General features: G+C 40.4%; 48 protein-coding genes and 1 pseudogene (1 of these 49 running past the window's edge). 27 read left to right on the forward strand and 22 right to left on the reverse strand.

The features are described from left to right. Positions 1-69 precede the first annotated feature (69 nt). From H6G76_RS17660 to H6G76_RS17680, 5 genes are all read left to right on the forward strand, one after another. Positions 70-600 carry an LLM class flavin-dependent oxidoreductase gene (locus H6G76_RS17660; RefSeq protein ID WP_277883108.1) on the forward strand — a complete coding sequence of 177 codons (531 nt, stop codon included), beginning with the start codon at positions 70-72 and terminating at the stop codon, positions 598-600. Between the two features lie 56 nt (positions 601-656). Beyond that, positions 657-941 carry an acyl-CoA dehydrogenase family protein gene (locus tag H6G76_RS17665; RefSeq protein ID WP_190703178.1) on the forward strand — a complete coding sequence of 95 codons (285 nt, stop codon included), beginning with the start codon at positions 657-659 and terminating at the stop codon, positions 939-941. A 93-nt stretch (positions 942-1,034) separates the two neighbouring features. After that, positions 1,035-1,652: a DUF1326 domain-containing protein gene (locus H6G76_RS17670; RefSeq protein WP_190703181.1), complete on the forward strand. Its 618-nt coding sequence runs from the start codon at positions 1,035-1,037 to the stop codon at positions 1,650-1,652. 3 nt (positions 1,653-1,655) lie between these two features. Then, positions 1,656-2,489, forward strand: a complete 834-nt coding sequence (locus H6G76_RS17675) for a DUF2182 domain-containing protein (RefSeq protein ID WP_199337426.1) — start codon at positions 1,656-1,658, stop codon at positions 2,487-2,489. Positions 2,490-2,508: 19 nt separating this feature from the next. Further along, complete coding sequence (locus tag H6G76_RS17680; RefSeq protein WP_190703183.1) at positions 2,509-3,693, forward strand: acyl-CoA dehydrogenase family protein; 1,185 nt, start codon at positions 2,509-2,511, stop codon at positions 3,691-3,693. 16 nt (positions 3,694-3,709) lie between these two features. Here H6G76_RS17680 and H6G76_RS17685 read toward each other — a convergent pair whose 3' ends face one another. The 3 genes from H6G76_RS17685 to H6G76_RS17695 all read right to left on the reverse strand — a co-directional run bounded on the left by H6G76_RS17685 (position 3,710) and on the right by H6G76_RS17695 (position 8,603). Further along, entirely contained in the window at positions 3,710-5,272 is a 1,563-nt protein-coding gene (locus tag H6G76_RS17685; RefSeq protein ID WP_190703186.1) for a hypothetical protein, read from the reverse strand. Between the two features lie 420 nt (positions 5,273-5,692). Beyond that, positions 5,693-7,825, reverse strand: coding sequence for a bluetail domain-containing putative surface protein (locus H6G76_RS17690; protein ID WP_190703189.1), 2,133 nt, complete (start codon positions 7,823-7,825; stop codon positions 5,693-5,695). Between the two features lie 328 nt (positions 7,826-8,153). Continuing rightward, positions 8,154-8,603 (reverse strand): Fur family transcriptional regulator, encoded by a 450-nt coding sequence (locus H6G76_RS17695; protein WP_190703192.1) that lies wholly within the window; start codon positions 8,601-8,603, stop codon positions 8,154-8,156. Between the two features lie 658 nt (positions 8,604-9,261). Here H6G76_RS17695 and H6G76_RS17700 point away from each other — a divergent pair. Then, positions 9,262-9,627 carry a VOC family protein gene (locus H6G76_RS17700; protein ID WP_190703194.1) on the forward strand — a complete coding sequence of 122 codons (366 nt, stop codon included), beginning with the start codon at positions 9,262-9,264 and terminating at the stop codon, positions 9,625-9,627. Here H6G76_RS17700 and H6G76_RS17705 read toward each other — a convergent pair whose 3' ends face one another. After that, positions 9,628-10,962: a hypothetical protein gene (locus tag H6G76_RS17705; protein WP_190703207.1), complete on the reverse strand. Its 1,335-nt coding sequence runs from the start codon at positions 10,960-10,962 to the stop codon at positions 9,628-9,630. 1,365 nt (positions 10,963-12,327) lie between these two features. Here H6G76_RS17705 and H6G76_RS17710 point away from each other — a divergent pair. Continuing rightward, positions 12,328-16,032, forward strand: a complete 3,705-nt coding sequence (locus tag H6G76_RS17710) for a PAS domain-containing protein (RefSeq protein WP_190703209.1) — start codon at positions 12,328-12,330, stop codon at positions 16,030-16,032. 72 nt (positions 16,033-16,104) lie between these two features. Continuing rightward, positions 16,105-16,494 (forward strand): MAPEG family protein, encoded by a 390-nt coding sequence (locus tag H6G76_RS17715; RefSeq protein ID WP_190703212.1) that lies wholly within the window; start codon positions 16,105-16,107, stop codon positions 16,492-16,494. Positions 16,495-16,501: 7 nt separating this feature from the next. Here H6G76_RS17715 and H6G76_RS17720 read toward each other — a convergent pair whose 3' ends face one another. The 3 genes from H6G76_RS17720 to H6G76_RS17730 form a co-directional block, all read right to left on the reverse strand. Next, positions 16,502-16,867, reverse strand: a complete 366-nt coding sequence (locus H6G76_RS17720; protein ID WP_190703215.1) for a Spx/MgsR family RNA polymerase-binding regulatory protein — start codon at positions 16,865-16,867, stop codon at positions 16,502-16,504. A gap of 264 nt (positions 16,868-17,131) precedes the next feature. Beyond that, positions 17,132-18,112: a magnesium transporter CorA family protein gene (locus H6G76_RS17725; RefSeq protein WP_190703218.1), complete on the reverse strand. Its 981-nt coding sequence runs from the start codon at positions 18,110-18,112 to the stop codon at positions 17,132-17,134. 187 nt (positions 18,113-18,299) lie between these two features. Continuing rightward, a complete protein-coding gene (locus H6G76_RS17730; protein ID WP_190703220.1) occupies positions 18,300-19,103 on the reverse strand; it encodes an SDR family NAD(P)-dependent oxidoreductase in 804 nt (267 codons plus the stop codon). Positions 19,104-19,186: 83 nt separating this feature from the next. Between H6G76_RS17730 and H6G76_RS17735 the strand changes: the two genes are divergently transcribed. After that, positions 19,187-20,053: a GNAT family N-acetyltransferase gene (locus tag H6G76_RS17735; RefSeq protein ID WP_190703223.1), complete on the forward strand. Its 867-nt coding sequence runs from the start codon at positions 19,187-19,189 to the stop codon at positions 20,051-20,053. Positions 20,054-20,077: 24 nt separating this feature from the next. On the opposite strand, the gene H6G76_RS17740 is transcribed toward H6G76_RS17735, so the two are convergent. Both H6G76_RS17740 and H6G76_RS17745 read right to left on the reverse strand, forming a co-directional pair. Then, positions 20,078-24,517 (reverse strand): ATP-binding protein, encoded by a 4,440-nt coding sequence (locus H6G76_RS17740; RefSeq protein WP_190703226.1) that lies wholly within the window; start codon positions 24,515-24,517, stop codon positions 20,078-20,080. Between the two features lie 429 nt (positions 24,518-24,946). After that, complete coding sequence (locus H6G76_RS17745) at positions 24,947-25,147, reverse strand: hypothetical protein (RefSeq protein ID WP_190703229.1); 201 nt, start codon at positions 25,145-25,147, stop codon at positions 24,947-24,949. A gap of 311 nt (positions 25,148-25,458) precedes the next feature. Here H6G76_RS17745 and H6G76_RS17750 point away from each other — a divergent pair, with 311 nt between their 5' ends. After that, positions 25,459-25,656, forward strand: coding sequence for a hypothetical protein (locus tag H6G76_RS17750; protein ID WP_190703232.1), 198 nt, complete (start codon positions 25,459-25,461; stop codon positions 25,654-25,656). Positions 25,657-25,845: 189 nt separating this feature from the next. After that, the gene (locus H6G76_RS17755; protein WP_190703234.1) at positions 25,846-26,370 is read left to right on the forward strand and encodes a pentapeptide repeat-containing protein; all 525 of its coding nucleotides are present in this window, start codon (positions 25,846-25,848) and stop codon (positions 26,368-26,370) included. Positions 26,371-26,617: 247 nt separating this feature from the next. Here the strand turns inward: H6G76_RS17755 and H6G76_RS17760 are convergent. After that, positions 26,618-26,956: pseudogene (locus H6G76_RS17760) on the reverse strand (protein kinase); the annotation flags it as partial. A 286-nt stretch (positions 26,957-27,242) separates the two neighbouring features. On the opposite strand from H6G76_RS17760, the gene H6G76_RS17765 reads away from it, so the two are divergent. Further along, the gene (locus H6G76_RS17765) at positions 27,243-27,863 is read left to right on the forward strand and encodes a glutathione S-transferase family protein (RefSeq protein WP_190703242.1); all 621 of its coding nucleotides are present in this window, start codon (positions 27,243-27,245) and stop codon (positions 27,861-27,863) included. A gap of 180 nt (positions 27,864-28,043) precedes the next feature. Here the strand turns inward: H6G76_RS17765 and H6G76_RS17770 are convergent, their stop codons facing one another. Further along, positions 28,044-28,241 (reverse strand): hypothetical protein, encoded by a 198-nt coding sequence (locus H6G76_RS17770; RefSeq protein ID WP_190703245.1) that lies wholly within the window; start codon positions 28,239-28,241, stop codon positions 28,044-28,046. Positions 28,242-28,525: 284 nt separating this feature from the next. Here H6G76_RS17770 and H6G76_RS17775 point away from each other — a divergent pair, with 284 nt between their 5' ends. Together H6G76_RS17775 and H6G76_RS17780 are read left to right on the forward strand one after the other, a co-directional pair. Next, entirely contained in the window at positions 28,526-29,827 is a 1,302-nt protein-coding gene (locus H6G76_RS17775) for a hypothetical protein (protein ID WP_190703249.1), read from the forward strand. A gap of 143 nt (positions 29,828-29,970) precedes the next feature. Beyond that, positions 29,971-31,176, forward strand: a complete 1,206-nt coding sequence (locus tag H6G76_RS17780; protein WP_190703251.1) for a glutathione S-transferase family protein — start codon at positions 29,971-29,973, stop codon at positions 31,174-31,176. A 340-nt stretch (positions 31,177-31,516) separates the two neighbouring features. Here H6G76_RS17780 and H6G76_RS17785 read toward each other — a convergent pair whose 3' ends face one another. Continuing rightward, positions 31,517-31,861: a hypothetical protein gene (locus H6G76_RS17785; protein WP_190703254.1), complete on the reverse strand. Its 345-nt coding sequence runs from the start codon at positions 31,859-31,861 to the stop codon at positions 31,517-31,519. A gap of 494 nt (positions 31,862-32,355) precedes the next feature. On the opposite strand from H6G76_RS17785, the gene H6G76_RS17790 reads away from it, so the two are divergent. After that, the gene (locus H6G76_RS17790) at positions 32,356-33,009 is read left to right on the forward strand and encodes a DUF938 domain-containing protein (protein ID WP_190703256.1); all 654 of its coding nucleotides are present in this window, start codon (positions 32,356-32,358) and stop codon (positions 33,007-33,009) included. A 116-nt stretch (positions 33,010-33,125) separates the two neighbouring features. Here H6G76_RS17790 and H6G76_RS17795 read toward each other — a convergent pair whose 3' ends face one another. Next, positions 33,126-33,290, reverse strand: coding sequence for a hypothetical protein (locus H6G76_RS17795; RefSeq protein ID WP_190703259.1), 165 nt, complete (start codon positions 33,288-33,290; stop codon positions 33,126-33,128). Positions 33,291-33,377: 87 nt separating this feature from the next. Continuing rightward, positions 33,378-33,815, reverse strand: a complete 438-nt coding sequence (locus tag H6G76_RS17800; protein WP_190703260.1) for a hypothetical protein — start codon at positions 33,813-33,815, stop codon at positions 33,378-33,380. Positions 33,816-34,185: 370 nt separating this feature from the next. On the opposite strand from H6G76_RS17800, the gene H6G76_RS17805 reads away from it, so the two are divergent. The 4 genes from H6G76_RS17805 (at position 34,186) to H6G76_RS17820 (ending at position 38,751) form a co-directional block, all read left to right on the forward strand. Continuing rightward, positions 34,186-34,530: a hypothetical protein gene (locus tag H6G76_RS17805; protein WP_190703262.1), complete on the forward strand. Its 345-nt coding sequence runs from the start codon at positions 34,186-34,188 to the stop codon at positions 34,528-34,530. Positions 34,531-34,590: 60 nt separating this feature from the next. Beyond that, positions 34,591-36,726, forward strand: coding sequence for a pentapeptide repeat-containing protein (locus H6G76_RS17810; protein WP_190703265.1), 2,136 nt, complete (start codon positions 34,591-34,593; stop codon positions 36,724-36,726). Positions 36,727-36,948: 222 nt separating this feature from the next. Continuing rightward, entirely contained in the window at positions 36,949-37,446 is a 498-nt protein-coding gene (locus H6G76_RS17815; protein ID WP_190703268.1) for a hypothetical protein, read from the forward strand. A 495-nt stretch (positions 37,447-37,941) separates the two neighbouring features. Then, positions 37,942-38,751 carry an SDR family oxidoreductase gene (locus H6G76_RS17820; protein ID WP_190703271.1) on the forward strand — a complete coding sequence of 270 codons (810 nt, stop codon included), beginning with the start codon at positions 37,942-37,944 and terminating at the stop codon, positions 38,749-38,751. A 50-nt stretch (positions 38,752-38,801) separates the two neighbouring features. On the opposite strand, the gene H6G76_RS17825 is transcribed toward H6G76_RS17820, so the two are convergent. Next, positions 38,802-39,644: a cyanophycinase gene (locus H6G76_RS17825; protein ID WP_190703274.1), complete on the reverse strand. Its 843-nt coding sequence runs from the start codon at positions 39,642-39,644 to the stop codon at positions 38,802-38,804. A gap of 494 nt (positions 39,645-40,138) precedes the next feature. Beyond that, on the reverse strand, positions 40,139-40,342 hold the full coding sequence (locus H6G76_RS17830; RefSeq protein ID WP_190703277.1) for a hypothetical protein: 204 nt from the start codon (positions 40,340-40,342) through the stop codon (positions 40,139-40,141). A 461-nt stretch (positions 40,343-40,803) separates the two neighbouring features. Between H6G76_RS17830 and H6G76_RS17835 the strand changes: the two genes are divergently transcribed. Then, complete coding sequence (locus tag H6G76_RS17835; RefSeq protein ID WP_190703279.1) at positions 40,804-42,714, forward strand: acetate--CoA ligase family protein; 1,911 nt, start codon at positions 40,804-40,806, stop codon at positions 42,712-42,714. A 127-nt stretch (positions 42,715-42,841) separates the two neighbouring features. On the opposite strand, the gene H6G76_RS17840 is transcribed toward H6G76_RS17835, so the two are convergent. The 3 genes from H6G76_RS17840 to H6G76_RS17850 form a co-directional block, all read right to left on the reverse strand. Continuing rightward, the gene (locus H6G76_RS17840; protein ID WP_190703282.1) at positions 42,842-43,885 is read right to left on the reverse strand and encodes a 3-deoxy-7-phosphoheptulonate synthase; all 1,044 of its coding nucleotides are present in this window, start codon (positions 43,883-43,885) and stop codon (positions 42,842-42,844) included. 197 nt (positions 43,886-44,082) lie between these two features. Further along, positions 44,083-45,741, reverse strand: a complete 1,659-nt coding sequence (locus tag H6G76_RS17845) for an alpha-amylase family glycosyl hydrolase (RefSeq protein WP_190703285.1) — start codon at positions 45,739-45,741, stop codon at positions 44,083-44,085. A 310-nt stretch (positions 45,742-46,051) separates the two neighbouring features. Further along, positions 46,052-46,426, reverse strand: a complete 375-nt coding sequence (locus H6G76_RS17850; protein ID WP_190703288.1) for a DUF1823 family protein — start codon at positions 46,424-46,426, stop codon at positions 46,052-46,054. A gap of 321 nt (positions 46,427-46,747) precedes the next feature. Between H6G76_RS17850 and H6G76_RS17855 the strand changes: the two genes are divergently transcribed. Beyond that, positions 46,748-47,074, forward strand: coding sequence for an acylphosphatase (locus tag H6G76_RS17855; RefSeq protein ID WP_190703291.1), 327 nt, complete (start codon positions 46,748-46,750; stop codon positions 47,072-47,074). Between the two features lie 40 nt (positions 47,075-47,114). Here the strand turns inward: H6G76_RS17855 and H6G76_RS17860 are convergent, their stop codons facing one another. The 3 genes from H6G76_RS17860 to H6G76_RS17870 form a co-directional block, all read right to left on the reverse strand. Then, entirely contained in the window at positions 47,115-47,675 is a 561-nt protein-coding gene (locus tag H6G76_RS17860) for a DUF6745 domain-containing protein (protein ID WP_397333676.1), read from the reverse strand. Positions 47,676-47,732: 57 nt separating this feature from the next. Further along, on the reverse strand, positions 47,733-47,951 hold the full coding sequence (locus tag H6G76_RS17865; protein WP_190703294.1) for a type II toxin-antitoxin system VapB family antitoxin: 219 nt from the start codon (positions 47,949-47,951) through the stop codon (positions 47,733-47,735). Positions 47,952-48,015: 64 nt separating this feature from the next. Further along, a complete protein-coding gene (locus H6G76_RS17870; RefSeq protein ID WP_190703297.1) occupies positions 48,016-49,401 on the reverse strand; it encodes a response regulator in 1,386 nt (461 codons plus the stop codon). Between the two features lie 674 nt (positions 49,402-50,075). On the opposite strand from H6G76_RS17870, the gene H6G76_RS17875 reads away from it, so the two are divergent. From H6G76_RS17875 to H6G76_RS17900, 6 genes are all read left to right on the forward strand, one after another. After that, a complete protein-coding gene (locus H6G76_RS17875) occupies positions 50,076-50,750 on the forward strand; it encodes a VWA domain-containing protein (protein ID WP_190703300.1) in 675 nt (224 codons plus the stop codon). Positions 50,751-50,893: 143 nt separating this feature from the next. After that, on the forward strand, positions 50,894-51,676 hold the full coding sequence (locus H6G76_RS17880) for a PP2C family serine/threonine-protein phosphatase (RefSeq protein ID WP_190703303.1): 783 nt from the start codon (positions 50,894-50,896) through the stop codon (positions 51,674-51,676). A gap of 53 nt (positions 51,677-51,729) precedes the next feature. Further along, complete coding sequence (locus H6G76_RS17885; protein WP_190703306.1) at positions 51,730-53,919, forward strand: tetratricopeptide repeat protein; 2,190 nt, start codon at positions 51,730-51,732, stop codon at positions 53,917-53,919. 515 nt (positions 53,920-54,434) lie between these two features. Beyond that, positions 54,435-55,208: a glucose-1-phosphate cytidylyltransferase gene (rfbF, locus tag H6G76_RS17890; RefSeq protein WP_190703308.1), complete on the forward strand. Its 774-nt coding sequence runs from the start codon at positions 54,435-54,437 to the stop codon at positions 55,206-55,208. Positions 55,209-55,308: 100 nt separating this feature from the next. After that, positions 55,309-56,526 carry an L-2-hydroxyglutarate oxidase gene (gene lhgO / locus H6G76_RS17895; protein ID WP_190703311.1) on the forward strand — a complete coding sequence of 406 codons (1,218 nt, stop codon included), beginning with the start codon at positions 55,309-55,311 and terminating at the stop codon, positions 56,524-56,526. A 163-nt stretch (positions 56,527-56,689) separates the two neighbouring features. Further along, positions 56,690-57,671, forward strand: partial view of an NAD(P)-dependent oxidoreductase gene (locus H6G76_RS17900; RefSeq protein ID WP_190703313.1) — the 5' portion only. The gene runs 47 nt beyond the window's last position; the window shows 982 of its 1,029 coding nt (coding positions 1-982); the start codon lies at positions 56,690-56,692; its stop codon lies off the right edge, out of view.

The following is a 57,671-nucleotide window of genomic DNA, read 5'->3' on the forward strand; positions in this document are numbered from 1 at the left end:
TATTGACATTAAGTCCTAATAAGCGTCCTTTCTACCAACAAGGTCAAAGAGCTATGAGACTTATTCTGTCTGCATTCTAGCCCTTTTTGTAGCCCCTTAAGGTCTGACTGGTATTTCATGAATGGCAATACTATTGAAGGTGTGCGAGAGCAGATTCAGGAAGTATCTGAAGCGGCTCGTCAAGAAGGACGTAAGGTTAAGTTTGGGCTGAATGCGTTTATCTTGGTGCGAGATACTGAAGTCGAAGCCCATGCTGTACTGCGAGAAATTATTGCTCAGGCTGATAAAGAAGCTGTAGAAGGATTTGGCGAGGCTGTGAAACACGCAGGTGCTTCCACCCGTGAGCGTCAGGGAATGTGGGCAAATTCTAATTTTGAAGACTTAGTACAGTACAACGATGGCTTCCGAACTGGTTTGATTGGTACAGCAGAACAAGTTGCCGATCGCATTCGCCAGTATTACGAGGTAGGAGTAGATTTGATTCTGGGCGGATTCTTACACTATAGCGATGACTTAGCCGATTTTGGTCGTACTGTGATTCCTTTAGTGCGGGAAATAGAAGCTCGTCGGCGTACAACTGAAGAGTTAATAAGTGTGTGAGTAGCTAATTACCTTTCTATCAAGAGTTTTTATTCTGAAGCCAAGGAAAGTGAAGCATGACAACTACAATTAGTACCGAGCAGCAAGCCCATGTAATTAGTAGCGATGCTGAAGCAATAGCGATCGCTCATCAATTAGCATCTGAATTTGTTAAAGGAGATTCGGAGCGGGACAAAGAAAGACGTTTACCATACGAAGAGGTGAAAAAGTTTTCTGCCAGTGGATTATGGGAGATCACAGTTCCTCAAGAGTATGGTGGCGCATTTGTATCTCATGCCACCCTTGCAGAAGTAATCAAAATAGTTTGTAAATCAAATAGGATTGCTATAGATTGTGAATAATATTTGCACTCTTAGTTAGACCTATTAACAAATAGTGTAAATTTCCAAATATATTCATAGTTCCGCCACACAAGGTTAGCAGGAGAAATAAAAATGACAACCGCTACCAAAACTTATGAGTTAGAAGGGCAAATTCTAGAAGCTTGTTCTTGCAATACACCTTGTCCTTGTTGGATTGGAGAAGACCCTGATGGCGGAAGTTGCGATAGTTTTGTTGCATATCATATTGAGCGAGGAGAGATTCAGGGTTTAGATGTTTCGGGATTAACTCTTGTCAAAATTGTCTATATTCCTGGAAATGTTTTGGCGGGAAATTGGCGCGCAGTTACTTACGTTGATGCTAAGGGAAGCGTTGAACAACAGCAAGCATTAATTAAAGTTTTTACAGGTGAACTTGGTGGCGCGATCGCTGATTTAGCAAAACTGGTAAGTGATAACCTAGATGTGCGGGTTGCTCCCATTGAGTATCACATCAAAGAAGCCCAAGGAACAATTCGGATTAGTGATGTCTTAAGTGCAGAGATGGCTCCTTATCGTAGTGCCACTGGTAAACCCACTAAGCTAGTTGATAGCATCTTTAGTACCATTCCTGGTTCTCCGGCTTATGTTGGTAAAGCGTCTCACCACAAAGTAAATATCCCAGAGTTCAATCTTTCTTGGGAGTATAACGGACGCAATGCTATTCAGGGTGAGTTTCACTTTGAGGCTTAAAAAGTGATCAACAATTCACACCACCAACCTACATCTGTACATCCGGTTATTAGCAGACTGTATAGCTTTATCAATAATGATTTGATATTGGTGTGGGGGTTGGTATTAGTAGCTTGGATGTTGATGTTATTGATGGTCTTGACTGGTCAAGATCACTGGTTACATCATCATGATTTGATGGGTGAAAAATTGCCACCTCTACTGTTAAAACTGTTGATTTTTCTTCTAGCTTGGCAAGTAATGATCGTGGCAATGATGTTGCCCTCTAGTCTGCCACTAATTCGGCTGTTCTTAAAAGTTAGCCAGCAACAAACTCAGGAGAAAGTCTCTGCGCTTCTATTTGTGTTCATCTGTGCTTATGCTACCCTTTGGACTAGTTTTGCCTTACTCAACTTTCTTGGCGATTGGGGGTTGCATCACTTAATTAATTCCTGTCCTTGGCTTGAGCAAAATACTTGGTTAATTTCTGGTACAACTTTGCTCATGGCTGGCGCGTTCCAATTTAGCGGACTGAAAGAACATTGTTTAAAATCATGCAGACATCCTCTAAGTTTCTTGACTCATCACTACCAAAGAGGATTAAAAGCTGCTTGGAATTTGGGAATTCGTCACGGTTTATACTGCTTAGGCTGTTGCTGGGCGTTGATGCTGGTAATGTTTACTGTAGGAGTTGGACATTTAAGCTTGATGTTAGGACTAACAGGTGTGATGGTAATTGAGAAAACTTCACGCTGGAGCGATTTGCTAGTTAAATTCGTAGGTATTGGCTTGCTGGTTTGGGGAAGCCTGACTTTAGCCCATCCTAATTGGTTAGAGAAACTGTTGGCTGTTTTCTGAGTTGGAGAAGTTGCAAAGAATGCAATTAATAGAGACTAGAGATTCTGAAAATTATATTATTCTAGCTAAGACTTTAGCAGAGGAATTTGCCCAGACAGCAGTCATACGAGATGCAAAAGGGGGAACACCAAAGCAAGAACGCGATCGCTTGCGTGAAAGCAACTTGCTAAAATTGATCGTGCCAACAGAGTACGGTGGTTTAGGGCAAACCTGGAAAACAGCTTTTAAAATTACCCGCGAGTTTGCCAAAGTAGATAGTTCTATTGCTCACATCTTTTCCTACCATCATTTAGGTGTTGTTGTTCCACATATATTTGGTTCAACAGAGCAAAAACAACGCTATTATTCAGATACCATTCGCCATAATTGGTTTTGGTGCAATGCGGTTAATCCCCTAGATAAAAGAACCACCCTAACATCAGAAAATAATTATTTCCGGCTTAATGGGACTAAAAGTTTTTGCTCTGGCTCCCAAGATTCGGATATGATGCCGATAACTGCCATTAATCAAGAAACAGGTGAATTCATGCTCCTGGTAATTCCCAGCCAACGCCAAGGTATTACTATTCATGATGACTGGGATAATATGGGACAACGGCAAACCGATAGTGGTAGTACTACATTTGATAATGTATTGGTTTATCCTCACGAGATTCTTGGTAGTAGAGACAAACCCAGTCAACCCTTTAATACTATCCGCGCCTGTCTGACGCAATTAAATCTGGCTAATATTTATCTAGGAATTGCCCAAGGCGCATTTGCAGCAGCTAAAGAATATACTCGGACTACTACAAGACCCTGGTTGACATCAGGTGTGGAGAGTGCAACACAAGACCCATATATTCTTCAACATTACGGTAATATGTGGATTGATCTCCAAGCCGCCACCTGTTTAACTGACCAAGCCGGAGAATTATTACAAGCAGCTTGGGAGCAGGAATGGTCACTCACGGCACAGCAACGGGGAGAATGTGCGCTTTTAATCGCTACTGCTAAAGCAGCTACTACTAAAGTTGGCTTAGAAATTACCAATCGTATCTTTGAAGTGATGGGCGCACGCGCTACGAATAGTAAATATGGTTTTGACCGTTACTGGCGTAATCTTCGGACTTTTACTTTGCACGATCCTTTAGATTATAAAATTCGTGACATTGGCAACTGGGCATTAAATGAGGAACTGCCAAAACCCAACTTTTATTCATAGTTCTAACAGAGGATGCTTAATTTATCAGCCTTAGGATATATTCTAGTTCCTTTCCTTTATAGTATTGAAGATTGGGAGACTGAGTAACTTTATCTACAATGAAGCCAATTTTCATTCCAGATGTATAGGTTATTCCTCTTCGAGTAGTTTGTTCAATGCGAATATCATACTCCACAGGTTGTCCTGGTTGAAGCCAAGAATCAAAGCGATCGCCTAAATTGAGCTTATAAATATTGTCCGAAACTGATAAACCTAGAGGATATGGTCGATGTGGAATAAGTGGATAAGAAATTTCACGAACTTTGGAGTTGTTCTGGGACAAAATAATTGTCAGTTTAACTGTTTTTAACTCGCCCAGAAGCTGACCTTCATCTAAAAGAGTCAAGTTGCGAGGATCGCGGAAGCGATCAAATCCTTTAAATTTAAAACGCCCTAAGCGTTTGGGGTGAATACCTCCAGTAATCGTAATTTCCGTTTGGTTTTGCGATTCATTGAGTGTATATTCCAATGTGCCTGGAATAGAAAATCCCAATTTCCCCGATTCATTAATTTCAGCTTTGATAGGAGGATCGCCTAAATCTTGTGGGCGTTTAGCAGTTTGCCAAGCCACTTTAAAAGAACCTTGGACGGTTTCTAATAAACGGTAACTATCTGGGACATCCGAACCAACACTAAGTAGACTCCGTAGCCCCTTTTGTTTCGACTGGTTTTTCTTGATTAGTCCAATGCTGCGATCAACTAACAGGCTAACCCGATTGCCATAACTAGTTTGTTCTTGAGGAGTTTCTGTACCCTTGACTAACAAAACTTTACCGTAAATACCGGGTTCTCCATCTGTACCGTTGCGTCCCGGTTGACCAATAGAGCCATTCACACAAGTAAAATTTCTCTGCTGTGATAGACCAATATATTCCCAGCCATAGCGGTAGTTTGGATCTAAATTTGACACCAGGGGTCGATTATATTGTTGGTCATATAACGCATCACCCGAACAGCGAAATAAATCTCTTCTAATTTCTTTCCACTCTGCTTTTTCGACATTTATTTGTTGCGCCATCAATGCCCAAGTACAGTAGTTTACAGTCCAGACCGGTTGAGTACAGTTACATCCACCACCAGCTTGTCCGCCATTTCCTCCAAAACCTGCTCTCCCGCCCCGATTACGTAATACCAAATTCTTGAGTTGAGATAGTGACTCAAAGTAAACAGTAGCATTACCACCATCACCACCATGACCGCCATTACCACCATTACCACCATTACCGCCTCTAGCACCGCATACATTCACTTCCACATCCAGGGGCTGTTGGCATCCAGAAGCTGATTCACCAGAGGTAGCAGATTCTCCCGTTTCACCATCTGAACCAGAGATGTCAATCGTTTGTAGTTGTTCGCTAGCGCGAACTATTTGATCGGATACAGAGTTCCCATTTCGTCCCGACCGACCATCTACCCCATGTCTACCATCTTGTCCAAAAATTTGTAGTTGATCAGCGGCAACATTGGCTGTGAGAGAGTTAACTATTGTTACCAGAAAGCATAGTTTAAGAACGTAATGAAGTGGCTGATTAATATTCATAGAAATAAATAATTTAAATAAAACTATTGATATATGTGAATCTGGTTTGATTACTGAATATACTTGTGTAGGGAGGCAAGGCAATAGGCAACAGCTAAGAAGGCTAGTAAAAGTGTACTGATTTTTTCAAAAATTAAATATGAATCCTATAGCAATCCTAAATAAGTTACGAACTGGAGTTTGAGTTCGATAAAGCAGTATTTTATATAAGTATTTTATTGATGTTTGAGTTTCTAAATAACTCTTAGAGGTGTTTGAAAATGTTAAACAAAAGCTGTATTTAGGTATATAAAATACAGCTTTTTGTTAGCTAATACAATGATAGTTAATAAATTTACATAGTGTTTGTTAACACTTGATTCGTAGTGTTAACAGATTAATGTCTTCCTACCAGAAACTTCTGAAAGGGGCGCAAAAGAGTTAGATAATTGCGAAAAGAGCCAAATTGCCTTTGTAGCCTGTAATTTCAATCACAGCATCCGTAAGTGCGGAAAAACCATTGACACCATCATTCAGTGCTAGAAAAGTTTGCTGATAATTGCCAACACCAAGTGTAAAAGTTGCTGCACCTTTAGCAACAAAAGCACTAGTAGTTAATACTGCTTGTATATCAACGAGATTCAAACTAGCAACAGTACCAAGTTGCACCAAGTTTGCAGCAGAGATTGCATTCACCCTATCAATTTTATCTACACCAATTGTCAGGTCGGTAATGATATCGTGTTTAAACAACAGTGAATCACTCAGGCTGGTAAACACAAATCTATCAGCACCACAACCACCTGTGAGGATATCGCCACCTGCACCACCAATGAGTTTGTCGTTACCTTTACCGCCAATCAGTTTGTCATTTCCGGCTAATCCAAACAAGCAATCATTGCCGTTTTTCCCAATAATTTTATCGTTGCCAGCATCACCAGTGAGTGTATCTTTACCGCAGCTACCAGCTAAAAATTTACCTAGTACAGTTTTATCTTCAGTGATTTGAGTCAGGAGTTGACTTTGGTCATTATACAAATAACTGACAACTGCATCTGTAGTGCCATCTCTGTTTTTGTCAATATCTGCCGAAATCAGTTTACCATTGCGATCGCAATTGTAGCTGGTAACTTGATCAGCCAGTCCATCATAATTTTTGTCTAGTATCTCTGCGCTGAGTCTACCGTTAGCATCATAGGTGTAATTAGTGGATTCATCGATGCTACCATCATTATTCTTGTCAACTAGTTGTATAGTTAATTTCTCATTAGCATCGTATTTGTAAATATTTAATTCATCAGTGATGCCATCTTTGTTCTGGTCAATTTCCACTGATTTCAACTTGCCGCTAAAATCATAGCTGTAAGTGGCAGTTGTATCAATTACACCATCATTGTTAGTATCATAGCTGGCGAATGCGCGTCCATAAGTAAAAGTGTTAATCGAATCAACCTTGCCGTCGCCGTTATTATCAGACCTTTCGGATGTTTGATTGCCGTTGGCATCATATGTAAAGGTGATGATCCATTCAGCTTTGCCGTCGCCGTTGTTGTCATAGCTATAGGATGTTTGATTGCTATTGGCATCATATGTAAAGGTTTCGGTATGATCAACTCTGCCGTCGCCGTTGTTGTCAAAGCTATAGGATGTCTTATTACCCTTGGCATCATATGTATAGGTGTCAATATAATCAGCTGTGCCGTCGCCGTTGTTGTCAATAGTATAGGATATCTGTTTGCCCTGGGCATTATATGTATAGCTTCTGATCTCTTCAGCTTTGCCATCACCGTTATAGTCATAGCTTTCGGATGTCTGTTTGCCATTGGCATCATATGTATAGGTTCTGATCTGCTCAGTTTTGCCGTCGGCGTTTAGATCCCAACTAGAGGATATTAGCCTGCCTTTGTCATCATATGTTGAGTTTCTGATCTCATCAGTTTTGCCATCCGCGTTGTAGTCCTTGCGTAAGGATGTTAAGTTGCCCTGCGCATCGTATATAGATGTATCAACTCTATTAATTTTGCCATCGGCGTTTAGATCCTCTCTATAAAATGTCAGTTTGCCTTGAGCATTATATGTATAGGTTTTGATCTCATCAACTTTGCCGTCGCCGTTTTTGTCCCTGCTTTCGGATGTTTGATTGCCTTGGGCATCATATGTAAAGGTTCTGATAGAATCAGTTTTATTGTCGCCGTTTGAGTCCTCGCTATAGGATGTTGGTTTGCCTTGGGCATTATATGTAGCGGTGAAGATATAATCAGCTTTGCCGTCGCCGTTTGAGTCATTGCTCACGAATATCTGGTTGCCCTTGGCATCATATATCCGGGTTTCGATAGAATCGGCTTTACCGTCGTTGTTTTGGTCATCGCTAATGGATGTCTGATTGCCCTGAATGTCATATGTACGGGTTACGCTCGCATCAGCTTTACCGTCGCCGTTTAAGTCATAGCTAAAGTATGTATTTTTATAGGTGTAGGTAATAACTGCATCTACTTTTCCATCACTGTTGTCATCCCTGTTTTCGGCTATCAGGTTGCCTACAGCATCGTAAGTGTAAGTTATGCTTGATGTCATAAACTTGTATCACTCCATCAATATTGATAGGGCTACACCTGAGTGTTGAAGTGGGTGTAGTTGCAACAATCTTTGAGCAAATTTATTTATGCTGCGCCAGTTTTGCCAAAGATAATATAGTTAATGTTTTTTCCTGGTAAATGTTTTTGATCACAAGTTTGATGTGATATTTTATGTTGCGATCGCCTGCAACTAAACCTACAAAGTTAACTTTTCTATTCGTCAATAGTTTCCGGTTAAGACTAAGAACTGAAATACAATTTCAAATATTCAAATTTTCCCTGATTCATCCGACCTAGTTCTTAACCGAAAAATACTGAACTTCTCTTCATGATTCTTCAGAGGGAGTGCGATAACCGTAGAAATTAATACTGTATTCTGTAATCTGCACGCCTGTTTGCTGTTCAACTTGACGCAGCAATTCCTCTGGCAATTCTATATGCACATCAAGGATTTGATTTGTATCCAGGCAGTTGACATGACTGTGAGCATCACTAATATTGCCATATAAACGACCATCACAGTGTTCGATACACTCAATAATGCCTTGACTGGATAAAGCTTCGAGATTTTGATAAACAGAAGTATGTCCGATGTCTTTGCCTTCTTGGTTTAAGCGATCGTAGATTTCTCTAGCAGATAGATGCTCATTTGCTTGCCACAACAGTTCCAAGATAAAGCGACGCTGGCGGCTAACCCGCATACCCAGTGTTTGGCAACGCTCAAGCGCATCTTCTAAGGAACGAATTGGTTTTTTCGCTATCGTTGGTTTGTCCATAGGATTTTTCGCTAACTATTAAGGTAATTGGTTATTTCCGTATTTATTGGTTCTTTTTGATATAAAAAAATCTTACATACTATTTTTGGCATCTAACTGAGTGGATGAAGCGAGATCGCTGCACTACTCACAGCCTTAAACAACTATATTTAGAGCTTTTTGCGGGTTATTTTTTTATATCCTCAGCTAAAACAAACTCATTACAACTTTAGCTTAAATTTATGGTCAATGTCCACCTTGGGGTAGGTGTAGTTTCTCCAAGGTAGGCAATAGAAAGAAAATATTAAGTTAATTTAGTATTCAGTTTTACTCTTAAAAGTAAATAATTATTGCAATAAATAACTTTCATCTAGTATTTCTAAACCAGTCAGCAAAAACAAGATACCTAATTTCTTTGCAAATTTAGGAATCCCAGCCTTTAAATTCCCTCAAATTCAATAAAATTGCGATAACTCAATCAATCTTGCCTATGTTACCTTTTGTTCACAAAAGCGTAATATTAAAGTGCATTTGCAGAACCAAGCTCATATGGTGTAGGTTAAGTTTTTTTACATTGATAGAATAAAGTTAGACTGACATCGTTCAAAACAATTTTGTCTAAATTGTCCCGATGAACTGTTGATATTTATTAACACCCAAATTACAAAGTGAGGTGTATATGACAATTACCTTAAATCACACTATAGTACCCACACACGATAAAAAAGCAGCAGCAGAATTTTTTGCCAAAATTTTTGGTTTAAAGGTAGAAAAACCAATAAACCATTTTGCTGTAGTTCATGTTAACGATACACTGACGCTAGACTTCGCTGACAGCGAAGACTTTGAATCACATCATTATGCGTTCCATGTTAATGAAGCAGAATTTGAGAATATCTTTGCGCGGATCAAAGAAGCAGGTCTAGAATACAGCAGCGACCCTATGCATCACAATAAAGGTCAACTAAACTACAGAAATGGCGGCCGTGGTTTTTATTTTTATGACCTTGATGGTCACAACTTAGAACTATTGACCCGTCCATAGTTACTTTTTAACTAAAAAATATGCGGTAGCATATTCAGGCAACTTACTGATATGCTGCCCAAACTCTTTTTGACTCTGAAAAATACCTGCTAAAAAATCGAGTTGATAAAGATTAGGTAAAAATGCTCCACCTGTATCAGCAATTACTCCCATTTGCAACTGCTTACGTCCACCTTGAGTGTGTTCCATCACAACTATTCTACCTAAACCAATATTTAGTACATCTCCAGCAAATGTTACCCCTGGCTTGATAGAAATTTTGGCATCTATTTTATAACCATAACCTTTGATGGCATCCACTTGTTTAAAATACCAATAACGCTTTTGTGATGTTGCTTTTAAGCCTCGAATATAAGACATTCCATTATTTCTATCTACATTAAAAAATGCCTTAGTTCCATCGGTAAAATTAATCAGTATAGTTCCCTGCATTAAGGCTTCTTCTAAACCTATACGAGTCAAATAGGCTAGGGGTTTAACTTTGCCATATTCCTTACCACCTGGTTCATAAATTCCAGATAAAACATCTTGTTTGGTATATCGAGTATAAAACTTATCGGTGCTTGATGTTGTGTTTAAACTATAAATAGGTGTGTTAAATTTTGCTGTTTTGGTATGGGAGCCAGGATGAGTAAAAACAGCATATTTAGTCATGCGTAACTGCTGCTGTTTAGGATTTTGCTTGTTATAGGCAGTCCATTTAATAACTCGAAAATTACTATTGATGAAATTAGCATCTTGTAGGCGAGTAGGGCGATTTTGAGCAATATCTTCTTGCAAAGTAGCAATCATGAAATCTAAGGTTTTGAGAACATCTTCTACACTTACGCCTTGAGTTCCCAATAAACCTTTGCGTAAAACATCTGGGTCAGCAGCAGAGTTTTGTTGAAAATAGTTTCTGGTATTGATGAGAGTTGTTAATAAATCTGCTTGGTTAAATTTAACTTTAGTAGTTGGTAGTTTTGAGGGAGATAGAATATTGCTACCTTTTACACTAAATTTATAATTTTTCCACTCATCTATAACTGGATAACTAATGTTTACTGATGTAACATTGGGGCTAGAGGTTGTTTTTTTTTGTTTCTCTAGGAAGTTATCAGATATTGGTTGATATAACCGAAAATTTTGAAAACCTGATGTAGTTATATTACTAGCCTGCATTGAAACCAGTGAAGTTTGCGGTTGAGATAGTGGAGAACTTTCCTGAATATTTGGTTGTTGGGTTAACTGTTCATTTCTTGATTGAATAAAAGAATAGCCATAAGCCAAACTAGAAGTTAGTAAAGCAGTAATACCTATAGTCAAGCTGATTTTTTGATTAAATAAGTTAGTCATAACTTGCAAAAATTTCTATTAGTAAATAGTAATTACACTTGCTTAATATTTGAGCATATTATTTTGGCAATGTGTAACCAGTGAATACAATAGGTCATTATATCTGGTTCAATCCTGAATGCTTGCCCAACAAGGCATCGTAACTTTATATACCTAATTTATTGCTGCTCCTTTGTGTAATCAATATCGACATCTTCAGACAACTTAAGCACTCAGCAGTGGCATATTGATAAAGCTGTTGTGCTACATGACTCAGAGGCTTCATAAATAATTGTCGATATTTCCTCAAAAAGTAATAACTCATATTCTCGTTTTTCTGTCAATGCGTAACATTTATACAAATGGCAGCACTTGTTACTGTCAAAAATCACATATGACAGTTTAATCATCATAAATCTAAAAAAATGTTAAGTAAGTAGTCTGACAGAATTAATTACACAAAGTCATTGCGAATGGAGCGAAGCGGAATGAAGCAATCGCAAGGGCTGGGATTGCTTCGCTTCGCTCGCAATGACTGTAAATATTTTTGTCTAAGTACTTATTTACCTTGATCAGCTTTTACCTAGTGTGCCGTGCGCTAAAGCAATTGTAAAACGCGATCGCTGCTCGTTGCTTTTTGAGGCGCATTCCACGGACGTACCTACGGCGCGATGTCTTTAACTGGTTCTAAAACATTACAACGGGCTAACTTTGGGCCGTTAGTTCCCGGTGTAACACCATTTCACTTTAAGTTTGATACAAATGGGCCGCAGGGGGGCAGCACTTCGGCTCCCTTCTCCTGTCGGAGACGCTGCGCGAACGACTACGCTCAGGGCAAGCCGCTCAGTGACCGGGGCAGAGGAGAAATTATTTGGATCATTTATTTCGTGAAATGGTGTAACACATATTCCCGATGGAACTCACACCAGCTTAGATTATTTAGAAAAACAACTATTTAAGACCATACTACCGCCCCAGATTCCCCTGCTATTTCAAGCTAAGAGGGAGACGAAGAATTTTTATCTTTACTTCTCTAGTACAAAGCGGCGGAAATCTAGATACCCTTTTAGAAGATTCAAAAACCCAAAATAAAAGCTTTTTGACTTTTGACTTTTGACTTTTGACTTCCGCCTTGCGGTACTAGTTGTGTACCTCATTTAGTTACAAATTGCTGTATAGTTTAGACTAATTGACAAAATATATAATAAATAAAATTAATAGATTTCCAATTAAATATTTAGTTATTTTTCCATAATTTATATTTAAAAGACACATAAATATGCTTTGGTTGTGACGCATAAATTATTTTCAAAAAATTGAATTATTGGTAGAATTAGCTGGGGTATTTAAGTATTTTTGAGCTATCTGCTAATTATTAATGTAGTTATGAACCAGCAACAGCGCACCGTTTTGATTGTTGATGATAGCCCAGGAGACTGTGAACTGTATCGGCGGTATTTATTACAAGATAGAGAATACAAATACAATTTTTTAGTAGCAGAATTGGGGCAATTAGGGTTAGAACTATGGCGAGATCATCAACCTGATATTGTGTTGCTAGATTATCGACTACCAGACTTAGATGGAGTGGAATTTCTCTTACAATTGCAAACAATGATGCGCCAATCATTATTACCTGTAATTGTAGTAACAGGGCTAGGAAATGAGGCGATCGCCGTGCAGGCTATGCAAGCGGGCGCACAAAATTATTTAGTGAAAGGCGCAATTACTGCTGAAGAACTCCAGCAAACGGTGAATGGGGCAATTGAAAAGCTGGAGTTACATAATCAACTACAAAAGAGAGTAGAAAAAGAAAGATTATTAAACAGAATTATCCAACAAATTTATAAATCTTCCAGCTTGCAAGGAATTCTCCAAACCACTGTTAACGAAGTGCGGCAATTCCTCCAAACGGATCGGGTAATCATTTTTCGATTATATGCAGATGCTAACGGACAAGTAATTGCAGAATCTGTAGGGTCACAATGGCAACCTATTCTCAATTATTCCATGACCGATCCCTGTTTAGCAGAGGATTATATTGAACGCTATCGTCAAGGATTACTCAACCTTGATCCGACTGCTGTAGATTCTTATATCGAACGCTATCGTCAGGGATTAGTTACCAGCAAAAGAGATATCTTTGATGGTACCATCGACCAATGCCACGTAGAACTGCTGGCTCAGTTTCAAGTCCGAGCAAATTTGGTAGTGCCAATTCTGCACGACAACTACTTTTGGGGGATTTTAATAGCTCATCATTGTGCAGCACCGCGAAATTGGCAACGCTCAGAAATTGATTTGCTTCAGGAATTAGCCACCCATATAAGTATTGCCATCCGCCAGTCTGAAGCTTTACAACAAGCACAACATGAACTGGCCCAACACAAACGTACTCAGTCGATTCTGCAAGAGAGTGAACAAAGACTCCAGTTAGCACTAAAAGCTGCCCGGATGGGAACTTGGGACTGGAATATACTCACAGGTGAAATTAAATGGTCTGAAAACTTAGAAGCTTTGTTTGGGTTGAAAGTGGGAGAGTTTAATGGCTCTTTGGCGATGTTTTTCTCTAGGGTACATCCAGACGATCGCGATCACATACAGGAAGCAATTAATGCTGCCATCAGTACAGGCGCAGACTATAACATCGAATTTCGGGTAGTTTATCCAAATAATAATATTCGTTGGGCCCTCAGCCAAGGTCAAGTTTTCTACAACCAAGCAGGGCAAGCTGTACGCATGGCGGGTGTAGATTTAGATATTACTGAGCGCAAACTAGCCGAAGAGTTACTCACATCTAGCGAGGAGCGCCTGCAACTTTCACTAGAAGGATCGGGCAATGGTTTATGGGACTGGAACATAGTCACTGATGAGCTTTACCTCAGTCCCCGATGGTTAGAAATGCTCGGTTATCAAGTTGGGGAACTGCCCAGCCACGTTGATACTTGGAAAGAACTTATTTATCCAGAAGATAAAGCTTTTGCCATAGAACGTTTAAACGCCCATCTGCTGGATAGTTCGGTGCCTTACAAATTTGATTATCGAATGATCACAAAATCTGGGGAGCCAAAATGGATTGCTAACTACGGTAAAGTGGTAGTACGAGATGAGAATGGTCAGCCTTTACGGATGGCAGGTATTCATCAAGATATTAGCGATCGCAAACTTGCCGAAGAAGAACTGCAACTAAAAGCACAAATCCTCGCTCAAACACATGACAGTATCGTATCCACTGATCTTAATGGTTACATTACCAGTTGGAATCCAGGCGTTCAAAGAGTCTTTGGTTACTCTGCCCAAGATACGATCGGTCAACACATTACGATGCTTTATGCACCCCAAAACCATGCATTTTTACAAAATCAAGTAATCGAGCCGCTAAAAGCTCAAGGTAGCCATGAAATAGAAGTTATAGCACAAAGCAAATCTGGTAAACCCCTAGAGCTTTTGCTCTCACTTTCTTTACTGCGAGATCGCAATCAGAATCCTGTAGGTATGATTGGATTCTCAATGGATATTACTGCTCGCAAACAGGTAGAAGCAGAACTTCGCCAAAGTGAAGCCCGTTACCGTTTCTTAGCAGAAACCATTCCTCACCTCGTCTGGACTTGCGATGCCAATGGTAATTGTGACTATGTAAACCAAAAATTATGTGAATATACGGGATTAACAACTGAGGAAGCCTTGGGATTTGGTTGGCTATCGGCAGTACATCCAGAAGATGTAGAATCAACCCAATCTATGTGGTTATTAGCCCTTGCAAATAGTACATTTTATAAACATGAATACCGCTTCCGGCGAAACTCAGATGGTAGTTATCGCTGGCATTTAATTTTAGGATTTCCACTCAAAGATGAACAAGAGCAGGTATTAAACTGGTTTGGTACTTGTACAGATATTCACGAGCAAAAAGAATTAGAAATTGAACGCGATCGCATTTTAGAATTAGAACAAGTAGCCCGTAATGAAGCTGAAAGAGCTAACCGCATCAAGGATGAGTTCTTAGCTATTCTCTCCCATGAGTTGCGTTCCCCCCTCAACCCTATCCTTGGTTGGACGAAGCTGCTACAAAGTCGGAGGTTGGATGAAAACAAAACAGTTGAAGCCTTAGCCACCATTGAGCGTAATGCTAAGTTGCAAACCCAACTGATTGATGACTTACTTGATGTTGCCAAAATTTTGCGCGGTAAACTCAGCCTCAATCCTGACCCTGTTAATTTAACATTTGTGATTGAAGCTGCCATTGATACTGTCAGAACCGCTGCTGTTGCTAAATCAATTCTGATTCATCCAGAGTTACCCAATATTGGGCAGGTATCTGGTGATGCTGTAAGGCTACAGCAAGTAGTGTGGAATTTGCTTTCCAACGCCATCAAGTTTACTCCCCAGGGGGGACGGGTAGAAATCTGGTTACAACGCTTAGACAACCAAGCCCAAATTATAGTCACAGACAACGGTAAAGGTATTAACCCCGATTTTATCCCCTACATATTTGAATCTTTTCGTCAAGAAGATGTCTCAGTTAACCGTAAATACGGCGGATTAGGGTTAGGTTTAGCAATTGTGCGGCACATAGTCGAAGCCCACGCTGGTACAGTTACTGTTGACAGTCAAGGTGAAGGACAAGGAAGCACTTTCACTGTCAGTTTACCCTTGCTCAACATTGAACCAGAAAGCGATCGCACTGAGAAGTTGTCTGCCGATGAACTCAATCTTACAGGTATTAAAATCTTAACTATCGATGATGAACCAGACAGCCGCAATTTTCTCACAATCATGCTAGCTGATTACGGCGCAGAAGTAATGACGGTTGCTACTAGTTCCGAATTTTTAGCAGCCATAGAATCATTCGGGCCAGATGTTTTGGTGAGTGACATTGGTATGCCTGAAGTTGATGGTTATACATTAATCAGACAAGTGCGTTCCCTCCCATCAGAACGCAGCAAACAAATTCCCGCGATCGCTCTGACAGCTTATGCTGGTGAAATCAATGAACAACAAGCTTTAGCTGCTGGATTTCAAAAGCATTTATCTAAACCAATAGACCCAGATATATTAGTACAGGCTGTAATTAAGATTATCAGGAATTAAACTAATTTCTAATATCACTAACTGAACCTTATTGACTTAGAATCATCAGGTTGATATTTTTTGGCTAGTTTCATGACACCTGACTTAATCTGTCTGTTAATTTTGGCCCTGTGGTCATTTCCGTTAAATCACATTCCTGCACTTGCCCGTGTAGCCTATTCAGATATTAGTTGGGGAATGGGAAACCGAGATAAGATGCCGGATGTTCCCCCTTGGGTCGGGCGCGCAGATCGGGCGCAGCGAAATCATCATGACAATTTAGCGATGATTGCAATAGTAATTGTAATTGCACACCTAACCGCTCAGAACGATAGTGTGACTGCTTACGCAGCAATTGCGATCGTCGTGCTAAGAATATTGCACAGTCTGTCCTACATTTTTGGAATTACAGGTATCCGCTCATTAGCATACTTTGGCGCAATTCTGGCATTATTTGTGATCATTTGGCGAATTTTTACTTGAAAATTGCCTAATCACTTGATTTCAGCCCTAATTTTTCTTTAACCATTGCCTCATCTCTAAAACCAACCAGCACGGCTGTTCCATCTTTAACGAATAGCGGACGTTTGAGCAGCATTGCATCAACTGTAAATGCTTCAATCCACTGTTGGTCAGTCCACGACTTTTTTTCATCACCCAAAGCGCGGTAGGATTGACCAGAAGTATTTCGCATGGGCGCAGCACCCAAAGACTTCACCCAGTTTTGGATTTGCTCACGAGTCGGTGGAGTATCTTTTGTATTAATGAACTGGTAGTCAATGCTGTTAGCTTGGAGCCAGTTCAAAGCTTTTTTGCAAGTGCCGCAGTTGGGGATACCGTAAACTTGAAGAAACATAAACAGTTAAGCAACAATTTGTATATAGGAATCTGATTTGATTACTGAACATACTTGTGTAGAGAGGCAATAGGCAATAGGCAATAGGGAACAGGAACGAAGGAATAAGAGGATACTGAGTTTTTTTTCAGAAATCAAATATGAATCCTATATATATTACAAGTAGTATAGTTGCTACTAAGAATTTTCTGTGCTGGGATTTTTATTGCAGATATTGTGAATGGCGATCGCCATCTGGCAACAAATACCTGCATATAATTCTACTTATAACCAGCGTTGTTGTTTAGCAAATACAATACTACTAATCACAATTAAGAATATCACGCTAATCACAGCCGGATAACCCCAAGGTTGTTCTAATTCTGGCATATGTTTAAAGTTCATACCATAAAAACCAGTAATAAAAGTGATGGGTAAAAATACAGTCGAAAGGATAGTTAAACGATTAATTTTTTGACTAGTTTTACTAGCAATATTATCGCGTTGAATTTCCATTAATTCTGACATCCAGACTCTCAATGCTTGATATTCTTGCCAAAGATTATCAACTTGATAAATTAACTCTTGATTAAATAATGTTTTCACTGGCTGAGTAATCCATTGAAAGTCTCCATAATTCATCCGAGCTATCAGGGATTTGAGATTTTGAAAATTTCGCCGCCCGGAACGAGTTGATTGCCTCATTGCCGCAATTTTATGGTATGTTTTCTCATCGCCAGAATTTGCTAAAACTTCATCTTCTAAATCATCAAGTTGTCTAGAAATATAATCAAACACACTATGGTAATCGTTTAAAATATCTTTAAAAATTAGATATAATATATAATCAACGCCACATTTTTGAATTTCTATATTTTGTTTTTGAATATTATTGATTAGTCCAGTTAAAACTTTAATTTCTGTGATCTCAAAGGTAATAATAAAATTATGACCTAATACAATACTGCCGCGCGCTACCTGAAACTCTCGGTTCTTTATTTGATGAGTTAGGATTTCATAGCCATTAAATAAACAATCTTCCATATCTTCATCAACTCCCGTAAGGGAATGGTTAAAAATCATATCAATCCGAGATGGATCGAGTTGAAAGTGGTTAATAATTTTGGCAGTTCCAGTGCGATCGCGGAAGTAAATACATCGCAACCAGATATTATGAGAACCATTAATCCTTCTCAGAACAGTATCAACATCTTTACTTGAGAATATTTCTAGGTGATTCTGAGAAAACGTCAGAAGAGTTAACATATAGCGATCCTAAATTAGTTGTGATAATTACCTCTAACAGCAATAGCGTTTTGCTTTTAAGCAAGAATCACAACAACTCATGCTTTCCATAAATATCATGAATTCGCTGATGGTGCATGGCATCGCTAACAATTGAATTCAATTGGGATTTCGACCAATCACAAGCACTAATGATTGTCGAGTTTTTTTAAGGCAGATTCAACCGTTTACGCGCACCAAATCGAAACAGCTTATCTGGTAAAATGGCTTTCAGACGAGGCAACCATTGTGCTTCATAACCAACACGGTAGCGTAATCGTGGTGAGGAGCTTGAAGCAATACGGGCAATTGCTTGTGCAATTTTGTGAGGATTATCACCTTGTGCAATTGCTTGATGGACAGATGAGATAATTACATCGCGTACATTGTCATAGTCGCTACTAACTGCGGTGGGTTGTAACATAGCTTGGTTCAAATTGGTCTTGAAGTAACCAGGCTCAATTAAAGATACTCTAATATTAAATGGGTCTAATTCTACACTTAGAGCTTCACTATATCCTTCAAGTGCAAACTTACTTGCAGAGTAAAAACCTTGACCCGGTGCGCCAATCAACCCTGCAACTGAACTCATATTGATAATATGCCCACTACGCTGCTGTCTCATAATAGGCAAGACAGCATTAGTAACACGCACAACACCCCAAAAATTCGTTTCAAAAATCTCCTTTGCTTGTTCTAAAGAAGTTTCTTCAATCATGCTGGTATGAATTTGTCCAGCATTATTTACTAGTAAATCTAGGCGATTAGTCCGTGTGAGCAACTGTTGAATACACAATTTTACTGAAGAGTCAGACGTAACATCCAGGGTCAACATTTCCACACCCTGTAGAGTTTGATGTTCTTTGCGACTGGTACCAAAAACACAGTAACCCACAGCAGCAAGTTTTTGAGCAATCAACTGCCCAAACCCAGATGATGCGCCTGTAACTAGTACGACTTTTTCGTTAGTCATGGGTAATATTATAAATTCTATTTTCAATCAAAATATTGATATAACAACCCTTGATGGCAAACCCCTTGCAAATGGAGTTTTTTGTGGCTACATTAAAAACTTTACAACCTGGTGATGAAAAACTGCTAGAAAATTTTCTGTTGCAACACACCGAGACATCGATGTTTCTGCGTTCAAATTGGCGAGAGGCGGGATTAATTGATCAAGGTGCTAGGTTTCAAGGAACTTATGTAGCAGCGATCGCCGATGATGAAACTATAGTTGCAGTCGCCGCCCATTATTGGAATGGAATGGTTGTAGTTCAAGCACCTGTGCATCTTGCAGAAGTGGTGCAAGCCGTGGTAACACAATCTAATCGAGCGATTTCGGGAATTGCAGGCCCCACAGCACAAGTTGAGATGACGAAGGAAGTATTGAGACTGGTTAACCGCCAAACTCAACTTGATGAAAGCGAGATATTGTTCTCCTTATCGTTGGCAGATTTACAAATACCTCCCGCTCTAACATTGAGAACAGTTCAGTGTCGTTTACCTTATCTAGAAGAGTTTGAGTTACTTAGTCAGTGGTGTGCTGCTTACAATGTAGAAACTTTAGGTCAATTAGAAACACCTGATTTATTGTCAACTTGTCGCCAAGAAATAGAAGCTAGACAAACTACAGCTAGGCATTGGGTATTGGTAAATAAAGATATGCCCATAGCTTATACCGCCTTTAACGCTCTTTTACCTGATATTGTGCAGATTGGTGGCGTATGGACACCACCGCCACTACGGGGAAAAGGTTACGCTAAATGTGTAGTAGCTGGGTCGTTATTAGAGGCGCGATCGCATGGTGTCAAACGCGCTATCTTATTTACTAATCGAGAAAACTACGCAGCCCAAGCCGCATACCGAGGCATAGGCTTTTGCCCAACTGGGGAAGAATTTGGTTTAGTGATATTTTCACCATAGGGCTACCAATTGGTAATTCACGCCTTAGGTGCTTAACAACTTATTAATTGCCATAATGAGATTGTCTGGCTCGACGGGCTTAGAAATATGCTTTTGAAAACCAACTTTGAGTGCTTGCTTTTCGTCTAGTTCTCCAGCATAGGCTGTAAGGGCGATCGCGGGAATCTTTCCGCCTTGTTCTTTTGGTAATGCCCGGATCTGCTGCATTAGCATATAGCCATCCATTTCGGGCATCCCAATGTCACTTAGCAACATATCTGGTTGGTATTGAGTTAACACCTGCAATGCTTGACGTGCAGAAGTGGCTGTGATCACTTTCGCCCCTGCTTGTTCCACTACAAAAGCAACAAAGTCTCGTGTATCAGTATCATCATCTACCACTAAAACTTGGATACCATGTAAACTCAGGGATGGTTCCGACAATTGCAAATTTTGATCAACGCTCAACAGAGTAGATAGTGGTAACTTAACGCTAAATGTGGCTCCCATACCTTCGCCCTGGCTATCGGCTTGAATAGTACCACCGTGAAGCTCAACTAAGTGACGCACAATTGCCAACCCTAAACCTAGCCCACCAAACTTACGCGTAGTAGCACTATCGGCTTGACGAAAATAATCAAACACATAAGGCAGAAAATCGGGAGTAATGCCCTTTCCGGTGTCACGAACAATGATTTGAGCTTGATTATCAACCTGTGACAATTGCACATAAACCTGACCACCTGAAGGTGTAAATTTCACGGCATTAGACAGCAAGTTCCAAATTACTTGCTGCAAGCGGGTTGAGTCGCCCAAAACCATTCCAATTTCAGCATCAAGGTCTGCCTCTAGGTGAATGAATTTGGCTTCTGCTGCGAGTTGCACAGTTTCAAACGCCGCTTTAATAGTCGATGCTAAATTAATTGGGCTGCGTGTGAGAGAAAGCTTACCTTGCAAAATTCGAGAGACATCCAAAAGGTCTTCTATCAGTTCTGCTTGCAGCTTGGCATTACGCTCAATGGTTGAGAGAGCTTGTTTTGTCTTGGCTTCGTCTAGCTTGGCTTTTTGCAAGAGCTTTGCCCAACCTAAAATCGGGTTGAGCGGCGATCGCAATTCATGGGATAGTACAGCCAAAAATTCATCTTTAATTCGGTTTGCTGCTTGAGCTTGTTCTTTTGATGCTTCGGCTGCTGAACGTGCTTGCTGTTCGGCTTGGTATAATCGCGCATTTTCCAACGCTACAGAAGCCATCTGCGCTAATTGAATCAAGATTATTTCATCAGTTGCGCTAAATTCACCCTCATATTTATCGGAAAGCTGAATTAAACCAATGTTATTCCCGTCTCGCCCAACTAGGGGAGCAGCCAGCCAGCCACGCATGGGCGGATGGTTGTTTGCTTCCTTGCCAAAGCCTCGCCAAAGAGAATGTGCTTCTAGTTGGGCTTGAGTCATCCGCATTGGTTGATTTAAACGGCACACATTGGCATAGATACCAGACCCATCTGGATTTTCATCGTAATTTCGCCAAGCTGCATACTTATCAGACAAGTAGATGGCAGTAATTGCTTGACCCCAGTTCTGGTCAATCGTCATACTTGTAACAGATTGATGAGAACCAATGATTGATGCTGCCTGATCTGTAATTACCCGCAATAGTTGTTCGACCGAAAGAGCAGAATTAATTGCTAGTGCGGCTCTAGTTAATCCCTGTAATTGATTAACGTAGTGAAATTCACGCGCCAGCAGGTGTTCGCGTTCGAGTTCGGCTTGTTTGCGCTCGGTGATGTCAGCCGCAAAAACGGTCAGTCCATCGGGCGAAGGATAAACTCGGTGTTCATACCAACGATTCCAGGTGGCGTAAAAATATTCAAACTGAATTGGCTTTTGTTCGCTAAATGCTCGATGAAAGTGAATGTAAATTTCAGTGTCAACGGTATCTGCGAATACTTCCCAAATGCTGCGCTCAAGCATCTGTTCGCGTTTCATGCCGATGATTTGGCACAAGCGATCGTTGACATAGGTATAGCACCAGTTGCGATCTAAAACATAAAACCCATCATTAATGCTTGACAAAATAGATTCAACGTTCTGCTTGGCTGTTTCGGCTTCTCGTCGCAAGGTCTGCTCTTGCTGCATCGCATTTTGCCGCAGTTGCGCCAACTTTAAAGTTGCTTCGACCCGCGCTAACAATTCACGGGCAGAAAACGGCTTAGTGAGATAATCATCAGCTCCGGCTTCTAATCCCTCGACTTTTGCCTCTTCTCCGGCTCTGGCAGACAGCAAAATGATCGGAATTTCGCGGGTACGATTGTTACTTCGTAATGTACTCAGCAGACCAAAGCCATCTAACCGGGGCATCATGACATCCGTCAGTACCAAATCCGGTATATAATCTGCGATCGCTTCCAGTGCTGCAATACCATCAGTGGCAGTCTCGACCACATAATCCTGACTCAGCAATCGCTTCACATACTCCCGCATATCAGCGTTGTCATCAACCAACAGAATTCGAGCAGAGGAAGGTGACAGGTGATAGGTTACAGGCGACAGATAAGATTCTTTCCTGTTCCCTGTTCCCTGTTCCCTGTCCCCTTCTTCCAGCCTGTTGCCTATTGCCTGTTGCCTATTGCCTTCTTCCAGCCTGTTCCCTGCTCCCCTGCTCCCCTGCTCCCCTGCCTCTTCCGGTAGCCAGCGTAAGGCTTCCTCAATGTAAGGAGCTGCACCGATTGCGGTCGAAACTAAGGTTGGTGTTGCCTGAATTCTCTCTGGGGCTAAATGGGCAGTACCAAAAGGAATGGTAATGCTAAAGGTAGTACCATTCCCTTCAATACTTTCAACCTGTACCTGACCACCATGCAACCGCACCAACTCTTGCACTAAGGCTAGTCCAATCCCTGAACCTTCTTGGGTTCTTCCTCGCGCTCCCTCAACTCGGTGAAACCGCTCAAACAATTGGGGTAATTCTGCTTGCGGAATCCCAATACCTGTATCCCGAACTATTAATTGGGCTTGGTGCTGTACCTGCCGCAGGATGACTGTAATTGCTCCAGAAAATGTGAATTTAAACGCATTCGACAGTAGGTTAAGAACAATCTTTTCCCACATCGAGCGATCTATATAGACGGCTTCAGGCAGTTGTTCACAGGTGACAATATACTCCAAGCCAGCCTGCTCGATCGCGGAACGAAAGATACTGGCTAATTCGGCGGTGAAGGTAGCTAAGTCCGTGGGTTCATAAACCGCTTGCACCCTTCCGGCTTCGATGCGGGAAAAATCTAGTAATGTATTTACCAACTTCAACAGCCGCAAACCATTGCGGTGCATTAAGGCAAGCTCTTGCCTTTGGTCTAGTGACAGGTTATCTTTTGCCAATAGTTCCTCTAACGGACTTAACATTAAAGTTAATGGAGTCCGAAATTCATGGGAAACATTACTAAAAAAGGTCGTTTTAGCGCGGTCTAATTCCGCTAAGGCTTCGGCTCTTTGCCGTTCTTCCTCATACGCCTGAGCATTGCCAATGCTAGCCGAAATTTGAGATGTAACTAAGTTCAGAAATCCTTGGTAGTTCTCATCGAACAGCCGAAATGGGTTTAATGCTGCCACTAATACACCCGCTTTTCCTGTCCGTCCTGATGGTGCGATCGGTACTACAGCAGCTTGATGTGGTGGGTAATTCCACGCTCCTGTGGGCAAATCACAAAATTGCTGTTCTAAGTTAGTTAAGAGATAAGTTTCATGGGTTGTCAACACCTTGGCAAACTGCCACAGCGAATCATCATCCAGTACAACAGTTTCATCAACAGCTAGGTGTCCTCGGTCAATACCGCAGGTTCCGGCTAAAGTCACGCACTGCTGCTGAGGATCTACCAAATAAATCATCGCAAATGGTAGGTCGTAGGGATTAGTTGCTAGACAGTTGGTACTAAGATTACAGGCTTCATCAAATGTACGCGCGTCTGCTGTTTTAGCTGCCAGTTCTTTTAACAGTGCCAACTGTCGCTCCCCAATGATGCGCGGAGTATCTTCAGTATTGGCACAAATAATGCCGCCCGTACTGCCATCATCATTTGGCACAGGGCTATAAGAAAAGGTGTAATAAGTTTCCTCTGGGTAGCCATTGCGCTCCATAATCAGCAGCAACGCTTCATCATAAGTCCCCTGATTTTTTAATAATGCGCTTTGTGCGCGTGGCCCTACTTGATCCCAAATTTCTTGCCAGACGACGGCTGCTTTTTGGCCTAATGCCTGTGGATGTTTGCCGCCCAGAATGGCTCGATATGCATCGTTATACAGGTTGATCAAGTCGTCACCCCACCAAACAAACATGGCTTGGCGAGAAGTTAACATAATTCGCACAGATGTTTTTAAGCTCTGTGACCAAGTTTCTACTGCACCGAGCGACGTTTGTGACCAGTCGTGCATTCGCATAAGTGCCGCCATTTCACTGTCGCCGATAAAGAGATTTTCCGCGAGCTGAGAGTTCATCTCATGGGTCACAGTTACAGCCTCCGAATCAAGGTACAAAGCATTGGTTGATCCAGAGCTATCATATTTGAAGTTACAGCTATGATTAGGAAGCTGATGTCGATAACGCTATACAAAATAAGTATTATAGATTTTCAGACATGAGTATAAAGCTAGTTATCTATCTGTAGAGTGAATTTTGAGAATTAAAAGAATTGGGGCTTGAAAAATTGTAGGATTAATGCTCATCGAAACCTAAATGCATGATTAGCGTTTAGCACAAGGCAACTTTTTGGTTGAGTTGATAGTCTTGCTGAGGTTGTAAGGTTTTAGGACTACGCTTGATGAATTTGATTTGTGGCGATCGCTCTGACCTATCATTTAATTTAGCAGAGGCAGATTGATATAACTGACTGTCATATGTTCTTCTGCCCTCTATTGCTTATTTACTTATATCATTACTACTCGCCTTTGCCCGTGCTTTTTCTTAGCAACAACCTGACCCAGATACTCTCCAGCACCTAATCCAAACAATCCAGCACTGATAGAGTACATTGTCGTGCGTCCAAATATCTGCACTCCGAAATACCCAATGGATATTGCTGCTAATGTGCCAATGGTACTTGCAATGATGTTTTGATTCCGCCGCATAATTTTATGAACCTGGTAGCCTTGATAATTTTTGCTGTTGTTTGTATTTTAAAACTTTTCATAATCTGAACAAGTATCACAACCTGTTGCATGAAGAGAAATCACAGACACCAAAATTACTCCCTGATTTTGCACCCCAGGAAAATTGCGGCAACTTAGGCAAGCTATATCTACACCCATAGGTGAAAAAGCTAGCACACCATTTATTGCTTAGGTAAGAGGTTTATTTAGCCTCTAATGCATCATGCTAGCAGAATACAATTCCATGTAAACATCGCGTACTCAACCAGTAATAATTTGAGGTCATAACTATGAATAATATCCAAGAAAAAGACATAGTGAGACTAACCCGTAATGTAAATCATGAATTGCAGCAAGGTTTAGTAGGAATAGTCTTACAGTGCCATCAAAACTATTTTGATGTGCAGTTTCCGCTTCAAGGTAAAAGCCTTTATGCTCAACTTCCTGTACAAGATGTCGAGTTTTTAATGGGAAGTAAGATGAAATAGCATAAGTCTACTTTATCTTCATACCATGTCTGGTTGATCATTGGTAATTTGATGCATCTGTGCAGAAACAGCAAAACCCCCTCCTCTGCTCTTTTGCTGACTGAAAAGCCTGTCACCGGACAAAATATTTCAGATGCTAGAGTGCTACTCGGCTAAAAAGTGCAATGTCAATTCATAGGAGACAAAGGCATGAGGCTAGATGAACTATTAGCACTATACGAAAACGGCACCAGAGATTTTACGGGAGTTAACCTCAGTGAAGCATCCTTAGAAGGAGCTAACCTGAGTGGAATAATTCTAGACAGAGCTATTTTGGATGGAGCAGAGTTAAGTAAAGTTAATTTCAGTAAAGCTAGCTTAATTGAGGCTGACTTAAATGGTGCTAATTTAACGCAAGCAGATCTGACAGATGCAAATTTGAGTGGAGCTATTCTGGATGGTGCAATTTTAGCAGAAGCTATCTTGGATGGTGCTAATTTGAATCACGCAGACTTAACAATAGCTAAGTTGATTGGTGCTTCTCTCAGTGAAGCTGAACTACAAGAGGCTAACCTGAAAGGAGTTTCATTAAATGAAGCAGATCTCAGCCATGCTGATTTAGCAAGAGCAGATTTAACCCAAGCAGATCTCAGCCAAGCCGAATTGAACGACATTAATTTGGATCAAGCTAATCTGGATCAGACAAATTTAGAAGGTACGATTTTAGAACCGTAGTATGATTGGCTAATGCGATCGCCTGCAATCCTATTTAAGATTCAAACAAAACGAATAAGTTTGGAAATCAAATAGGATTGCTATAGTTCTTTTAACTGCTACTAGAAGCCTTCATCTTCTTTTCTGCTCATCATAACTGTCTAAGGTTTAAACTTGAGTTCAGAACCTTTAAACCTCGTCACCTGTGCATACATAAACCCCTGGTTGGCCTCATAAGCATCAGAACCACGATAGGGTTCTGCAAGAAAGCGATCGCAATTTGTAAAAATTTTTGTAAAGACACTTCATCATGATTTTTGGCGAAATAATCTTGTAAAGATATTCCGCCAAAGTCTTCCATCACCAATACATAGGAATTTTGGAACGGTTCCAGACTGTAAGTTGGGATGATTCCAGGGTTGTTAAGATTTTTGGCAATGGTGTATTGATTGCGAAATTGTATTAGTTCGCTAAAGCTAGGATAAGGATTCTTTAGTAGTTTAATAACTACAGATAAGGAGTCAATCTCTCGAATCGCTCGATAAACTACTGTTCTCGACCCATTATAAAGTTCTTCAGTCAAGCAATACCCTGAAATAATAAGCATACTAACTGTATGGTCACGTAAATGTAAGTAGACTTAGTATTCGCAGAGACATCAGAATATTTCATCAACAGAGAAAAAATATTTAAAACTGAAATGTCATCTCATGTCCGGCTGATCAGTTATGATTCGATCTATGCAGAAATCAACAAAACGGTAAAGTCTGCAAACACACAGTTGCGCCAGTGTCTCCCCTACCTCAAAATTAGATGAACCTTGAGACGATGGGATAAAAGCGATTTTTTGCTGAAGACTCTTGCTATAACAGAGATGGAAATGGAGATATCTGATGAAGAGAATATTGTACTATCATCAACAATCAAATTTTGCCCGAAAAATTCGCATATTGTTAACTGAGAAAGTTTTAGATTGTGAATTCAAAGAAGTTAATTTGTTAAATAAACCTCCTGAATTTCTCAAAATTTCTCCTATTGGTAAAGTACCTGTGTTTGTGGAAGAAGATAGTACAGTTATTTGGGATTCTACTTTAATTGCAGAGTATTTAGATGAAACCTATCCACAACCTAGATTTTACCCAAGTAATACTCGCCAACGGCTTGAGTGTCGAAAATGGGAAGAATTAGCAGATAATTTAGGTGATAATGTTATCAACTTATGGGTACTAAATTTGACTAATAATTTAGCCCCGACTCGTTATCGGACAAAATTAGAAACGTCCATTACTCGCCTTTTAGAAGTTTTCGAGGAACAATTAGCCCAGTCTCAATACTTATTAGGTAATGACACCTGGACAGCAGCAGATATAGCAGCATTATGTTCTGTGGGTTACTATAGCTTTCGCTTAAATGAAGATTGGGTTTTGCAGTATCCTAATTTAGCAACTTGGTTTCATCAATTACACAAGCGTGAGTCAGTCAATTCAACTATTCCTATACCTTTGAAAAATTAAATATTAATGTCTACTCCGCTTCCTGCCATCCCTCAATAGAAGCCAGCAGAATATTTACTAAAGGATGGTCGATTAACTTCTTATACCAATTCTTTAAAATGAGGCAACAGATGGAAACCAGGAAAGTCATAATGGAGCTAGATTTCTTAATTGCGTTAGCGAGCCTGCGATAGCGAAGCGTTAGCGACGCAGGAGCGTCGCGTCATTGCGAATTGCAAATTGCGAATTGGTATTAAATGCTTCCGTTCCCCCAGCTTTTAACGCACCTATCACACGTGCTTTCAATGTTGGGTTACTCTCAATCTCATCCACAGCTTTAGCTACAACGCTACCGCAATTAAAAAACTTAGATACAGCAAAGCTTTCAGGGGTTGACATCTGGCTCAGATTTTTCGTGAAATGGGATAATTGAAGATTTAAATCATGCTTTGTTGTCGTTTTTTGCTTTGGTCTAGAATTTCACACTGAATAGATGTAGCGATCGCAAAAAAGATAAGCTAGAAAAGTGAAGAACTATCACGTGTTTTGTGTTGAGCCGGTAGGAATGTGATGAAGTTGCACAATATATAAGAGTGCAAATCCCGGTCGCATCAATAACCTACTTGCAACCAACACACTTGTGATAGCGATAACGCTCTGATTCAACCCCAATGGATAGCTAAATGCAGATACAGCCTCCTCCAGAAAAATTTCTCTCGACACTATTGGAAATCCGAAATTATTACGCGCCACTGGTAGATAAGTACGGAAAATTATATCGAGAAGCATTAGATAACTTAACTCACGTCCAAGCGTTATTGTCGAACTGGGCTTTGCAAGAAGAAGCGAGCAGTCAGGGCTTTAGCCAGCAAGGAAGAGAAGAAATATTAACGTTGCCTACCCAACAAAATACCAATGGCACTCACCCGGAAGTATCAAAAACTGAGCCGAAATTAGTAGCATCAAATGATACTGAACTACCAAAACAAAACAATATAACAACAGCAGGTATATCTTCTCAGAACCAAGTAAGCCTGATAGAAGAAAACTTGTCTCATGGTAGTAGCCTAGATGTTTCTCCAGATGAAAACGAATCTGATGAGGCTGATAATTTTGAGGAAATACTAGCCATAAACGCTGAAGTTAATGCTACCAAAGAAACTAACACCAAAGACGACACTGACAATGCTCTAAGAGCCACAAGAGAATTAGCCCAACCTAGCACTAGTGAGTCATCACCTCAAGAAGATAAACCAAGAGTTACCGCGTCTACCAAGCAAAAAGAAACCACCATTGCGCCAGACAAATCATTATATGGGCAAGATATTCCCATGCTGGGTGAGTATCAGTCTCTAAAACGCATCGAAGCGGTAGAAAAACTGTTACAGCAGCATAAAGGTAGTGTATGTCATATTGATTTTGTGGTGCGATCGCTGTATGGGGAATTAGAACCGAAAGCTTGGAAAGTAGTCAAAGGTAGAGTTCAATCAACACTAACTCAAGGCAGAGAAAGTGGAAAATGGTCGCTCGTTCCCGGTAAACCTGGCTACTACACTATAGATTTGAAATTACTCAACTCGTCGCGCAAGGGTAGTTCTTCTAAAAACAGCCAAACGAAAAACGAAAAACCCCAGACCGAGGTACAAGCAAATATCAGCACTGAAAGTTCTTCTAAACAAGGTCAAACTCAATCCAAAAAACCAGACCCACAGGCGAAAGCTAATGCTATTCCCCTGAAAGAAGAGTTTGAAGGGAAATTTCTGATTGATGCAATTACTTTGCTGCTGCAACAAAATCCGAGAAAGGTTTTTGATTCCGGGGAAGTTATTCACCGATTGTATGGAGAACTTCAGCCAGAGCAAGTCAAACAAGTTAAACCTGCCGTACTAAATGAATTGTCACGGGGTTTTCGCACAGGACGATTCTCCAGAGTGCCAGAAGAAAAAGGACTGTATATTTGGGATACTAAGTGGCTACCAGACTAACAACAAGCGCGCAATTAAGAAAGCCAACTTGTACAAGGGGTTCTTAACAAACCCTGCGGGAAGTCCCTAGATAGTTGTAGCCCAAATTCAAAATATTGTAGAGTCAAGAAAAGTTCTAAGTATTGCCCTGCAAAACTCACTCTATGACTACCGCACCCTTAAGTTGGCAAGAACTAGAATCTCTTGCCAACTATCAAATAGATACTGTTAATGGTCTCACCAACGCTAAAGCTAGGTTGCGCTTGTTTGGTCAGCCAGAATCTGAAGTGCGGGTAACACTATACCGCGATAACCATGCTTGGTGTCCTTACTGTCAAAAAGTTTGGTTATGGCTAGAAGAAAAACAGATCCCCTACCGCGTCGAAAAAGTGACAATGTTCTGCTATGGGGAGAAAGAAAGTTGGTACAAACGTAAGGTACCATCAGGAATGCTGCCAGCGATTGAGTTAGATGGACGAATTATTAAAGAAAGCGATGACATTTTGATCGCTTTGGAAAAGGTTTTTGGGACATTGAGCCAAGGAATGGAAGACCGCACAGTGCTGCCTCTACGCCAATTAGAACGACTTTTATTTAGAGCTTGGTGCGCTTGGCTGTGTTATCCGGTAATTTCCGCTCAACAAGAAAAACGCAACCGAGAGCAATTTATTACAGTGGTGGCGAAGGTTGAGGAGGCTCTGGGACGCACCCCAAGCCCTTATTTTCTAGATAGCTTCGGCATCGTCGATGTCATTTTTACGCCATATCTCGAACGGATGAATGCGAGCCTTTACTATTACAAGGGCTACTCACTGCGAGAGGAAAATCCTCGTTTGAGCGCATGGTTTGCGGCAATGGAAAGCCGATCTACCTACTGCGGTACCCAGAGTGACTTTCACACCCACGTACATGATTTGCCGCCCCAAATGGGGGGCTGTTGGGAAAATGGCGAAACCCAGATGCTTATAAATAAAGAGCGGGTGAATAATGGCCCCTGGTTTGGACTACCAGATGTGAGTTATCCAGAACCCGAAACCTCCCGCATGGAAGCTCTTCAAAGAACTATCGAGCATCGCATCAATATTATTCGCGTCAACCCCGCAGATGATAGATTGTTTGATCAAGCTCTACGTTGTGCTTTAACACACATGATGACCGGGGAGGACTGTATACCTCCATCGGGATCTGATGTCGCCCTACGATATCTGCGCGATCGCATTAATGTACCGCGAGATATGTCCATCTACGCAGCCAAGCGATTGAGGGAATCACTGGAAAAAACCGCAGCCCTTGTAGGCAATGGACAGCCAGATCCTATTCCCACTCAGCATCGACGAGATCAAGACCCGTCTAACTTTGCCATCAAGTAGGATTTAGGCACCCGTATTAGCAGATAACTGTTAACTAGGAAAATTAACAGTTATCTTGGTTTCCAGCTTTGACCAACTTACCCCAATACGTTTCGGATAAGGATTTTGAACTCAGAATTGGTTTGGGGAAAAGGTTAAACCAATTCGCAATTCGCTTTTTCCGTGTTTTAACGGGGATTTATACCAATTCGCAATCCGCAATTAAAAAACTTAGATGCAGTAAAGCTTTGGGAGTTTACATCTGTATCAGATTTTTAGTGAAATGGTATTAGACCCCGCCACAACACTTGCGGCTTGATAGAGCCGGGTACTGAAACCCCTACATTTTGTTAATGCCCCTTTAAGCTGTTTCATCCATCAGATTAAAGCCCCAAATTTTCAAAACCGCGATCGCTATTTCCCTATCTACACCTTCATAAGCCTCCCATTCAGACGGGTGATCTTTAGGATGTCCATCGCCTACATTACCTGCAATTTTGATCACTGGAACACCAGCCAAGCGATCGCGTTCCATCCCCTTTGGAAGGGCTAGTTGGAGTTTGCGACCTACAAACTTCGATGCACTAGAATTAGCTATAGATTCACGAATTAAACAAATATCACCAGCAATTCCCCACGTAGTCTGGTAAATGTGGAGAAACGAGATATAAGTTTCTGGTTTGATGGATCTTTTGAAAACTTGCACTAGCTGTAATCCTTACAAAGTCGCTCTTGATTTAAGAATTTTATGCAAATACTAAGTAGAACTGCGTAAATATTTGTAGTTAGAACAAAGCGGGAGGTAGGCGGTAGCCGAGCCTGTCATGAGTGTGGCTCTTCGCGCACTTCGTCTTTAAAAGAGAAAGGCGCAGTCGAGGTGAGGTAGCTATGCGGGAGAAAAGAGGGTTTGAGCTTAATTAACTGTTCTTAACGGGGTTTAATTTTTCCCTTCTACTTACCTCACTTTAAAAGATCGTTTTTTAATTCTCTTTATAACTCTAGCTTTAATTAGCTGCGAGTGCCTGAAACTGCACCCCAGAACTAAAAAACTACAACAAATTCAGATTTTTTAACAGCAAAACTGCACTTTTTAGTTATCTGTTATACATATAAAAAACAAGTATCGAAACCCAAATTTTTAGAGTACAGCTTAAATGCTAATTAGGTCTAGGATGAAATCAGGTAGTAAAAGCGATACAGATGACATCACAAGACGCAAGACAATATGCAGCAGCCACCGAGCGCAACCGCGAACCAATTTTAGAAATACTGTTAAAGGTATTGCCTAAGAGTGGCACAATTTTAGAAATTGCTAGTGGTACAGGCGAACACGCAGTTTATTTTGCCGATAAGTTCAAAGATTGTGTATGGCTACCAACAGATCTCAACCCACAAGCAAGAGCCAGTATCGTGGCATGGACTGAACACCATAAATGTACAAATGTGTATCCGCCCCTGGAGCTTGATGTCAGAGAAACAGTATGGATAGTAGAGAACCAAACAGCAACCGGGTTGTTGAATAGCTTACCAATTGTCGCCATAGTCAATATCAACATGATTCATATTTCACCGTGGGCAGCTTGTTTGGGACTAATGGCAGGGGCGGGTCGGATATTGCCTGTGGGTGGTATCCTCTACTTATATGGGCCTTTTAAACAAGGTGGAGAACATACAGCCGCAAGTAATGCAGCTTTTGACGAATATTTACGCGCTCAGAACCCTCTATGGGGAGTGCGTAACTTAGATGATGTAGTCGCAGCAGCTAGGGCAGAGCATTTAACTCTCAAGCAGACTTACCAAATGCCAGCAAATAATCTTTCGGTAGTGTTTGAACGGACTGCAAAAACAAGATGAAATTTTTCTGCGTCCTCCGACGGCAGCATATCATCAGCTTCTCCCCACAAAATTAGCGTTGATTGATCAACTTTGGCATGGTTCCAAAGTGGCATTTCTTGATGCAGCATTGCACATTAGTTTAAGGGAGCTTTAACTTTATTAATAAACTGTTGATAATTACCTTGAACAATTGATTGGGCTTCTATTTTCGCAGGTTTGATATCGGATGAGAGTCCATAACTAGGAAGACAAAATCCTGTTAGCAAGATTAAAAGTAAAGAAGTTCTCAAATTTTTCATAACTTGAATATAGGACTAGTATGAGATTTTAAAAAAATCAGTACATTATTACTTGCCTTCTTTTCTATTGCCTATTGCCTATTGCCTTTATTTAGGTTGCTTTTGTTGTGAAATCGAGAGGGTACAATCATACTGGTGCTTGGATAACTCGCCAATATATAGTGAGTAATCTCCAGGTTTCCAGAAACCTGAAAATTCTGCTTTATTACCTGAGTAACTATCGGCTAAAACGCAGAAGCGGCCCCCTGGCCCGTCAATTAGCAAGGTTGGTTGACCGGGGCTGTCAACAGTTAATCGCAAATAAGGTATTGACTTTGTAACCCGAATAATTTGACTGGGTTGGTCGGAAATGTTACCACAATTACTGTGGACATTTCCTCCAGATTTGCCATTTAAAACTAGCGGATCTGATTTTAAGTTGGTTGAGATGTCGATAGATGATACTTCTGCTAAGTTGGGCTGGATATATATCATACTCAGTAATGTAGCAGTGACCACAGATTTCAATAGCCTCAGCGTCTTCATACTAACTAATGCTCCCGACTATTTTTAAAGCAATATTGATATAAATAATCTGAGTTATTAGACGATCGCAATCCCTCGGTGTTCCTGAAATGGTCGTATAAAATTTTATATTTAAGTTTATCGCTATATGGTTAAATATGAACAAAAGATGAAGTAACTAGTTCTGTATACACAGGAAATAGGTGCAGGTAATCAAAAAACCCTATATTAGGCAACACCTAAGTGCAAGAATAAAAGATTGATTTTTATTGACAAGATTTAAGCCTTGTAACCACAAAACATTAGTTAAAATCACAAGCACAACCGGATAAAAGTTCGGATGTGTTCGGTTAGATGTTGAACAAATGTTATAGCAGAGGTAGAAAAGCTGATGAATCCTCAACCGGAAGAAAACTTGCAGCAACGGCTGCAAAAGCTAGAGGCAGAGATTAATTCCCAGAATGTAGACACTGGAAATACAAAAGAAACGAGACAGCAATCTCAGCCTAATTTTCTCAACTTTAACTCTTACTTGACGCGATCGCAGCTCTGGTTGAAAAGTTTATCTGGGACAGGCAAGCTGGTAGTTGTGGGCGTAACAGTGCTATTAGGTTTGGCAGTGTTGCAAGCAGTGCTGAAACTCGTTACCTCTGCAATTAGTCTGGCAGTCTTGGCAGGGTTGGTGTATCTTGGATACAAATTTTTTGTCTCTGGTAGCTTTTCTAATAAGCAATAGCACTCTTATATTAACCAAGCCAGAAATGGCAAAAAAATAAACTTTAAAGGAAATTATTCAATGGCAACCCCAATTGTGAGGAGTAATGATAGTCAACCTAATAAGTCAAAAGCACCGACAAAAGCCAATTCACTGCCGCTAGTCACTAGACGCTTTGCGGCTTGGGCAGCTGAAATCACACTGGTGGCTACCAGTGGGTTGGTTCCTTTTGGACTGGGTGCTTATATCAATTCGCGAAGCGACATCAACCGTGTACCGCTTAACCCAGTACTAGTAGTCACAGAAAGAGCGATCGCGCGACCTTTGGCTTTACCTGTTAGCTACGGCATTCGTAATGTTGCTTGGCCGACTAATTACTTATGGATGTTAGCTTTAATTACACCTGTAACTTTGTCATGGTGGCAATTATATTTATTGGCTAAAACTGGCAGCACCCTGCCTAAACGCTGGTTTGGAGTGCGGGTGATCAACGATCAAGGTAAACCTCCTGGTTTAGGCGTAGCCATAGCACGAGAAGGAATTGGCAAATTGTCTGTGCCAGTTTCTATCGCCCATATTCTCTGGCGGTACAGCTTTGCCTTTCCTAACTTAGGTTTGTTTACGTTTTTGGCAGTGTTGATGGTGCTAGGAGAAAGTTTAGCTTTGCCATCGCGCCAAGGTCGTCGCGCCTTGCATGATTGGATAGCTGGTACTGATGCTGTTGATGCGACTCGTCCAACTGGGCGGGGTGCATTAGCAAAAACCAATGAAACTCAACCCGCAGCAACCGAAGCACCGACACCAATAGCGTCCACTGAAACCAAGTTGCCCACATTGTGGCGAAGGCTGCGGCAAAACTCAAACCTGTCTTTGTTTGTCATCACACTTGCCAGTATGACTGCGGTGTTGGCTACTTTAATTGGTACTCAAGTCTATATCCAAACTCAGCAAGGCCAACGGACAACCAACCAAATCAACAGCCAAAAGTTTTTGGAACTGGTGAAACAATTAAGTCCCAACTCTGGGGCTTCTGTTGAAGAGCGTCAAAGCACAATTTTGGCGATGGGTAGTCTCAATGATCAGCAATCAAGTCAATTTTTGACCGATTTGCTAGTTAATGAAACTAATCCCGCGCTGTTAGATACCATTCAACAAGCTTTGACAACCGTCGGAATTCCAGCCATCCCGGAATTAAAAAAGAAAAATCAGATTCTGGCGAATGAATTGGAATCAGTTTCTAGTAGCGCACCTCAAGAGCGAGAATTGCGACAACGGCGATTACAACTCAATCAGCAGACTATCAACAAAATTTTGAGTGTTTATAGTGGCAAAATTGCTGGTATTGACTTAAATAGAACTAATTTGAGCCAAAGTCGGACTGCGGGAGGTTCTAACTTTAACTTGGTGTTAGAAAATACTGATTTGTCAGGCGTGAGGTTAAAGTCGGCAAATCTTAACCAAGCCAGTTTCAAAGGTAGCCGCTTCCGCAGTGTAGGTGAAGATAAACGCTGGGATACTTATGATGATACGATCGCTGACTTAAGTCAAGCCCAACTCAAACAAGCTAATCTTACCGATGCTAACCTGAGTCGAGTGTCGCTGACTGGTACTGATTTAAGTCGTGCTACTCTCAACCGAGCTAATCTTGCAAATGCCCGTCTAATTGGTGCTAACCTCAGCAGCGCCCAACTTGTAGGTGCTGATTTGCGAAATGCAGTTTTAGAAAATGCCAGCTTGACTGGAGCCGATTTAGGTGATGCCAAGTTAAACGAAGCGAATCTGTATGCAGCGCGTCTAGGACGTGTAATTGCGATCGGTACACAATTATCATTTGCTGACTTAACTAAAACCGATTGGCAAGCTTCAGACTTATCTGGAGCATACTTAGATCGGGCAAATTTGAGCAATGCGAATCTCAGTGCTACGCGCTTAACTGGTGCGATTTTACGTTCAGCCAAATTAGAAAACGCTGACTTACGCAACTCCGACCTTAGTTTTGCAGACTTACGGGGAGCAAACGTTGCTGGAGCCGATTTTAAAGATGCAATTCTAGCTCCTAACAAACAAGACCCCGCAGATCAATTTGTGCAAACTCCCGACACTGGAACGGTTTCGGCTGTAGTCCAAGGCGTTGATTTTTCCCAAGCAAAAAATTTAGATGCCAAACAACTAGCTTACATTTGTACGCAAGGTGGCATTCATCCGCGTTGCCCGTAAAATTTAGATGGGGAGAAAGGATAAATTTATTACCTAACTCCTCACTAATTAAATCAGTGAACAGTTAACAGTTAACAGTTATCATGGCGTATGGTGTTACATTGCAACGCACCAAATTATGGTGAACTCTAACTTAAAGATTAATACATTCACTGTTTACTGATAACTGCTTTACTGATAACTGTTAAGCATAATCTAAATTACAGTGTGAGGAGTCAGGTGATGCGTTATCTTCCTTATGTAGGAACAATTGTGGTAGCTAGTGCTTTGAGCCTGACTACAGGCTCTCAATCAGCACAAGCTCAAGTAGCCTATGGTAGCTATGTTGGTGTCGGCCCAACAGTCGGACTAAGTGATGGTATCCAAATCGGGGGAGTTGTTGCTTTTCGCTATAAACTTTTGGAAGCACCAATTTCTTTTCGCGCCCAAGCATTAATTGGTAACAATACTGCTGTTGTACCCACTGTTTCTTACGATGTGCCGCTTAACTGGCAAACAGATGCTTATTTGGGAGCAGGCCTAGTGTTAGCTGGTGGTAATGCTGATAATGCTTCTCCTGTAGGTAACAAGATTAGTTTTGCTTTACAGCCAGGAATCGATTATGTTGTTCCCAATAGCAACACTGTACTTTTTGGCAACGCCATCATTGCTTTTGATGCCTACCGTGACGGTGGTGGTGCAGCTGTGGCTGTGCAAGGGGGCGTGGGCTTGAGATTTTAATTTTCGCTTGCCAGACTAGTAAACAGGTAATGAAACTAATTCCCCGAAAAATTTTTTCAACTTTTCCGGAATCAGTCTCCGTGCAGTGGTATTACTTATCAGTAAAGCGATTTATACAGAAACTCTATATTTAATTTTCGGGGAATATATCCCCACTGCCTAAATCAAAAGCCCGGCCATTATGGCCGGGCTTTTGAGTTTAAAGATAAGGGGTTTGGGGGTATAGGGGTGTAGGTGTTCAAAACCTTACACCCTTATACCCCAATACAGTTCAGTTAAGGCTAACAACCTAGACTAGTGTAGGTTGGGTGGAAGAATGGAACCCAACATTCACACATACTTTGTTGGGTTGCGCTATCGCTACACCCAACCTACTATTCTCTTAACTCTGTCACCTGTCCCCTATCGCCTGTTACCTACAATATCTCCCTAGGGAAGCAAACAGCCTGTTCTATATTTTGAGTAGATTAGCAATACCATCCTAGGAAAATATTTATGAGTACTGAAGATTTGGTGCTAGTTGTAGGTGCTACTGGTGGAGTAGGTCAGCTAGTAGTAGGTAATCTGCTAGAAAAGAATATGAGAGTGCGCGTTCTCACACGCAATGCAGCTAAAGCACAAAAGATGTTTGAGGGTAAGGTAGAAATAGCTGTTGGTGATATCCGCGAGTCAAATACTCTCCCGGCTGCAATGCCAAATGTAACTCACATTATCTGTTGTACTGGCACTACTGCCTTTCCCTCGGCTAGATGGGAGTTTGACCCGCAGCCAAACTTTTTTGAATGGGGACAAATTTTTCTTGACCGCGAATATCGGGAAGCAAAGGCAAAAAATACGCCTGCAAAAGTAGATGCTGAAGGTGTGGCTAATTTAGTAGCAGCTGCACCCCGCAATTTGCAGCGATTTGTTTTTGTGTCTTCTTGTGGTGTTCACCGCAAGGATAAATTTCCTTTTAGTGTGTTGAATGGGTTTGGGGTGTTGGATGCAAAAGAACGGGGAGAAAATGCGATCGCCGCTTCGGGATTACCCTACACTATAATTCGCCCAGGTCGTTTGATTGATGGGCCGTTTACTTCCTACGACCTCAACACTCTTCTTAAAGCAACTACTGGCGGTAAATTAGGTGTAGTTTTAGGTCAAGGCGACACCCTTACAGGAGATACCAGCCGCATTGATGTCGCCACCGCTTGTGTCGAATCAATTTTCTCCCCATCCACCACAGGGAAAGCATTTGAAATCGTCAACCAAGGCACAAGACCGCCTGTGATTGACTGGGAGGCACTTTTTTCGCAGTTAAAGCAATAACGCCAACTTTACGCCAAGGTGCGAAGCTTCTGCATCTTGGCGTGATAAATTTAGCCGACTCCCACAGCTTCACTAGCTACAACACCAGTATTCAAAATTGGTTGACGAGTTTTGAGATCAAATTTGTAACCATGTGGCAAAATGTGTAGCTTCGCGCCGCAAATTGCTAGAGGTTCATCTCTAAGAATTTGGTCTGCGTTGTTATGGGTAGACTCAGATTCATCGACGATTGTGACAGAACCTTCACCAATAACTTCAATTTGATCATCGGTTATAGCGATCGCCGTATTCTCATCAATCCCAAATCCTAACACCGCAGGTTCACGCACTAATGCTGTAATCAAACGTCCTAAGCGTCCACGTTGCAAGAAATGTTGGTCAATCACTACCCCAGGTAGAAAACCAAGACCTGGCCCCATTTCTACAATTTCCATCCGTGGGGTGCTTTGAGAATCACCTTCAACAATCATTTTATCGGGCATTACGGCAGCACCAGCACTTGTCCCGGCAACTACTGCACCTTCCGCATACCTTTGATGAATAGCCTGGTCGATTTCTGTATCTTTGAGGATGCTAGTAATTCGCGCTTGGTCTCCGCCAGTAAAAAATATACCTGTTGCTTTATTGATAGCTTCTAAAGCAGTGGATGATTTTGCATCATCACGAGTTTCTGTATCAACAATCCGAGCATTTTCTGCCCCTAGACGTTCAAAAACTCTAATATAATTTTCTCCTACTTCTCTGGGTAGTTCTGTTGCCGCAGTCATAATCACAATATTCGCTTTTGTACCTCCAGCGCGGCGCACAAACTCCCGCAGAATTTGGCAGTCTCCCTCTTTATCTTCCGCTCCCCCAATAATTACTAACTGCCGTTTAATTGTACCGTCTGCCATAATGCCTCCCGGATAACCGGATATGAATTAATTTATATGCAATTTTCACTAAACCATGACAATTCCACTGTGGAAATCAGTCATTTGGCTGATTAAGATTGCAGAATATGAAGTTAAAAGATATATACATTTGTGAGCATATAAAAAGAAATATTTTTTCTACATAACTCATATTTAATTTTTGACAAAAAATCAGTATGCCTTTATTCCTTCTTTCCTGTTGCCTATTGCATTTCTACATAAGTCAATAATTAAATCGGATGCCTATAAAATTCAGTTGATAGTGTTTTGTAATTTATTTTGCAGAATTACAAAATACTATCAACTAATAATATTTGATATACCTTCTCAACTAGAGAAACATATCATTAACCTGTTTTTATTTTGAGTAACAGGTAAAAGCACAAGATAAAAAGTGCTATTAATTGATTTTGTTATTGGCTCTATCCCCAGGAATTTAGGTCTTTGAAACTACACATTTAACGGAAAAATTTCTACTGCTGCTGAATTTTATTAAGCAAGTTAACTAAGAATAAACGTGCTTGGTCAAGCGGCAAATGGCGTGGTTTTCCCTGATATACAATTTGAAATTCGTTGATATCTGGGCCATCTCCATAGCCAGAAATTAGCTTACAGTGAAAAGCGTCCTCTGCGAGTTGCCTAACTTCATCTCTAAGAGGAGCTTTAGTATTATTCATGTTTAGCTGTCTCCTCGAAACACTATTTTTATACTTATATAGTTTTTTGCCAGCTAGATCACCTTTCAAAGGTTATATTTTTATCGTCACTGTTTACGTGTAGAATGCTATTGAATTTCCTTAACCTCATAGGGCTTTGATTATGCCCTGCGATAGTTGAAAATACCTAAGATTATAATTAGGGTGAAGCTAACGAGGTTAACCAATTTTGGATTTTGGATTTACGATTTTGGAATAACTCCGACCACTCTAGGTAGGGGCTTAATGATTTAAAATTAAATATTTTTGATTTGTGCTGCCCACAACAGAGGAGTAGGAACCAAAAAATCTAAAATCCATAGTCAAGGACAAAGTTACTGCTTTACCAAGATAATTTGAATCAATCTACAATAATTGATTGAGTCTAAGCAACCACAAATTAAAGCCGAAATTTCAGGGTGTTTAGCAAAGGTTGAGAATCAATGATTCAAGAAAGAACTACTGATTTAGTCCGGGTTAATGCCAGAAGAACCGATGTGTTTGATGTTTTCAACTTTCAGCATTACACCGGGCCTAACCCCTATTTAGATAGAGGCTCATTAGTATTTGATTTTGCACTGACTGGGTATGGAGAACCTTTGCCCATTGAAGATTATATTGCCAGTATTAGCGATCGCTATCCCCATCTAGGCAACGAAAATTACGAATCCTACGCCCATCTGTTCGCGCGCACTGCGTCAGAAATGGGCAAACTAGAAATGGATTTACATCTCACCCACTGGAACCTCAAGCTATACGACAAGTTTGCGCGGATTAGTATTCAATCACTCCATCCCCGCACAACCAGAGCAATGGTTTACTGTGTTTGGGACTGGTTTGAAGCCATCAGCCAAGACGAAGATTTTCTGTTTGACGAGCAGTTAGTCAATTTACAACGTAGATTCCGCGATTCTGTGTATGGCGGCCCTACTGTCTACGCCTTATTACGCACCGCCGACGAAAAAGGTATTCCCGCCTTTTATCTCTGGGACGAAGGACTGATGCAATACGGCTGGGGCAAAAAACTGATTCGAGGTGTAGCCACCACCTTTGACTGTGATAGCCATATTGATTCTGACTTCACCACCCGCAAGGATGACTGTAAAGACTTTTTGGGTAATTTAGGCTTCCCAGTTCCTCAAGGTGAAATTGTCAGTTCGGAAAAAGAAGCCTTAATAGCAGCTAGAGAAATTGGCTACCCTGTGGCTGTTAAACCTGTGGTAGGCCACAAAGGAATTGGTGTCACCGCAGAAGTTCAAGACTCTTATGAGTTAGAATCTGCCTACGGTCGCGCTTTAGCAGCAATACCAGAAAACCAAGCCACACGCATAATTGTCGAAAAAAGCATTTCCGGTAAAGATTTTCGCTTGTTATGTGTCAACGGTCGATTCGTCGCTGCGACAGAACGCCGTCCCGCATCGGTAACAGGCGATGGTTATTCCACCATTGATGAGTTAATTCGCCAAGAAAATCGCAAACCTGAACGTTTAGATTCTCCCACCTCACCAATGAGCAAAATTCAAATTGATGAGGCGATGGAATTATATCTTGAGGAACAACGTTTATCCTTAAGAAGTGTTCTAGAAAAAGGTCGAACTATCTATCTGCGTAAAGTTGCCAATCTTTCAGCTGGCGGTGTTAGTGTTAATGCCACCAATACAATTCATGATGATAATATTATCTTGGCTCAAGATATTGCTCAATACTTTCGCCTAACTTGCCTTGGCATTGATGTCATAACAGAAGATTTATCCCAATCTTGGAAAAAAGGCAACTTTGCGATCTTAGAAATTAATGCTGCACCAGGTGTTTTAATGCATCTTAACCCGGCAATTGGTGAAAGTGTTGATGTCCCATCGCGGATATTAGAAACTTTTTTTGAGTCTGGTATTGATGCTAGAATTCCAATCATTACCTTTAATAAAGTTTCAGTTCAAGAACTACAAACAACAATTGACCATATTTTGTTACAACATCCCGAATGGACAATAGGCGCAGTCTGTCATGATGGTGTTTTTGTAAACCGCTCCCAAAAGATTTTACGCCCAGATTACAACAGTAATGTCCAAAGTTTATTGCGGAATCCCAAATTAGATTTACTGATTGCTGAGTATGACTCAGAAACTTTAGAATCAGAGGGAATGTTCTACCAAGGTAGTAACATCGTCATTTTAGATAATCCCACTGAATCCGAAATGATGTTGGTGCGTGATTTAGTTGATGGTTCAACAGTAGTGATTAAGAAAGACAAGGATGTTTCTATTAAGCGCAAGGGATTAATTGAAGATTACACCTTAGGAGAAGATGAACCATTTACAAGGGTTTATCTGAAAGAGATCGGTACAATTTTGTAATCTTTTAGAAAACAAGGCAATAGGCAACAGTAAAGTAGCTTACTATCTTGGCAAGAAAACCTTAAAATTAAAAGACTTTCAAGCCTATTCTCTATTCCCTATTGCCTATTGCCTATTCCCTAGTCTACTATCTCAATCTTTCATGTGCTGCCAAAATAATTCTTTCTGTTTCTTCCCAACTAATACATTTATCAGTAACAGAAACCCCATATTTTAATTCTTCTGGTTTGCAATTTAATGGTTGGTTCCCTTCATAAAGATGGGATTCTAACATCATGCCAACTATTGATGTATTGCCATCAACTATTTGCTGAATCACGTCTTCAAATACTTTAGACTGCAATCTGTAATCTTTATTGGTATTACCATGACTACAGTCAACAACAATTCTTGGCGGTAAGTTTGACTCTTTTAATTTATCTTCTATTAGTTTGACATTAGCAGCATCGTAGTTAGGCTGATTACCACCGCGTAAGATAACATGACCGTAGGGATTACCTCTAGTTTGAAATACGCTTACCTGTCCTTTGTTATTAATTCCTAAAAAATTATGTGGGCTTTTAGCTGAGTGGAGAGCATTTAAAGCTACTTGAATATTACCATCTGTGCCATTTTTAAAGCCGACAGGCATAGAAAGTCCACTAGACATTTCCCGGTGAGTTTGTGATTCTGTGGTTCTGGCTCCAATAGCAGACCATGTAATTAGTTCACTAATATATTGCGGTATGATCGGATCTAATGCTTCTGTACCAGCAGGTAATTCTAATTCAGTAATTTTTAATAGTAGGCTTCTGGCAGTTAATAAACCTTTTTCAACATGGAAAGAATCATCCATATCAGGGTCATTAATTAATCCTTTCCACCCTACCGTTGTTCTGGGTTTTTCAAAATAAACCCTCATAATTAATAAGAGTTTATCTTTGACTTTTTCAGCTAAGACTTTTAACTTTTGGGCATATTCTATTGCGGCTTTTGTGTCGTGGATAGAACAGGGGCCAACAACAATAAATTTTCTACTGTCTTGAAAATCTAAAATATGTTCTAGTTGCTGTCTATATTTTAAAACTGTATATTCTGCCGATTTAGTTATAGGAACTCTTGTCTTAACGTCATGAGGCGTTAATAAGATGTGAGAACTTTTGATGTTAGTATTAGATAATTGGTTGTGCATGGAGCAAATATGGAGATTTTAGTTATCTCGTTGCTTAAGTGAAAAGTAATATAAACATTTTAAGTCAAAAGCACAACAACTTTACTTGATTAAGGAATACAGGTGATCGCTTACTTTTATCAACACCAATAAAAAATGGAGGCTTTCGCCCCCTTAATCTCACAGAAACTAGGTTGAGTCAATGTCAGAAAAACTTGTTAATGCCAAACGAAGACTTTTGCTTCGTATGGGCCAATGTCAGTTATGATGCCATCATCACCAGCTTCGACATCATAATTGCCAGTCCACTCATGCCAAGTACCGCCACAAGGGAAGTTAGGAACGTGATAGCCACCTAAAAAGTTTTCGGAGAAATTTGCTACCACAACTACACGCGAACCTTCCTCATTCCAACGGCTATAAGCTAGTACCTTTGCTTCAGGATTTTCGTGGATAAAATCAATATTTTCGGTGTACAAAGCGTGACTATTTTTCCGTAAATGAATCAAGCCTTTATAGTAATCAAATAAACTACGATTTAAATCATTACCTAGTAATGTCCAATCGATTTTAGATGATTCTTGGGTTTTCGGTTTATATTCCCCAAACTCTTGCCCCATCCAAATTAAAGGTACACCAACAGCCGTCATTAAAATAGCGACACCTAATTTGATGCGTCTAAAAGCTTCTTCATCGAAAATGCTACGATTACCTAACTCAACTATTACCCGATTATGGTCGTGGTTAGTGAGATAATTCACTACATTAGTTGCACCCATAAAGCCTTGACGTTTAGGGTCAATCACATCTTTGAGGTTTTCTAACTCAAAGGTGTCGCCACAAATGTGTGCTGTTACTGTATGCATAAAACTATCATGCCAACAGCCATCCATCGGGCCATCAACATTAGTAATGCTAGTAGTTTCGGGGATATGTTCAGCAACATTATAAAAAGGTTTAGCACCAGCAGTGTTTTTCGCTTCTTGGACTATCCAGTGCATGAAGTCGTAGTTAGCTATTTGTCTAGCTGCATCGTAGCGAATTCCATCTATATGATATTCTTCAATCCAAAAACGAACTGCATCACCAATAAATCTGCGTGCTGGATAAGTTTCTAAATTCTCATCGTAGAATTCGTAATTAAACTCTGGCCCCCAGCTATTATCAGGGTCACGAGGCGCATGGTGATACCAATAATCGTGGTCTATTTGTGTTAATGGACTAGAAGATTCCGAATGATTATAAATCCCGTCCATAATCACACGAATACCTCGACTATGGCACTCGTCAATCAGTCGTTTTAACTCATCTGTAGAACCATAACTTGATTCTGTTGCAAAAAAATAGCGTGGGTTATAGCCCCAACTATAATCGCCAGGATATTCTTTAACTGGTAACAATTCAATAGCGTTAATTCCTAAGTCAGATAAATAATCTAATTTTTCAATAACGTGTTTGTATTTACCCCGTGCATAAGGGTCATCTTCACCACCAGAAAAGTCACCAACGTGTAATTCATAAATAACTAATTCATGGTCTGGTGGTAAGGGTTTGTTATCATGATTCCAAACGTAAGTATCAACAATTCTTTGCCCATCTTTAATGCGAACCACAGCATTATCTTTACCGCCATTTTCATCAATATCAGCTGCATAAGGGTCGGTAACATCTACCCACTGATCTTCTTCTAAAAACCATGATTTTGACTGAACACGAAATTTATATTGATAAACCCCATCTTCTAATTCTACTGTTGTCCGAAAATATCCATCATCGCCTTTTTCCATTGGAATTTCTTGCCAATCAGAAAAAGAACCTATTATTGCCGCACCTTTGTTATATGGAGCAAATAAACTAAATACAATGGGATTTGCCATAAAATTGTTTGAAATATATAAAGCAATTAATAGTATTTTCTTAATTATTAATTGATTTGCAAATCGGTCTATAGAAATAATTACTTCAACCTTTCCTCTATCTGTGGAAATACTATTAAATATTCAAATAGGCTGTTTGTTAAGGGCTAGTTGCGAAAAATACTTAGTTTCTGGCTTTCATTAAATAGCTTCCATCGAACGATAGATTTTATATAATATTTCATTTTTTTAGTTATTTTTCTAGAAAAAATAAGATTAAGTTGAGCCATAATAATATCAACTTAACCTAGATCTAAAATTTTTCAAATAACTATAATTCAGGATTTTGTTGCTGCCAATAACTTAATAACCAATTGGCTGCTGTTGCCCGACGGGTTTCCCTTGGGGTAAATTCCCCAATTTTATAACCTTTAAAACCCAACTTTTCTTTGACAATTTGCTTGTATTCTTTGGGTATAGAGCGAGTTAACTTCATTGTCGCTGGGCGACTTTCTAGAAAGTTAGGTGGTTCTGGGTATTCATCTCGCCACTCTGGTATAACTTCGCTATTATCCCATTTGCAGTTTGTGGAGTCATAGCGATAACCTAAGTAGTGCCATACTAATTGATTGACTATGGCATCATCAATTTGATCCTTAAGAATTCCCCAAACTGTATCTGTGTTAAGTGGTGGTAAATTAGACATAAGCGATGCAGTATTCAAACTTCAAAATTAGCAGATTGATAGTTAGTAATCTGTAATTAGGGATGCAAGCATCCGGCAGAGTATGGCAATGTACAAAAAATAATTTATCATTATTTTTTGTACGTTTCAAAGTCAAAAATGTAGTTAGGCAATAGGTAATAGGCAAAAATGTGCTTATTTTATTAATCAAATATGAGTCTTATAATTTATTGTTCTCTAAATTTAGTAGATTTTTTTTATCAAAACTTGAGTATTCAATTAAAATTTGGTGCTGGATTCACATAACAGGTAGACTGGAAATCGTAAAGAATTGACCAGTTTATGCAAGATTCCACACAGCTACCGAAAATGATTCGCGCCCATGTGTTAATTTCTGGCCGAGTTCAAGGAGTAGGCTATCGCTATGCAACCGTCGATACTGCCAGTCAGTTAGGCTTAACTGGCTGGGTGCGAAATCTGCCTGATAGCCGAGTAGAAGCAGTATTTGAAGGGGCGCGGGAAGTTGTAGAGGAAATGATTCGCTGGTGTCACATTGGCCCACCTGCGGCTATGGTGCAAGAGGTTGTCACTGAATATGAAGAACCAGAAGGTTTGCGGGGGTTTGAAGTGAGGCGATTTGTTCCTTCTACCAAGGATACTGAAGATTAACACTTGAATTAATGTTTTTATAACTATGAATCTGTATAACTCAAGTTTGTACACTAAAGTCTTCTGGGTCTACTTCCCAATTGACCCAGCGAATAGCCTCTCTTGCTGATAGCATATTAGGTGGAACTCGCAATATATGAATATATCCTGTGCTGGGACAGACCATTTTTAATAAACAAATCGGTTCAATATCAACTTGATTATCGATTTCTAATAAAGTATATTCTCGCCAAGTATCTAATTCCACAGCTTGTAATTCACGAGCAATTTTCTCGTAACCAATACTTTGAATTAATACTCGCCTTAATTCTGCATTAACTTCAGCTAAAAGCCATTGCGCTTGCCACTGGCTTGGGTGTAATTGACCGTACTTTTCTGGTAATCTTACTCCGTGATAAGCATAAATATTAAATCCTTCGTAAGCTATTGCTGGTTCACCTTCGTCATGTAATCTGCCTTGTGTATCTAGACGAATTGCTGAAGGTTTAGGAGTGGCTACTGCAATATCTCGAAAAGCCCACCAAAAACCACAATGCTTGGCAGTATCCCATAAGCCTTTTACTTTTGAATTGCTGTAATAATAAAATATATGGTGAGTGATTAACTTGGCTATTGCGTCTAAGAGCCAAAGACCAGACTGACGTATCAACAATGACTTTCATCGTATCTGGCGTTGTTGTTTGTAATCATAATCATCGCAGTATTCAATCGTTCCGAATAGCTCTATTATTTTAAGTTGCTTTCGGTGCTGCACATACTCTCTTAATGCTTGTTCAACAACTGCATTAGCAGCATTAACTGCATTTTTAGTATGATGTACGCTTAATTCTAGAGCTTCTTGAACTAAATTTTCGTCGATTTCTACATTAATAGTCATGTGAATATTATTGCACAAATATTTGCAACAAAAATAAATGCTCTGTGTTTAACTTACCAATTATTTAAGCCAAGTGCATAAACACAAGTTTGAGCAATTCGGCGCGGGTAAATGGTTTAGTTAAATAACCAGATGCGCCTACTAATCTGGCTTTTACTTTATCAACAATTCCCTTATTACCTGTGACAAAAATAATTGGGGTATTTTTGAACATAGAGTTATTGCGGATGATTTTACATAATTCATAGCCATCAATACCTGCCATGTTGAGGTCTAGCAAGATTAAGTCTGGTTTATGTCTAATAATTGACATGATAGCTTTTAGCGGGTCATCGATAGTGACTACAGAGAAGTTTTCGCTTTCTAAGAATCGGCTAATTTCTTTGAGAATTGTGGGACTATCATCAACAGAAACGATTTTATAGGTCTTTTTGGCGTTGACGGTAGTAGTCGTTACTCTTTCGGGCGCAGCTTTTGTGGTATTTGGTATTGTTAATTCTGAAAGATTTGGTCTTGATGGTGCAGATATTTTTGGCGATCGCACCACAAGTGTAAAATCTTTGGCAGGATTATCTGTGTAAGTTTGAGCGTTACTGGGTTCTACTACCGTGTCAATTAGCTGTCGATTTAGTAATGCTGTTGTATACCGATAAAATGGTGAGGCGGCTGGTAAATAGTTGGGTAACTGATCAAATGGGGGATCTGGTTCATGCATAATTACCCCACCTTGAACAATATGAGGGTACAAATTTTGTGCTAGTTGAATTTCATCTTGATTCATAATTACAGCCAGATGACGCAAACTAAAACCCTTCATCCAATGAGTTAATTCTGGCGGTAATTCTGGTAAATTCTTGTTGTTGAGTTTACTGTTAATTAACAGGTATGGACGCTGATTAGGAGATGAAATTTGGGGAGCGAAAGACTGCCAACTCTGCAATCTAATTTGGCAATATTCTAAAGTCTTTTCTACATCCAGCCGACAAATTTTTGTCACTGTCTGCTGTGGATCACTTAATGTATAACTACCTGTTTTAATTAACAAAAACGATTCAATCACTTCTTTAACTAGTTCTTGAATCAGGAGTGTTGCTTGTGCTGTATCTAAATGTCCTTCCTTTACTAGCCATTTAATAGCTTGATAATCAGCCGGTTGACTCGATAAGTTGCTATCATCTGCAACAAACTGATTTGACAACTCATGCTCAAACATCATCCGTAATTGTACACGGGTTTCATTACTCACTTGGTTGAGGCGACGCAAATGGCGTTCCAGTCTATCAAAAGGTTCCACTGAGTGAGTGGCGTAGGTTATCGTTCCCTGTTCTAGATAAATCGACCAGGTAACTAAGTTACTAAAGCCCTGTAAACAAGTAGTATCAGTACAATTAGATAACTGTCTTAATAAACTGTGGGGTTGTAAAACTGCGAATCTGCCAAGATAATTCATCTCTGTTTTATAAAATTAAATAGAATTTATATAAATTTGGCTGCTCACCTATGTTGTACTTTATTTAGTTTTAATATGTCTCTACAAAAATTATTCTTTAATCAGAAAATATAAATATATATTAAGAGCTATGAAATTTACAGCCCAATCAGCATATATAAGCAAAATTTTGGACGAAAGAGATCAAAAGCTAAAGAGATCATCACTAACTCAGTTTTGGCTTCCTCCCTTTGGCTGACTTTTTATCAAAATGATAATTTTGCTTTCACGACTCAGCAATAATACAGAGTAACTGCTGGGATTACTTAGAGCCTAGATGAATGATAAATTATAGTTTGAATGAAAAAAGATAAATTCTACATGAAATCTTTAAACTATTACGTAGGAAAGTTTATGCATTTATTATATTCTAAATTTGCTCTACATAAATCTTCGTGGTTTTACTGATGCCAGTAATAGCGACCCTTGGTAAATTCATATTTTTTAAACCTAAACTTGATGAAAATTTCATTAAATATGTCAATAAAATAGTGAAAATTAGCTATTTAATAGTGAATAAAAATTAAGTTACTATCAACAAAGATTTACTTATTGCCTCTAGGCTCCGGAAACTCAAATATATACTTTGAAAAAAGGAAAATAAAGCGTTGGACTATAACATAACAAAAAAAGTTATGCAAGATACATTAAGACTAGATGAAGTAGTTGAATTTGCGGAGAATCCAGAACCTCGGTGTCCTTGCGTGTTATTGCTGGACACATCTGGGTCAATGCAAGGTGAACCTATAGAAGCTTTAAACCAGGGCTTACTCAGCTTAAAAGATGAATTAGTAAAAAATTCTTTAGCATCGCGGCGAGTAGAGGTAGCAATAGTTACATTTGATAGCCAAGTCAATGTAGTACAAGACTTTGTGACTGCGGATCAATTTAATCCACCCATCCTGACAGCCCAAGGACTAACAACTATGGGGGCAGGAATTCATAAAGCTTTAGATATGGTGCAAGAGCGTAAATCCTTGTACCGGACAAATGGAATTGCCTATTACCGCCCTTGGATATTTATGATTACCGACGGCGAACCTCAAGGTGAACAAGATCAGATAGTAGAGCAAGCCGCACAGCGTCTACAAGGAGATGAAGCCAGTAAACGCGTAGCTTTTTTCTCAGTTGGTGTAGAAAACGCTAACATGACGAGGCTCAATCAATTAGCTGTGCGGACTCCGCTCAAACTTAAAGGATTGAACTTTGTCGAAATGTTTGTGTGGCTATCGGCGAGTATGGCAGCCGTTTCTCACTCAAAAGTAGATGAACAAGTAGCACTACCGCCTATTGGTTGGGGATCGGTTTAATTGCGATCGCAGCATCATACTTATAGCAGTTGCTGGATAAATTAGGACAAGGCTTAATCTTTAAACAAGAACGCTAAACGGCTTCAAGCCTGTCACCTGTACCCTGTTTCCTGCTATACACAGCTAGCCCAGACAAAAAATCAATGAACACAACAAGACAAATTTCTCATTGGCGGGTAGTCGCCGCATCTGTATGTGGTACAAGCCACATCAGAACCAAGCAGCTGTGTCAGGATGCTCACAACTGGCAGCTACTGCCAGACAATGTTTTAATTAGTGCAGCTGCCGATGGTGCAGGTTCTGCCAGTCAAGGCAAAATTGGTGCAATGGTAGCCACAGAAGCAGCTGTAGAACATTTATCCATTAAACAAGTCACCCGCTCCTCCCTAGAAGATGATGGAGTCGTGCAATCGTTATTAACTGATGCTTTGCTAGCGGCCAAAAAAGCAGTAGAGGCAGAAGCAGCAGCGTGTAACCAACAACCGCAGGATTTGGCAACTACCTTAATAATTACCATCGCTACACCAGACATGGTAGCAGCAGCACAAATCGGTGACGGAATGGCAGTCGCAAAAAATCGTCAAGGAAATTTAATTGCGCTAACACTGCCAAATAACGGAGAATATATCAACGAAACTACTTTTTTGACCTCCTTGGATGCCATAGACACAGCACAAATGAGACTATGGCGTGAAGAAATAGTCAACGTTGGAGTTCTCACCGATGGACTACAAATGCTGGCTTTGAATATGGTTGTTGGCGAACCTCACAAACCCTTCTTTTTTCCTTTATTTGATTTTGTCGAAAACGTTGAGGATAAGACATTAGCCAAAGAGCAACTAGTGAGGTTTTTAGGATCTGAGCGGATTACACAACGTACCGACGATGATTTAACCTTAATTATTGCTGCCTTCAACCACTCATGACCAAGGATTCTGCAAGTTCGGATTTTTAATTAGCCCCCAACTGTGACTTAATCATGAAGGTACTACGTTGTCTTCCCCAGCCAGAAATAATCAACCTCAGCGTCAGCTTAGGGCGCGGCGGTGAAGCCTGTATTTACGCAGTTCCATCCGATGGTGATTTAGTGGCCAAGGTTTACCATAAACCCACAGCCACACACATCAAGAAACTGCAAGCAATGCTGGCTAATCCTCCCGAAAACCCTACAGCTAGCTTGGGGCATATTTCGATCGCTTGGCCACAAGAATTAATCAAGACAGTAGACGGTAGCAACAGCATTGTTGGCTTTATCATGCCGCGCATTCGCGGGATGCGTCCGATTATTGACTTTTACAACCCCAGAACGCGCCGCCAACACTGCCCATTATTCAGCTACCAATATCTAGTCCGCACAGCGCGTAACTTAGCAGCCGCTTTTGCCGCTCTGCACAACAGTGGTTATTGCGTGGGAGATGTCAACGAATCTAACATCCTTGTCAGTGACACGGCACTAGTAAGCTTAGTTGATACTGACTCTTTCCAAGTACCAGATGTCAACCATAACATTGTCTATCGCTGTCCAGTAGGTAAACCAGAGTTTACTCCTCCAGAACTCCAAAATAAAGTTTTCGCACAACACGACCGCGAAGTTACTCATGACTTGTTTGGCTTGGCAGTCCTGATCTTCCAACTATTAATGGAAGGTACACACCCCTTCTCAGGAATTTTTCAAGGTACTGCCGAACCACCCCCATACGAAGCCCGCATTGCTGCTGGACATTTTACCTACAGTCAACACCGACAAGTCCCTTACGTCCCAACTCCCATTGCTCCTGCTTGGGAAATGCTGCATCCTAGCTTACAAGATTTGTTTGTGCAGTGCTTTGAAGCCGGACACAGTAATCCTTACTTGCGTCCCAGCGCCCAAACTTGGTTATCGACCCTGGCAGAAGTCGAAGATGCTTTAATTACCTGTACTGCTAATCCCCAACATCTCTACAGCAACCACCTACACAGTTGCCCTTGGTGCGAACGTTCCCGACGCTTAGGTGGACGCGACCCGTTTCCATCACAGAGGGCAATTGAAAAGAAAGAACATTTGCAACCGCGCAACATTCCCAAACGACGCTACAACCAACCTGCACGCAGACCACAGCCAGTAATGGCATTTACTCCATCAACAAATTACTGGCAGCAAGGCAACACTCCTAATTATTATCCGTATAAGCGTCCAAAGGCGAAGGCAGCAAAATTTTACCCCATAGTTTTAGCTTGTCTAGGTTTAGGGATGTTGGGTTATTTGGATGTGATGGTGAAATTTACCCGTCCGTTTGTCACCCAAAATGCCTATACACAGCAGAGATTGTTGAGCGAACCAACATCTAACAATGAGGCGAAGAGTTTTGCTGATTACTACAGACAAGGCCATGCTGCTTACCAAATACGTGACTACAAACAGGCAGCAGAAAACTTTAGCAAAGCCATTCAAGAAGAACCAAACTTCGCTAAATCATATATTAACCGAGGCAATGCGCGTTATAACTTGAAAGACTACGAAGGCGCATTAACAGACTATTCCAAAGCTTTGGATATCAATCCCCAAGAAGTCAAAGCTTTAGTTAATCGTGGCAACGCCCGCTATATGCTAGCTGAGTATAGCAACGATCCAGATCGAGAATATAACCTGGCGATCGCAGATTTTAATCATGCCCTCAAAATCAACATCAAAGAAGCCGAAGCTTATATCCGTAGAGGTATTGTCATAGCTCAAGTTGCCAAGTATAGCGGGGAATCTATCAAAGATTTCAAACGAGCGCTGGGCGATTTTACCGAAGCCATTAAACTGAATGCATCTAAAGCCGAAGCTTATTTCCAACGCGGTTCAGTTTACTACCAAATGGCGCAATATAGCCCCAACTATAATGAACAATACCAACTAGCACTGGCCGACTTTGATCAAGCATTACAACTAAACACAAAACTGGCGAAAGTCTATCTCAAACGCGGTATGGTGCGCTATGAAATGTCACAATACGGTGGTAAACAATCTGAGGAAAATAGTCAGAAAGCCCTTGACGATTTGCAGCTGGCTGCCAAATTGGCACTAGAACAAGAAGATACAGATAACTATCAGCAAGCACTGAGCAGTATGTGTGTCATCACCGAAAGCAAATGTAATACCCTATTACAAAGCTCCAGTATGTGGGGATATACGGGTACAAATTAGGGAATAGGCAATAGGCAATAGGGAAAATTCCATAATTAAAATAGTGGGATTTGGATAACGATGTATTTTTGATAAGCATGAGTGTCTTGTAGATGCACAGCAGCTTATCGAAGAGTAAAATGTTTTTACTTCTGATAATAAATACTATTGCCTGAATTCCCAATTCAATGAGTAAAACAATACACCTGATAGTAAATACTATTGCCTATTCCCTATTGCCTAAATTTCCAATTAAATGAGTAAAACAATACAAGGGTTAGGTAAAACTAACCCTTGTATTGTTTTAATAAATTATATTTGTAGAAATCCCAAAATTATCCTGATATACATATTCATAAGTCTTTAACACATAAAAGTTCTTTATTTACTTTTCCTTCATAAAATTGCCAAGAATTATAGTTAGATTATGTACGGAGAAAAACAGAAAGAAATTAGTTTTTCGTAAACCAAGTGCATCCTCTTCATTTCGATTAATTCAAAATATTAACTTCCTTACGAATCTCCGAGGTAATTGTATGAAAGCGGTGATTTTGGCTGGAGGGCTTGGTACACGCCTCAGTGAAGAAACCAGTATCAGACCCAAGCCGATGGTTGAGATTGGTGGTAAGCCAATTCTTTGGCATATCATGAAAACTTATTCTGCTCACGGTATTAATGATTTCATCATTTGCTGTGGTTACAAAGGTTACGTTATTAAGGAGTATTTTGCTAACTACTTCTTACATATGTCAGATGTAACTTTTGATATGCGTTTTAATCAGATGAATGTGCATTCTGGTTATGCCGAACCTTGGCGTGTCACCCTAGTGAATACAGGCGACAGCACCATGACAGGTGGACGCTTAAAGCGAGTTGGTGAACACGTAGGCAATGAAACTTTTTGCTTCACTTATGGTGACGGTGTAAGTAATATAAACATCACCGAGTTAATTAAATTCCATAAAGAACAAAAAACATTAGCTACACTCACAGCAGTACAACCAGCAGGACGTTTTGGTGCTATTTCTTTAGAACAAGACCAAACTAAAATTACCAGCTTCCGCGAAAAACGTGATGGTGATGGTGCTTGGGTAAATGGTGGTTATTTCGTTTTAGAACCAGAAGTAATTGATTTAATTGCGGATGACTCCACCGTTTGGGAGAAAGAACCATTAGAAAAGCTAGCTGATATGGAACAACTTTCAGCTTTTAAACACGATGGTTTTTGGCAACCAATGGATACCTTACGCGATAAAAATTATCTAGACGAGCTATGGCAGACTAGTAAAGCTCCCTGGCAAGTTTGGTAAAGAAAGGGAATGGAGATTAGGGAGAGTTAAACAAATAACTCTTAACCATTGACCCTTGACCATTGACTTATTAACAATCATTTCAAGTGCAATAATACCAATGTACGATTTTGCTATTGTCGGCGGTGGAATAGTTGGATTATCTACAGCGATGGCCTTGGGTAAACGCTATCCGCAAGCACGCATTTTAGTATTAGAAAAAGAAAGCAACTGGGCATTTCACCAAACTGGCAATAATAGCGGTGTGATTCACTCCGGTGTTTATTACAAACCAGGGAGTTTTAAAGCCAAATTCTGCCGTGATGGTAGTCGCTCAATGGTAGATTTCTGCCAGGAGCATGGGATTGACCATGAAGTATGTGGTAAGGTAATTGTTGCTACAGATGCACAAGAACTACCACGCTTAGAAAATCTCTACAAGCGCGGTGTAGAAAATGGCATAAAAGTTAAACGAATTAGCCCAGAAGAAGTTAAAGAAATTGAACCTCATGTCAGATGTGTAGGTGGCATTAGGGTATTTTCAACTGGTATTGTTAGTTACAAACAAGTTTGTATAAAATATGCCCAATTAATTCAACAGCAAGGCGGAGATTTACGCTTAAATACTAAGGTATTGAAAATCTCGGCAAGTGGGAAAAATCAGGTACTAGAAACAAATCAAGGCAACTTTGAAACCAAATTTGTGATCAATTGTGCCGGATTGCATAGCGATCGCGTTGCTAGATTAGGAGGAGTAGAACCCAAAGCTAAAATCGTACCCTTCCGGGGCGAATATTACGAACTCACCCCAGAAAAACGCTATTTAGTCAAAACCCTGATTTATCCAGTGCCTAATCCTGATTTTCCCTTCTTGGGTGTTCACTTTACCAAAATGATTGATGGTACAGTCCACGCCGGGCCTAACGCAGTTCTCAGCCTCAAGCGAGAAGGTTACAAAAAAACCGACTTCGACTTGAAGGATTTTGCAGAAGTCATGACTTATCCTGGTTTCTGGAAACTAGCAGCCAAACACGCTGATGAAGGTATTCAAGAAATCATTCGTTCTTTTAGCAAAGCAGCGTTTGTCAGAAGTCTGCAAAAACTCATCCCCGAAGTCAAATCAGAGGATTTAGTTCCTACTCATGCAGGAGTTCGCGCCCAAGCTTTAATGGATGACGGTAAACTTGTAGATGACTTTTTGATCATTCCTGGTCAAAACTCCATCCATGTCTGCAATGCCCCCTCACCAGCCGCCACATCTTCTTTAGAAATTGGCAAAGCGATAGTTGCACAAATTGCCCAGCACTCAGATATGCCAGCAGCCGTCACTGTATATTAACGTGAGTTCGACTCCTCTCTGTTTTGACCTCACTCCTGCGAGGAGAGGGGAGCAAAACCCTTATATTTTCGACTTTTAGGAGAGGGATGTAATTATTCTCTTTAGTTAGTTGGTGTGGTTGCATTTACCAAAATAATTACCCAACATAGAGAATTTAAAACAAATGAAAATATTAGTAACTGGAACAGAAGGCTATCTAGGTTCTTTATTACCTCCTCTGTTAATTGAACGTGGACACGAAGTTATTGGTGTTGATACAGGCTTTTATAAAGTTGGTTGGTTGTACAACGGTACAGAAATTACAGCCAAAACCCTCAACAAAGATATCCGCCACATCACCCCAGAAGATTTAGAAGGCGTGGAAGCAGTTGTTCACATGGCGGAACTTTCCAACGACCCTACCGGACAATTATCACCTAATATCACCTACGAAATTAATCATATAGGCTCTGTGCGCCTTGCTAACTTAGCTAAAACAATGGGCGTGCGCCGCTTCGTATATATGTCTTCGTGTAGCGTTTATGGTGTTGCTACCGAAGGCGATGTGACCGAAGAAACTCCAGTAAATCCTCAAACCGCTTACGCTGAATGTAAAACCCTCGTAGAAAGAGATGTCCAACCCCTAGCTGACGACGACTTTTCACCCACATTCATGCGGAACGCCACAGCCTTTGGTGCTTCTCCTAGAATGCGGTTTGATATCGTATTGAACAACCTCGCTGGGTTAGCTTGGACAAGTAAAGAAATCAAAATGACCAGCGATGGTACACCTTGGCGACCATTAGTCCACGCACTAGATATTTGCAAAGCCATTGTTTGTGCATTAGAAGCACCGCGTGATGTCGTACACAATCAAATCTTTAACGTTGGCGATACATCTAATAACTATCGAGTTAAAGAAATTGCCGAAATCATTGCTGAAACCTTCCCTGGTTGTAAATTAAGCTTTGGCCAGAACGGTGCAGATAACCGCAGTTATCGCGTTTCTTTTGAGAAAATTAACAGCATTCTGCCTGGTTTCAAATGTGATTGGAATGCTCAATTAGGAGCGCAACAGCTATATAACTTATTCAGCCAAATTGATATGACTGAAGGCACCTTTTTATTCAGAGGATTTACACGCTTAAAACAGCTAGAGTATTTAA

This window comes from Nostoc sp. FACHB-152, from assembly GCF_014697475.1.
Classification (GTDB): Bacteria; Cyanobacteriota; Cyanobacteriia; order Cyanobacteriales; family Nostocaceae; genus Nostoc_B.

Bases quoted from the DNA above. Each gene is read 5' to 3' on its own strand.
- H6G76_RS17875 (WP_190703300.1), top strand. From the start codon at position 50,076: ATGCAAGATACATTAAGACTAGATGAAGTAGTTGAATTTGCGGAGAAT.
- H6G76_RS17865 (WP_190703294.1), bottom strand. From the start codon at position 47,951: ATGACTATTAATGTAGAAATCGACGAAAATTTAGTTCAAGAAGCTCTA.
- H6G76_RS17810 (WP_190703265.1), top strand. From the start codon at position 34,591: ATGGCAACCCCAATTGTGAGGAGTAATGATAGTCAACCTAATAAGTCA.
- H6G76_RS17765 (WP_190703242.1), top strand. From the start codon at position 27,243: ATGAAGAGAATATTGTACTATCATCAACAATCAAATTTTGCCCGAAAA.
- H6G76_RS17855 (WP_190703291.1), top strand. From the start codon at position 46,748: ATGCAAGATTCCACACAGCTACCGAAAATGATTCGCGCCCATGTGTTA.
- H6G76_RS17780 (WP_190703251.1), top strand. From the start codon at position 29,971: ATGACTACCGCACCCTTAAGTTGGCAAGAACTAGAATCTCTTGCCAAC.
- H6G76_RS17670 (WP_190703181.1), top strand. From the start codon at position 1,035: ATGACAACCGCTACCAAAACTTATGAGTTAGAAGGGCAAATTCTAGAA.
- H6G76_RS17830 (WP_190703277.1), bottom strand. From the start codon at position 40,342: ATGAATAATACTAAAGCTCCTCTTAGAGATGAAGTTAGGCAACTCGCA.
- H6G76_RS17815 (WP_190703268.1), top strand. From the start codon at position 36,949: ATGCGTTATCTTCCTTATGTAGGAACAATTGTGGTAGCTAGTGCTTTG.
- H6G76_RS17685 (WP_190703186.1), bottom strand. From the start codon at position 5,272: ATGAATATTAATCAGCCACTTCATTACGTTCTTAAACTATGCTTTCTG.
- H6G76_RS17870 (WP_190703297.1), bottom strand. From the start codon at position 49,401: ATGAATTATCTTGGCAGATTCGCAGTTTTACAACCCCACAGTTTATTA.
- H6G76_RS17715 (WP_190703212.1), top strand. From the start codon at position 16,105: ATGACACCTGACTTAATCTGTCTGTTAATTTTGGCCCTGTGGTCATTT.
- H6G76_RS17800 (WP_190703260.1), bottom strand. From the start codon at position 33,815: ATGAAGACGCTGAGGCTATTGAAATCTGTGGTCACTGCTACATTACTG.
- H6G76_RS17680 (WP_190703183.1), top strand. From the start codon at position 2,509: ATGCAATTAATAGAGACTAGAGATTCTGAAAATTATATTATTCTAGCT.
- H6G76_RS17820 (WP_190703271.1), top strand. From the start codon at position 37,942: ATGAGTACTGAAGATTTGGTGCTAGTTGTAGGTGCTACTGGTGGAGTA.
- H6G76_RS17885 (WP_190703306.1), top strand. From the start codon at position 51,730: ATGAAGGTACTACGTTGTCTTCCCCAGCCAGAAATAATCAACCTCAGC.
- H6G76_RS17720 (WP_190703215.1), bottom strand. From the start codon at position 16,867: ATGTTTCTTCAAGTTTACGGTATCCCCAACTGCGGCACTTGCAAAAAA.
- H6G76_RS17740 (WP_190703226.1), bottom strand. From the start codon at position 24,517: ATGAACTCTCAGCTCGCGGAAAATCTCTTTATCGGCGACAGTGAAATG.
- H6G76_RS17795 (WP_190703259.1), bottom strand. From the start codon at position 33,290: ATGAAAAATTTGAGAACTTCTTTACTTTTAATCTTGCTAACAGGATTT.
- H6G76_RS17700 (WP_190703194.1), top strand. From the start codon at position 9,262: ATGACAATTACCTTAAATCACACTATAGTACCCACACACGATAAAAAA.
- H6G76_RS17755 (WP_190703234.1), top strand. From the start codon at position 25,846: ATGAGGCTAGATGAACTATTAGCACTATACGAAAACGGCACCAGAGAT.
- H6G76_RS17710 (WP_190703209.1), top strand. From the start codon at position 12,328: ATGAACCAGCAACAGCGCACCGTTTTGATTGTTGATGATAGCCCAGGA.
- H6G76_RS17775 (WP_190703249.1), top strand. From the start codon at position 28,526: ATGCAGATACAGCCTCCTCCAGAAAAATTTCTCTCGACACTATTGGAA.
- rfbF (WP_190703308.1), top strand. From the start codon at position 54,435: ATGAAAGCGGTGATTTTGGCTGGAGGGCTTGGTACACGCCTCAGTGAA.
- H6G76_RS17880 (WP_190703303.1), top strand. From the start codon at position 50,894: ATGAACACAACAAGACAAATTTCTCATTGGCGGGTAGTCGCCGCATCT.
- lhgO (WP_190703311.1), top strand. From the start codon at position 55,309: ATGTACGATTTTGCTATTGTCGGCGGTGGAATAGTTGGATTATCTACA.
- H6G76_RS17665 (WP_190703178.1), top strand. From the start codon at position 657: ATGACAACTACAATTAGTACCGAGCAGCAAGCCCATGTAATTAGTAGC.
- H6G76_RS17750 (WP_190703232.1), top strand. From the start codon at position 25,459: ATGAATAATATCCAAGAAAAAGACATAGTGAGACTAACCCGTAATGTA.
- H6G76_RS17745 (WP_190703229.1), bottom strand. From the start codon at position 25,147: ATGCGGCGGAATCAAAACATCATTGCAAGTACCATTGGCACATTAGCA.
- H6G76_RS17725 (WP_190703218.1), bottom strand. From the start codon at position 18,112: ATGTTAACTCTTCTGACGTTTTCTCAGAATCACCTAGAAATATTCTCA.
- H6G76_RS17835 (WP_190703279.1), top strand. From the start codon at position 40,804: ATGATTCAAGAAAGAACTACTGATTTAGTCCGGGTTAATGCCAGAAGA.
- H6G76_RS17825 (WP_190703274.1), bottom strand. From the start codon at position 39,644: ATGGCAGACGGTACAATTAAACGGCAGTTAGTAATTATTGGGGGAGCG.
- H6G76_RS17730 (WP_190703220.1), bottom strand. From the start codon at position 19,103: ATGACTAACGAAAAAGTCGTACTAGTTACAGGCGCATCATCTGGGTTT.
- H6G76_RS17845 (WP_190703285.1), bottom strand. From the start codon at position 45,741: ATGGCAAATCCCATTGTATTTAGTTTATTTGCTCCATATAACAAAGGT.
- H6G76_RS17770 (WP_190703245.1), bottom strand. From the start codon at position 28,241: ATGTCAACCCCTGAAAGCTTTGCTGTATCTAAGTTTTTTAATTGCGGT.
- H6G76_RS17805 (WP_190703262.1), top strand. From the start codon at position 34,186: ATGAATCCTCAACCGGAAGAAAACTTGCAGCAACGGCTGCAAAAGCTA.
- H6G76_RS17705 (WP_190703207.1), bottom strand. From the start codon at position 10,962: ATGACTAACTTATTTAATCAAAAAATCAGCTTGACTATAGGTATTACT.
- H6G76_RS17850 (WP_190703288.1), bottom strand. From the start codon at position 46,426: ATGTCTAATTTACCACCACTTAACACAGATACAGTTTGGGGAATTCTT.
- H6G76_RS17695 (WP_190703192.1), bottom strand. From the start codon at position 8,603: ATGGACAAACCAACGATAGCGAAAAAACCAATTCGTTCCTTAGAAGAT.
- H6G76_RS17790 (WP_190703256.1), top strand. From the start codon at position 32,356: ATGACATCACAAGACGCAAGACAATATGCAGCAGCCACCGAGCGCAAC.
- H6G76_RS17690 (WP_190703189.1), bottom strand. From the start codon at position 7,825: ATGACATCAAGCATAACTTACACTTACGATGCTGTAGGCAACCTGATA.
- H6G76_RS17840 (WP_190703282.1), bottom strand. From the start codon at position 43,885: ATGCACAACCAATTATCTAATACTAACATCAAAAGTTCTCACATCTTA.